At 61.0% G+C, this 55,735-nt stretch carries 56 protein-coding genes and 1 tRNA gene (2 of these 57 cut by a window edge); 23 read left to right on the forward strand and 34 right to left on the reverse strand.

Annotation, left to right across the window (positions count from 1 at the left end; genetic code table 11):
• The 5 genes from ileS to CRO46_RS16205 form a co-directional block, all read right to left on the reverse strand.
• Positions 1-386, reverse strand: the beginning of a protein-coding gene (gene ileS, locus CRO46_RS16185) for an isoleucine--tRNA ligase (RefSeq protein WP_097108842.1). The gene continues 2,545 nt to the left of window position 1, outside the view; 386 of the gene's 2,931 nt are visible here — the first part of the coding sequence; it begins with the start codon at positions 384-386; the stop codon falls past the left edge of the window.
• A 259-nt stretch (positions 387-645) separates the two neighbouring features.
• Positions 646-1,392: an SDR family NAD(P)-dependent oxidoreductase gene (locus CRO46_RS16190; protein ID WP_097108843.1), complete on the reverse strand. Its 747-nt coding sequence runs from the start codon at positions 1,390-1,392 to the stop codon at positions 646-648.
• Positions 1,389-2,108, reverse strand: coding sequence for an SDR family NAD(P)-dependent oxidoreductase (locus CRO46_RS16195; RefSeq protein WP_097108844.1), 720 nt, complete (start codon positions 2,106-2,108; stop codon positions 1,389-1,391). Before CRO46_RS16195 ends, CRO46_RS16190 begins: the two co-directional genes overlap by 4 nt.
• A complete protein-coding gene (locus tag CRO46_RS16200) occupies positions 2,105-3,094 on the reverse strand; it encodes a bifunctional riboflavin kinase/FAD synthetase (protein ID WP_097108845.1) in 990 nt (329 codons plus the stop codon). Before CRO46_RS16200 ends, CRO46_RS16195 begins: the two co-directional genes overlap by 4 nt.
• 22 nt (positions 3,095-3,116) lie before the next feature.
• Positions 3,117-3,965: a TIGR01459 family HAD-type hydrolase gene (locus CRO46_RS16205; RefSeq protein WP_097108846.1), complete on the reverse strand. Its 849-nt coding sequence runs from the start codon at positions 3,963-3,965 to the stop codon at positions 3,117-3,119.
• A 248-nt stretch (positions 3,966-4,213) separates the two neighbouring features.
• Here CRO46_RS16205 and groES point away from each other — a divergent pair, with 248 nt between their 5' ends.
• The 4 genes from groES to CRO46_RS16225 all read left to right on the forward strand — a co-directional run bounded on the left by groES (position 4,214) and on the right by CRO46_RS16225 (position 7,595).
• Positions 4,214-4,510, forward strand: coding sequence for a co-chaperone GroES (gene groES / locus CRO46_RS16210; RefSeq protein WP_097108847.1), 297 nt, complete (start codon positions 4,214-4,216; stop codon positions 4,508-4,510).
• A gap of 70 nt (positions 4,511-4,580) precedes the next feature.
• Entirely contained in the window at positions 4,581-6,227 is a 1,647-nt protein-coding gene (groL, locus tag CRO46_RS16215; RefSeq protein ID WP_097108848.1) for a chaperonin GroEL, read from the forward strand.
• A gap of 461 nt (positions 6,228-6,688) precedes the next feature.
• The gene (locus tag CRO46_RS16220; RefSeq protein ID WP_097108849.1) at positions 6,689-7,087 is read left to right on the forward strand and encodes a hypothetical protein; all 399 of its coding nucleotides are present in this window, start codon (positions 6,689-6,691) and stop codon (positions 7,085-7,087) included.
• A 124-nt stretch (positions 7,088-7,211) separates the two neighbouring features.
• Entirely contained in the window at positions 7,212-7,595 is a 384-nt protein-coding gene (locus CRO46_RS16225; protein ID WP_097108850.1) for a DoxX family protein, read from the forward strand.
• Between the two features lie 110 nt (positions 7,596-7,705).
• On the opposite strand, the gene CRO46_RS16230 is transcribed toward CRO46_RS16225, so the two are convergent.
• The 5 genes from CRO46_RS16230 to CRO46_RS16250 form a co-directional block, all read right to left on the reverse strand.
• Positions 7,706-8,005 carry a hypothetical protein gene (locus tag CRO46_RS16230; protein ID WP_097108851.1) on the reverse strand — a complete coding sequence of 100 codons (300 nt, stop codon included), beginning with the start codon at positions 8,003-8,005 and terminating at the stop codon, positions 7,706-7,708.
• A gap of 398 nt (positions 8,006-8,403) precedes the next feature.
• Entirely contained in the window at positions 8,404-9,099 is a 696-nt protein-coding gene (gene hisG, locus CRO46_RS16235) for an ATP phosphoribosyltransferase (RefSeq protein ID WP_097108852.1), read from the reverse strand.
• Positions 9,096-10,214 (reverse strand): ATP phosphoribosyltransferase regulatory subunit, encoded by a 1,119-nt coding sequence (locus CRO46_RS16240; RefSeq protein ID WP_097108853.1) that lies wholly within the window; start codon positions 10,212-10,214, stop codon positions 9,096-9,098. Before CRO46_RS16240 ends, hisG begins: the two co-directional genes overlap by 4 nt.
• Before the next feature lie 250 nt (positions 10,215-10,464).
• Positions 10,465-12,039: a histidine--tRNA ligase gene (hisS, locus tag CRO46_RS16245; protein WP_097108854.1), complete on the reverse strand. Its 1,575-nt coding sequence runs from the start codon at positions 12,037-12,039 to the stop codon at positions 10,465-10,467.
• Positions 12,040-12,163: 124 nt separating this feature from the next.
• Positions 12,164-12,595, reverse strand: coding sequence for a BA14K family protein (locus tag CRO46_RS16250; RefSeq protein WP_097109041.1), 432 nt, complete (start codon positions 12,593-12,595; stop codon positions 12,164-12,166).
• Positions 12,596-12,804: 209 nt separating this feature from the next.
• Between CRO46_RS16250 and CRO46_RS16255 the strand changes: the two genes are divergently transcribed.
• Complete coding sequence (locus tag CRO46_RS16255; RefSeq protein WP_097108855.1) at positions 12,805-13,689, forward strand: DMT family transporter; 885 nt, start codon at positions 12,805-12,807, stop codon at positions 13,687-13,689.
• Here the strand turns inward: CRO46_RS16255 and CRO46_RS20080 are convergent.
• From CRO46_RS20080 to CRO46_RS16265, 3 genes are read right to left on the reverse strand one after another with little or no spacing between them, the layout of a single operon-like run.
• Positions 13,686-13,862, reverse strand: a complete 177-nt coding sequence (locus CRO46_RS20080) for a hypothetical protein (protein WP_210421536.1) — start codon at positions 13,860-13,862, stop codon at positions 13,686-13,688. The genes CRO46_RS16255 and CRO46_RS20080 overlap by 4 nt on opposite strands.
• Positions 13,863-13,875: 13 nt before the next feature.
• Positions 13,876-14,031, reverse strand: coding sequence for a hypothetical protein (locus CRO46_RS20085; RefSeq protein ID WP_210421537.1), 156 nt, complete (start codon positions 14,029-14,031; stop codon positions 13,876-13,878).
• Positions 14,028-14,663, reverse strand: a complete 636-nt coding sequence (locus tag CRO46_RS16265) for a DNA-3-methyladenine glycosylase I (RefSeq protein ID WP_097108856.1) — start codon at positions 14,661-14,663, stop codon at positions 14,028-14,030. The genes CRO46_RS20085 and CRO46_RS16265 overlap by 4 nt, the downstream gene beginning before the upstream one ends.
• Positions 14,664-14,903: 240 nt before the next feature.
• On the opposite strand from CRO46_RS16265, the gene CRO46_RS16270 reads away from it, so the two are divergent.
• Positions 14,904-15,671, forward strand: a complete 768-nt coding sequence (locus tag CRO46_RS16270) for a L,D-transpeptidase (protein ID WP_097108857.1) — start codon at positions 14,904-14,906, stop codon at positions 15,669-15,671.
• Between the two features lie 282 nt (positions 15,672-15,953).
• A complete protein-coding gene (locus tag CRO46_RS16275) occupies positions 15,954-16,667 on the forward strand; it encodes a L,D-transpeptidase (protein ID WP_097108858.1) in 714 nt (237 codons plus the stop codon).
• Between the two features lie 129 nt (positions 16,668-16,796).
• Here CRO46_RS16275 and glcF read toward each other — a convergent pair whose 3' ends face one another.
• From glcF to CRO46_RS16295, 4 genes are all read right to left on the reverse strand, one after another.
• Positions 16,797-18,113: a glycolate oxidase subunit GlcF gene (gene glcF, locus CRO46_RS16280; protein ID WP_097108859.1), complete on the reverse strand. Its 1,317-nt coding sequence runs from the start codon at positions 18,111-18,113 to the stop codon at positions 16,797-16,799.
• Between the two features lie 83 nt (positions 18,114-18,196).
• Positions 18,197-18,574: a DUF4870 family protein gene (locus CRO46_RS16285; RefSeq protein WP_097108860.1), complete on the reverse strand. Its 378-nt coding sequence runs from the start codon at positions 18,572-18,574 to the stop codon at positions 18,197-18,199.
• 54 nt (positions 18,575-18,628) lie between these two features.
• Positions 18,629-19,846: a glycolate oxidase subunit GlcE gene (gene glcE, locus CRO46_RS16290; RefSeq protein ID WP_097108861.1), complete on the reverse strand. Its 1,218-nt coding sequence runs from the start codon at positions 19,844-19,846 to the stop codon at positions 18,629-18,631.
• On the reverse strand, positions 19,843-21,327 hold the full coding sequence (locus tag CRO46_RS16295; protein ID WP_097108862.1) for an FAD-binding oxidoreductase: 1,485 nt from the start codon (positions 21,325-21,327) through the stop codon (positions 19,843-19,845). The genes glcE and CRO46_RS16295 overlap by 4 nt, the downstream gene beginning before the upstream one ends.
• A 232-nt stretch (positions 21,328-21,559) precedes the next feature.
• Between CRO46_RS16295 and CRO46_RS16300 the strand changes: the two genes are divergently transcribed.
• The 10 genes from CRO46_RS16300 (at position 21,560) to CRO46_RS16345 (ending at position 31,163) form a co-directional block, all read left to right on the forward strand.
• Positions 21,560-22,471 (forward strand): LysR family transcriptional regulator, encoded by a 912-nt coding sequence (locus CRO46_RS16300; RefSeq protein WP_097108863.1) that lies wholly within the window; start codon positions 21,560-21,562, stop codon positions 22,469-22,471.
• A 255-nt stretch (positions 22,472-22,726) separates the two neighbouring features.
• Positions 22,727-23,554: an FCD domain-containing protein gene (locus CRO46_RS16305; protein ID WP_097108864.1), complete on the forward strand. Its 828-nt coding sequence runs from the start codon at positions 22,727-22,729 to the stop codon at positions 23,552-23,554.
• Positions 23,551-24,336, forward strand: coding sequence for a (Fe-S)-binding protein (locus CRO46_RS16310; protein ID WP_097108865.1), 786 nt, complete (start codon positions 23,551-23,553; stop codon positions 24,334-24,336). Before CRO46_RS16305 ends, CRO46_RS16310 begins: the two co-directional genes overlap by 4 nt.
• Positions 24,337-24,355: 19 nt before the next feature.
• Entirely contained in the window at positions 24,356-25,792 is a 1,437-nt protein-coding gene (locus tag CRO46_RS16315) for a LutB/LldF family L-lactate oxidation iron-sulfur protein (RefSeq protein WP_097108866.1), read from the forward strand.
• The gene (locus CRO46_RS16320) at positions 25,789-26,460 is read left to right on the forward strand and encodes a LutC/YkgG family protein (RefSeq protein WP_097108867.1); all 672 of its coding nucleotides are present in this window, start codon (positions 25,789-25,791) and stop codon (positions 26,458-26,460) included. Before CRO46_RS16315 ends, CRO46_RS16320 begins: the two co-directional genes overlap by 4 nt.
• A gap of 134 nt (positions 26,461-26,594) precedes the next feature.
• On the forward strand, positions 26,595-27,236 hold the full coding sequence (locus CRO46_RS16325; RefSeq protein ID WP_097108868.1) for a LysE family translocator: 642 nt from the start codon (positions 26,595-26,597) through the stop codon (positions 27,234-27,236).
• A gap of 67 nt (positions 27,237-27,303) precedes the next feature.
• Positions 27,304-27,876, forward strand: coding sequence for a hypothetical protein (locus CRO46_RS16330; protein WP_244577932.1), 573 nt, complete (start codon positions 27,304-27,306; stop codon positions 27,874-27,876).
• Between the two features lie 31 nt (positions 27,877-27,907).
• Entirely contained in the window at positions 27,908-28,642 is a 735-nt protein-coding gene (locus tag CRO46_RS16335) for a 16S rRNA (uracil(1498)-N(3))-methyltransferase (protein ID WP_097108870.1), read from the forward strand.
• A 139-nt stretch (positions 28,643-28,781) separates the two neighbouring features.
• Complete coding sequence (locus CRO46_RS16340) at positions 28,782-30,155, forward strand: glutamate--cysteine ligase (protein WP_097108871.1); 1,374 nt, start codon at positions 28,782-28,784, stop codon at positions 30,153-30,155.
• A gap of 123 nt (positions 30,156-30,278) precedes the next feature.
• Positions 30,279-31,163 carry a DUF937 domain-containing protein gene (locus CRO46_RS16345; RefSeq protein WP_097108872.1) on the forward strand — a complete coding sequence of 295 codons (885 nt, stop codon included), beginning with the start codon at positions 30,279-30,281 and terminating at the stop codon, positions 31,161-31,163.
• A gap of 140 nt (positions 31,164-31,303) precedes the next feature.
• Here CRO46_RS16345 and CRO46_RS16350 read toward each other — a convergent pair whose 3' ends face one another.
• Positions 31,304-31,585: a DUF1127 domain-containing protein gene (locus CRO46_RS16350; RefSeq protein WP_097108873.1), complete on the reverse strand. Its 282-nt coding sequence runs from the start codon at positions 31,583-31,585 to the stop codon at positions 31,304-31,306.
• Positions 31,586-31,730: 145 nt separating this feature from the next.
• Between CRO46_RS16350 and CRO46_RS16355 the strand changes: the two genes are divergently transcribed.
• Together CRO46_RS16355 and CRO46_RS16360 are read left to right on the forward strand one after the other, a co-directional pair.
• Positions 31,731-32,684 (forward strand): LysR substrate-binding domain-containing protein, encoded by a 954-nt coding sequence (locus CRO46_RS16355; RefSeq protein ID WP_097108874.1) that lies wholly within the window; start codon positions 31,731-31,733, stop codon positions 32,682-32,684.
• Between the two features lie 131 nt (positions 32,685-32,815).
• Positions 32,816-33,922 (forward strand): endonuclease/exonuclease/phosphatase family protein, encoded by a 1,107-nt coding sequence (locus CRO46_RS16360; RefSeq protein ID WP_179759094.1) that lies wholly within the window; start codon positions 32,816-32,818, stop codon positions 33,920-33,922.
• 12 nt (positions 33,923-33,934) lie between these two features.
• Here the strand turns inward: CRO46_RS16360 and CRO46_RS16365 are convergent, their stop codons facing one another.
• From CRO46_RS16365 to guaB, 3 genes are read right to left on the reverse strand one after another with little or no spacing between them, the layout of a single operon-like run.
• Entirely contained in the window at positions 33,935-34,348 is a 414-nt protein-coding gene (locus CRO46_RS16365) for an MAPEG family protein (protein ID WP_097108876.1), read from the reverse strand.
• Positions 34,349-34,396: 48 nt separating this feature from the next.
• The gene (locus CRO46_RS16370) at positions 34,397-34,978 is read right to left on the reverse strand and encodes a hypothetical protein (protein ID WP_143439060.1); all 582 of its coding nucleotides are present in this window, start codon (positions 34,976-34,978) and stop codon (positions 34,397-34,399) included.
• A 47-nt stretch (positions 34,979-35,025) separates the two neighbouring features.
• Entirely contained in the window at positions 35,026-36,525 is a 1,500-nt protein-coding gene (guaB, locus tag CRO46_RS16375; protein WP_097108878.1) for an IMP dehydrogenase, read from the reverse strand.
• 805 nt (positions 36,526-37,330) lie between these two features.
• Between guaB and CRO46_RS16380 the strand changes: the two genes are divergently transcribed.
• The gene (locus tag CRO46_RS16380; protein ID WP_179759095.1) at positions 37,331-38,152 is read left to right on the forward strand and encodes an alpha/beta hydrolase family protein; all 822 of its coding nucleotides are present in this window, start codon (positions 37,331-37,333) and stop codon (positions 38,150-38,152) included.
• Positions 38,153-38,441: 289 nt separating this feature from the next.
• Positions 38,442-39,857: a DHA2 family efflux MFS transporter permease subunit gene (locus CRO46_RS16385; protein ID WP_097108880.1), complete on the forward strand. Its 1,416-nt coding sequence runs from the start codon at positions 38,442-38,444 to the stop codon at positions 39,855-39,857.
• On the opposite strand, the gene CRO46_RS16390 is transcribed toward CRO46_RS16385, so the two are convergent.
• Both CRO46_RS16390 and CRO46_RS16395 read right to left on the reverse strand, forming a co-directional pair.
• The gene (locus CRO46_RS16390; RefSeq protein ID WP_097108881.1) at positions 39,840-40,556 is read right to left on the reverse strand and encodes an RlmE family RNA methyltransferase; all 717 of its coding nucleotides are present in this window, start codon (positions 40,554-40,556) and stop codon (positions 39,840-39,842) included. The genes CRO46_RS16385 and CRO46_RS16390 overlap by 18 nt on opposite strands.
• Positions 40,553-42,100 carry a Ppx/GppA phosphatase family protein gene (locus tag CRO46_RS16395; protein WP_097109042.1) on the reverse strand — a complete coding sequence of 516 codons (1,548 nt, stop codon included), beginning with the start codon at positions 42,098-42,100 and terminating at the stop codon, positions 40,553-40,555. Before CRO46_RS16395 ends, CRO46_RS16390 begins: the two co-directional genes overlap by 4 nt.
• Before the next feature lie 261 nt (positions 42,101-42,361).
• Between CRO46_RS16395 and CRO46_RS16400 the strand changes: the two genes are divergently transcribed.
• Positions 42,362-42,435 (forward strand) — tRNA-Gln (locus CRO46_RS16400).
• A gap of 502 nt (positions 42,436-42,937) precedes the next feature.
• Here the strand turns inward: CRO46_RS16400 and CRO46_RS16405 are convergent.
• From CRO46_RS16405 to iolG, 9 genes are all read right to left on the reverse strand, one after another.
• A complete protein-coding gene (locus CRO46_RS16405; protein WP_097109043.1) occupies positions 42,938-43,681 on the reverse strand; it encodes a TIM barrel protein in 744 nt (247 codons plus the stop codon).
• A gap of 37 nt (positions 43,682-43,718) precedes the next feature.
• Positions 43,719-44,525 carry a 5-deoxy-glucuronate isomerase gene (gene iolB, locus CRO46_RS16410; protein WP_097108882.1) on the reverse strand — a complete coding sequence of 269 codons (807 nt, stop codon included), beginning with the start codon at positions 44,523-44,525 and terminating at the stop codon, positions 43,719-43,721.
• 4 nt (positions 44,526-44,529) lie between these two features.
• Complete coding sequence (gene iolE / locus CRO46_RS16415; RefSeq protein ID WP_097108883.1) at positions 44,530-45,435, reverse strand: myo-inosose-2 dehydratase; 906 nt, start codon at positions 45,433-45,435, stop codon at positions 44,530-44,532.
• Entirely contained in the window at positions 45,435-47,264 is a 1,830-nt protein-coding gene (iolD, locus tag CRO46_RS16420; RefSeq protein WP_097108884.1) for a 3D-(3,5/4)-trihydroxycyclohexane-1,2-dione acylhydrolase (decyclizing), read from the reverse strand. Before iolD ends, iolE begins: the two co-directional genes overlap by 1 nt.
• A complete protein-coding gene (locus CRO46_RS16425) occupies positions 47,261-49,171 on the reverse strand; it encodes a bifunctional 5-dehydro-2-deoxygluconokinase/5-dehydro-2-deoxyphosphogluconate aldolase (RefSeq protein ID WP_097108885.1) in 1,911 nt (636 codons plus the stop codon). Before CRO46_RS16425 ends, iolD begins: the two co-directional genes overlap by 4 nt.
• A gap of 114 nt (positions 49,172-49,285) precedes the next feature.
• Positions 49,286-50,044 carry an ATP-binding cassette domain-containing protein gene (locus CRO46_RS16430; protein ID WP_244577947.1) on the reverse strand — a complete coding sequence of 253 codons (759 nt, stop codon included), beginning with the start codon at positions 50,042-50,044 and terminating at the stop codon, positions 49,286-49,288.
• Between the two features lie 64 nt (positions 50,045-50,108).
• Positions 50,109-51,218, reverse strand: a complete 1,110-nt coding sequence (locus CRO46_RS16435) for an ABC transporter permease (RefSeq protein WP_097108887.1) — start codon at positions 51,216-51,218, stop codon at positions 50,109-50,111.
• 68 nt (positions 51,219-51,286) lie between these two features.
• The gene (locus CRO46_RS16440; RefSeq protein ID WP_097108888.1) at positions 51,287-52,207 is read right to left on the reverse strand and encodes a sugar ABC transporter substrate-binding protein; all 921 of its coding nucleotides are present in this window, start codon (positions 52,205-52,207) and stop codon (positions 51,287-51,289) included.
• 104 nt (positions 52,208-52,311) lie between these two features.
• Positions 52,312-53,334, reverse strand: a complete 1,023-nt coding sequence (gene iolG, locus CRO46_RS16445; RefSeq protein WP_097108889.1) for an inositol 2-dehydrogenase — start codon at positions 53,332-53,334, stop codon at positions 52,312-52,314.
• Between the two features lie 160 nt (positions 53,335-53,494).
• Between iolG and CRO46_RS16450 the strand changes: the two genes are divergently transcribed.
• A complete protein-coding gene (locus tag CRO46_RS16450) occupies positions 53,495-54,502 on the forward strand; it encodes a LacI family DNA-binding transcriptional regulator (RefSeq protein ID WP_097108890.1) in 1,008 nt (335 codons plus the stop codon).
• Positions 54,503-54,620: 118 nt separating this feature from the next.
• Here the strand turns inward: CRO46_RS16450 and CRO46_RS16455 are convergent, their stop codons facing one another.
• Both CRO46_RS16455 and CRO46_RS16460 read right to left on the reverse strand, forming a co-directional pair.
• On the reverse strand, positions 54,621-55,604 hold the full coding sequence (locus CRO46_RS16455; RefSeq protein WP_097108891.1) for a fumarylacetoacetate hydrolase family protein: 984 nt from the start codon (positions 55,602-55,604) through the stop codon (positions 54,621-54,623).
• An 85-nt stretch (positions 55,605-55,689) separates the two neighbouring features.
• Positions 55,690-55,735, reverse strand: the end of a protein-coding gene (locus CRO46_RS16460; protein WP_097108892.1) for an OsmC family protein. Its footprint extends 527 nt past the window's final position; only the last 46 of its 573 coding nucleotides appear in the window; its start codon lies beyond the right edge, outside the window; its stop codon occupies positions 55,690-55,692.

The raw sequence follows: 55,735 nt of genomic DNA on the forward strand, positions 1-55,735 counted from the left end.
TCTTTCAAATCGGGCTTTTCCTTGCCCTTGGAACGGTAGTTCTCTTCCTCGATCTTCCATTCGATCGGCAGGCCGTGGCAATCCCATCCCGGAACATAATTGGAATCAAAGCCGCGCATCTGGAAGGAGCGGGTGATTACATCTTTCAGGATCTTGTTGAGCGCGTGGCCGATATGGATGTTGCCGTTGGCGTAGGGCGGGCCGTCATGCAGCACGTATTTGGGCCGCCCGGCGGCGCTGGCACGCAGCTTGTCGTAAAGCCGCATCTCCTGCCAGCGCTTGACCAGCTCCGGCTCCATTTTCGGCAGGCCGCCGCGCATTGGAAAGTCGGTTTCGGGCAGGTTGAGGGTCTGGGAGTAATCGAAGGTGTCGTTGGTGTCGGTCATGGTGTCGCAATCTTGTGGGCCGATGGCCCGTGGTGGACAGTGTATCGGAATCGATGAAAGCGGGGCGCGTGATAACGCCGAAATGCCCGGTCTCCAGCGAGCGCAGCTCAGCGGGAAACCGGGACCATAATTCGTATCGGCGGAGAGCCTATGATCGGGACGACCTTGGTCATGGAGGGGGTTCTTACTGGTTTTTGTTGCGCGTGAAAAGAACATTGCGCATCGCCGCCGTGCCACAGGCCAATTCGTGCGCCCGGAACTAGAGCCTTGAATAGATCAGCCTTCGCATCAGTGCCGTCACGGGCTTGGGTGCTATCCGGCCCAAAACCGCAAAGGTGCGGTTTGCGCTGCCTGGAATCGATGACTTCCTGCCGGCAAGCGCGTCGGCGAGAATCAGCCTTGCCGCTTCGGCCGGATCCATGGGCTTGCTGGCATCAGCGCCCTTGGGGGCGTGGCGCTCGGCATGCCCGGTCCTGAGCGGCCCTGGAAAGGCAACGGTCAGGCTCACACCTCTGCTCTTTGCGTGACGTCGCATGCTCTTCGCATAAATCGCCAAAGCATCCTTCGAGGCCGCATAGCTTGCCGCGCCGGGATAGCCGGTGAAATGGGACAGCGAAGAGACAAACACGGCAGCAGCGCCGCGACGCATTGCACCGGCTTCCAGCAAGCGTGCGAAAATCACCATTGGCGCTTCGGCATTGATGCGGATGACATCGATATGTGCTTGAGCCTCGATGCTTTCGAAGTGTCCGGTGGCATTGATACCGGCGTTGAGAAAGATCAGCCCATAGGGGCCCGAGGCGATCAGCTCGGGCAGCGCGGCATCCAACTCCGGGCGGCTCGCAAGATCGCAGCTGATGTGTTTGACGGGATTTTCTGAGGCCGCGGGGGAATCCTTGTCCAGCACGACAACCTCGTAGCCGCCGGCCTGCAACAAGCTGACCGCCGCGGCCCCGAGCCCGGCACTGCCACCGGTGACCAGAGCACGTTTCGGAGAGCGGGTCACAGCCGCCTCCCCGTATAGGCACCACCATTGAGATATTTCACCCATGACAGGGTGACAGGCGATCGGCGCGCGGCAATCGCCGATGCCATCATGGCGGCGACATCGTCGGGCGCCAAAAACAGCGAGCGCATGAAACCGGGATCATAGCCGGCCTTTTCATGCATGTCTGTCTTTGCCGGACCGGGATGGAGCACCTGAACACTCACGTCTGCCTTCCATTCCGACCGCAGCGCCCGCGCCAGGCCGTGCAGGCCCGCCTTCGAGGCAGCATAGGCGGGAACGGCGGCAGACCCCTTGTGCGCCACGGACCCGATCAGGGTCAGCGTGCCACCGGATTTCTTCAAAAGCGGATAGAGCGCCCGGGCCTGCAACAGGGCTGAGAGAAGGTTTACATCCAAGCTTGCGCGAATGGCCTGCGTGCTGTCAATACCATTCACCGCCGCGAATCCCGTCCCGGCGTTGAGCACGGCATTGTCGAGCGTGTCCCAGCCAAAGTCGCGGATGCCGCGCAAGACCGTCGCGGCTGAGGCTTCGGGATCACTCTGGTCGGCAACTAGATAGCCTGCGCCCGGCGGCAATGTCCCGGCCACCTCTCCCTCGGATTTCCGGCCCGTCAGCAGAAGCTTGTGACGGCGGGCGAGCTTGGCGGCAAGCGCCAGTCCCAAACCGGTGTTGCCGCCGGTAATCAGAATGCGTCGCGACTTGGCGCCGATCATCCGAGCGGCCCGAAAGTCAGCGCGGCATCGAGAGGCGAAAGGGGCTGCAGCGAGCCAAGAACCGCCCTTGCCTCGGCTTCATCGATCTTCATCTGCACCACAAGCGCATCAAGATCTTCAAATTTTTCCTCCCCGCGAAGCCGCGACACGAAGGATACCGTGCAGGTTTCGCCGTAGAGATCGCCGGAAAAATCAAACAGATATGTCTCCAGCAGCAGCGCTGCGCCCTGTTCGGCGACCGTGGGACGGCGACCGAAGCTCGCCACGCCATCATGGATGGTCCCGCCGGCGCGGCGAAAGCGCACCGCGTAAATCCCGGGCTCGAGCCCGGTCTCGGGCGGCAACGCCATGTTGGCCGTCGGGTAACCCAAGGTGCGACCAAGCTTCTTGCCGTGCAGCACTTCGCCGGAAACAGCAAAACGATAGCCCAGCAGGGCATTCGCCTGGGCGACGTCACCGATCGCCAGTGCATCACGAATGCGGCTGGAGGAGACAACCTCGGAATCCTCGGCCTGAAACTGGTCAACAAGCGTGACACCGAAACCATGCCTGACGCCAGAGCGCATCAGGTATTCAGGATTGCCTTCGCGGCCCTTGCCAAAATGAAAATCATAACCCGTGACGACATGGTGGACACCAAGCTGTTCACACAGAATGCCGGTGACAAAATCTTCCGCGCTTTGAGAGGAAAAAGCCTTGTCGAAGGTCTGTTCGACGATGGCATCGAATCCCAGTTGCCCCAGGATCATCGCCTTCATCGGCGCCGGCGTCAGCCGGAAGACGGGCTGGTCGGGACGAAACACCGAGCGCGGATGCGGCTCGAAACTCAGGACCACGGACGACACGCCAGCGGCCTGGGAAATTTCGGTGGCGCGCGCCAGCACGGCCTGGTGGCCGCGATGAACGCCGTCGAAATTGCCGATCGCAACGACGCCGCCCTTCAGTTCGCTTGCGAAGGTCCCGGCATTGTCGAAACGCCGCGCCATGTCTCTCCTTTCTTCGCTGATGTCAGGCAAGCCATTCCATCCAGTAGGCTGGGGCCACGCCTTCGGCATCGAGAAATGCCTGGAGGCGGGTTTCGTCGGTCACCCGTCCCTTGAGGTATTGATTGGCGTGAATTCCACGCGCAATGAAAATCGCCTCAAGACCGTTGTCCAGCGCTCCGCGGATGTCGGTTTGGACGCCGTCGCCGATTGCCAGCGTGCGTGCCGGATCAGCGTCGCCGCGGATGGCCCGGGCCCGCGCCATCGCCTCGCGATAGATCGGCGCGTGCGGCTTGCCGGCGATCCGGGTTTCCCCGCCGAGCTCGACATAAAGATCGGCAAGGGCGCCGGCGCAGGGCACAAGCCTGTCACCACGCTCGACCATGCGGTCGGGATTGGCACAGATGAATTCGAGGCCGCGTTGACTCAGGCCATCGAGCAATTCGCGATAATCTTCCGCAGTTTCAGTTTCATCATCAAAAAGCCCGGTGCACAGCACGGCCTGCGCCGCGTCGGGCTCGACCAGGTCAACATCCAGTCCCTCGACCAGCGACAGATCCCGTTCGGGTCCGAGAAAATACAGTGCGCGCGGCGCCTCCTTGACCAGTTGCCGGGTCACATCGCCCGAGGTCACGATGTCATCCCAGCAGTCAGGATCCACCCCGATCGTGTCGAACTGGCGGATGACCCCCTCGGCAGGACGCGGCGAATTGGTGATCAGGACAACTGTCTGTCCACGCTGTCGCGCAGCCTTCAGTGCCTCCACAGACAAAGGAAAGGGGTTGACGCCATTGTGGATGACACCCCATACGTCGCATAGCAGAACGTCGGCACTGCCGGTCAGCTGGTCGAGATCGGTAATCTTGCGGGACATGGGCACACGGTTCCTTCCGGACCAACGATGTCGCGCAGCTTGTCCCTGATTACAAGACCCCGCCGGAAAAATGCCGTTCGGACGAAATATTCTGCCATCCCGAACAATTCGGATATCTTGACTCTCGTTCCCCGCATCCTTATCTCGGCGTCGTTAGCACTCTACAGAGGTGAGTGCTAACGTCCTATCGATGGGGCCCAATTCGGGGCACTCAGCCGCTTCTGTCATTCGATCAAGGAATATAGACAATGGCAAAAACCAATTTCCGTCCGCTCCACGACCGCGTCGTCGTTCGTCGTGTCGAGTCCGAAGAAAAAACCAAAGGCGGGATCATCATTCCGGATACCGCCAAGGAAAAGCCACAGGAAGGCGAAGTCATCGCCGTCGGTTCGGGTGTCCGTGACGATGCGGGCAAGCTGGTCGAGCTCGACGTCAAGGCCGGCGACCGCGTGCTGTTCGGCAAATGGTCGGGCACCGAAGTCAAGCTCGACGGCGAAGACCTTCTGATCATGAAGGAAAGCGACATCATGGGCATTCTCGGTTAATCCGGGCATCTGCCGATACAATTCCAATCTGCCTCAAGACTATGGGCCCCAGGCCCGGGAGTTAAGTTAAATGGCTGCTAAAGAAGTAAAATTCGGGCGCACCGCCCGCGAAAAGATGATCAAGGGCGTCGACATTCTCGCTGATGCGGTGAAAGTCACCCTTGGCCCGAAAGGCCGCAACGTGATCATCGACAAGTCCTTCGGCGCTCCGCGCATCACCAAGGACGGCGTCACCGTTGCCAAGGAAATCGAACTGGAAGACAAGTTCGAGAACATGGGCGCACAGATGGTCCGCGAAGTTGCTTCGAAGACCAACGACATCGCCGGTGACGGCACCACCACTGCAACCGTTCTGGCCCAGTCGATCGTTCGCGAAGGCGCCAAGGCTGTTGCTGCCGGCATGAACCCGATGGACCTGAAGCGCGGTATCGACCTCGCTGTCTCCGAAGTCATCGCCGACCTTCAGAAGAAGGCCAAGAAGATCAAGACCTCGGCGGAAGTCGAACAGGTCGGCACGATCTCGGCCAACGGCGAAGCACAGATCGGCAAGGACATCGCCGAAGCCATGCAGCGCGTCGGCAACGAAGGCGTGATCACCGTCGAGGAAGCCAAGACCGCTGAAAGCGAGCTGGAAGTCGTCGAAGGCATGCAGTTCGACCGCGGTTACCTGTCGCCGTACTTCGTCACCAACTCCGAGAAGATGGTTGCCGAACTCGAAGACGCCTACATCCTTCTGCATGAGAAGAAGCTCTCCAACCTCCAGGCGATGCTGCCGGTTCTGGAATCGGTCGTTCAGACCTCCAAGCCGCTGATCATCATCTCGGAAGATGTTGAAGGCGAAGCACTTGCAACGCTCGTGGTCAACAAGCTGCGCGGCGGCCTCAAGATCGCTGCCGTCAAGGCTCCCGGTTTCGGCGACCGCCGCAAGGCCATGCTCGAAGACATCGCTATCCTGACCGGTGGCCAGGTGATCTCCGAAGACATCGGCATCAAGCTCGAGAACGTTACGCTGGAAATGCTTGGCCGCGCCAAGAAGGTCACGATCACCAAGGAAACCACCACCATCGTCGATGGCGCTGGCAAGAAGTCCGAGATCGAAGGCCGTATTTCGCAGATCAAGGCACAGATCGAAGAAACCTCTTCGGACTATGACCGCGAGAAGCTGCAGGAACGTCTCGCCAAGCTCGCCGGCGGCGTTGCCGTCATCCGCGTTGGCGGTGCCACCGAGGTGGAAGTGAAGGAACGCAAGGACCGCGTCGACGACGCGCTCAACGCGACCCGCGCTGCGGTTCAGGAAGGCATCGTCCCTGGTGGCGGTACCGCACTTCTGCGCGCTTCGGCCTCGATCAAGGCAACCGGCGTCAACGCCGACCAGGAAGCCGGCATCAACATCGTTCGCCGCGCCCTGCAGGCTCCTTGCCGCCAGATCGCAACCAACGCTGGTGACGAAGCTTCGATCGTCGTGGGCAAGATCCTCGACCACAAGAACGACACCTTCGGCTACAACGCCCAGACCGGCGAATATGGCGACATGATCTCCATGGGTATCGTCGACCCGGTCAAGGTTGTGCGTACAGCGCTTCAGGACGCAGCTTCGGTTGCTTCCCTGCTGATCACCACCGAAGCCATGATCGCCGAACTTCCGAAAAAGGAAGCAGCCGGCGGTGGCGGCATGCCTGACATGGGCGGCATGGGCGGCATGGGCGGCATGATGTAATAAGGCCATTGGCTTCTTACTGCTGACTGTGCACGCATGTTGCGTGACTTGTGAAGGGGTGGCCACGGGCCGCCCCTTTGCTGTTTTGGCAAAGCTGAATTCCGCGCGTCAATTTTGATTGTGGCGCTTGTTGCAAAATGTAGCTTTGGTGGCCTAATATCAGTCAGCAAACCAACCGAGAGAAACGGTTATTTTAGCCATTAGGGTCAAAGTGTTTCAGAGAGAATGCTTTTTCCTGTGTTTTCATCAAGCTGTGCCGGTGACAAAGACTGACTAGCGGATGTTTGCGGACCTGAAATACGGGTCTGGCAGATATTGTGCCATATCACCAACAGGGGGTCGTGCATGTTGCGCAATCCTGGTAAAGGGGCTTATCGCATGCTGGATATCATTGGGCACTGCCGAGGTGTACATTGTTTAAGATAGCTAGAGCGGACAGCATTTCCGGAATTGGCGCGCAGGTGCAGGGTCTCGAAGTACCCGATCTCGATGTCATTTCCCACTATTGCCGGATCGAAGCCTTCGAAGCCAATCTCGCCACGGGTGTGTTCCAGCTGGGACCCGCGGCACGGTACCATCACCAACTCCCCGACCAGGGTGAGTTCGGGCTCTACAATCTGGTCAAGTGTTACGACGATGAATACCGGAACCACGTACTCGAGCTCTACGAGCTGGCGGCGATGCGACCTTCGTCATTCTGCTTTTCCACCACAATTATGCACACGGATGGAAGCCAGATTCCAATCATGTGCATCGGCGAATCATCGAACTTCACCGAAGATGGCAATGGCGCCATAAACGGGGTCTTCGTGTTTCCGAAGTTCAAACTGCTCGACAAGGCTCCCCCGATTACGCAGTGACGACATTCGGCGAAGTGTAATTCCCGGTCAACGAATAATGAACGATATGTTCATAATCGTTCATCTTTGCGGAACACTGTTTGCCGTGTAGGGGTCTCTCCAGTTTACGAACCAGGAGTTACCCATGTCTACCAATCTTCAGCTTCTCATTGGCCGCGTGCTGCTGAGCATTATCTTCATCATGGCTGGCGTCAGCAAGCTCGGCGCGGTCGCGGGCACTGCCGGCTATATGGCCAGCATGGGCGTTCCGCTGCCCAGCATCAGCGTCTGGCTGGTCATCGCGCTCGAAATTCTCGGCGGCGTTGCCATTCTGCTTGGCGTCTTCACCCGCTATGCCGCCTGGGCGCTGGCCGCCTTCTGCGTTGCGTCTGGCTATCTCGGCCATTTCCAGCCTGAAGACCAGATGCAGATGACGAGCTTCATGAAGAACCTTGCCATGGCAGGCGGCTTCATGGCGCTAGCAATTGCCGGCGCAGGCGCGTTGTCGATCGACGCACGCCGCGCGTAAAGCTAAGTCCTCTACACAAATAATCGAACCCGGTGCCTGTCAGCGCCGGGTTTTTCTTTGCCCTGCCGTCCGCACAGCAAATACCGTGGCAGATCCGTCAGACGGTCGGATCAGGCCGGCAAACCGGGTTTCACGCTGCGTGCGAACCTGGCGATGATCCAGACCGACCCGATGACGACTGCAGCAGTCACCGCCAGCTCGACCGTGCGTGACGCAAAGTAGCCCTCGTCTGCGAACAGCATCAGCAGGGCCCCGACGGTAAGCCCGGTGGAGATCAGCACCGAGAGCATGGCAGGGAGAATTTCCCCGCGCAGGATGGCTGCATCCGGATTGGCTGACGAAATCCGTGACAGGATGGCAAGCAGAAGCATTGACGACAGGATCACGACCGATCCGATGGCGAATTCCATGATAAACCCCACAATCCAAAATCATCCCGATGCCTGGGACGAGGCTGAACCGGTGGAGAAGCGGCTTTGTGGTTGGCGGAGCCATTCGCTGCGGAGCCCACGAATCAAGAGGCGGCAGAGACGAGGGACGCGTGCAGGCCGGGTCTTTCCCGGGTCACTGACTTTTGGCTGAAAAACGGCAAAACGCAAGTGGGGCAAGCAGCCGGGCAGCAAAAATAGTTTGACACAGTGCTGGAAAGTGATCCGGGCTGGAGATGTTGACGTAGATGTTTACGGGTCGCAGGCTAGTCCCCCCGATCTGACATCCTGCGACATACCTGGCCGGCGGGGTTCCCGATCCCTCGCCGCCACGGCCGCCTCCGCGTGAGGCGGCCTTTTCTTAACCGCCACGTCCAGAATCAGCTTGCAGACTGCACCGCGTCAATCAGTGATGCCACCCGCGGGTCTGCATCGTGTTCCGGTTTGCGGGCGCGGACCAGACAGGCCTCGGACCTGAGGATCACGCCGTCCGAGAGCACGCGCAAGTGGTTTGCAGTCAGCGTCGAGCCTGTGGAGGTGATATCGACGATGATATCGGCCGCACCGGAGGCGGGCGCACCTTCGGTGGCACCGAGGCTTTCGACGATGCGGTAGAGCTGGATGCCGTGGCGGGTGGAGAAGAAATTCTGGGTCAGCCGCCAGTACTTGGTGGCGATCGTCAGCCTGCGCCCGTGACGGGTACGGAAGTCGGCGGCCACGTCGCCGAGGTCGGCCATGCTGTCGACGTCCTTCCAGATATCGGGCACGGCGACCACCACATCGGCATTGCCGAAGCCGAGGCGGGCGGATATTTCCACGCGCTCATCGGCGCGCGAGAGGCCTTCGCGGACCAGATCCTCGCCGGTGACCCCGAAATCCACCGCACCGGCGCCAAGCTCCCTTGCGATTTCGGAAGCTGACAGAAAAGCCACTTCGACACCATCGATGCCCTCGATGCGGCCACGATAGCTGCGGTCGTTGCCAATGGCCATGACGGTCAGGCCGGCACGGGCAAAGACGGCAATGGCGTCGTCCTTCATGCGGCCCTTGGATGGCAATGCAACGGTCAGGGTCATCGGCCTGCCCTCACGGTTTCAATGCGGTCGAGCCAGAGCGAAAAGCCGACGGCGGGAATTGGTTCTTGCGCGCCGAGCAGGGTCATCATCCGGTCGTACCGGCCGCCACCGGCCAGAACCAGATTTTCGGCGCTTGCGGAAATTTCGAAGACCATGCCGGTGTAATAGTCGAGCGGACGGCCAAAGGCGGCGCGCCAACGAATGCTGCCGAGATCCTCACCCCGCTGCTTTAGAGCAGCAAGGCGGGCTTCGAATGCCTGTTGTGCGACGCTGATATTAAGCCCTGCATCGCGGGCAAACTCCGAGAGCGCCGTGGCGGCACGATCAAGCGGGATATCAAGCGCCAGAAAGGCCTTGAGTGCCGCGAGCGAGCGGGCGGACAGCCGGGTTGAGTCAAGGGTCTGCTTGCTGATCAGCCGGGCGGCAATTTCGGCTGGCGAGCGGCTGGCGTTGGTCGAATAACCGGTCTCTTGCATGACCTCTTCGATATGCGCCTCGAGCCCAGCCACATCGCCATTGGCGAGAAAACCAGCCACCGATGCATCAGGAACAGCGGCGGCTTCCGGACTGGCGAGCTTGGCGATCATCGCACCGAGCGCCTGCTCGTTGCCGAAAGCGTGGATCAATCGCTTTTGCCAGCCTGCGGGCAAGCCAAGTCCGGCGACCACCGCTTCAAACACCGCCTGATCACCAAGGATGATCGACAGGTCTGCAGCAGGCGCGAAACCGGCAATCAACCCGCGTGCGTCCGAAAGCGCCCGGGCATCGGCGGCGGCTTCATCGGGTTCACCGAGATCCTCGACGCCGGCCTGGAAAAACTCGTTGGCCCCGTCGCGGCGCTGGCGGAACACCTGGCCGAGATAGCCGTAACGGCGCGGGGTACCGACGTTTTCTGCGATATGGGCGGTGCACACCGGAATGGTGAATTCCGGCCTCAGACAGAGGCTTTCGCCGGTCTCGCTTTCGGTGAGAAAGATACGGCGGCGCAGATCTTCGCCGGCCATGTCGAGAAACGGCTCGGCTGGCTGGATTACCGGAATGTCGACACGCACGCCGCCCAGCGCATCGAGCGCTCGAGCGAGATCGGCGGCAAAATCGGGAGCTCCGAACTGCATCACAAGCCCTTCCCGGGTACGGCTGGAGAAGTCACCTCCGCGAGCCTGTCCGATGACAAAGGCCCCTCCCCACCCCCCTCCCCACAAGGGGGAGGGGCTAGTCCGTCCCAACTCGAGCCTAGGAAACAGAGCAGTCACCAACCGAACCCAGAGGAGCAAGGGTGAAGGGCGAAGCAGCTTAAGCCCCTCCCCCTCGCGGGGAGGGGGTGGCGAGGGGAAAGATGGGCAAAGAATGGACAGAGCCTCCACGTCAGATTTCCTGAGCATCGGAGGCCTGTTCGGCCAGGATCCGCTTGACGGTGATGACGAGATCCGTCTCATCTACCAGGTGCTCGCCGGCCTTGGCCTCACGCCATTCGGCATTGTCGGTGATGGTCTCGGCGATGCGCTTGCCCTCGATCAGGTCCTTGACGATGACCTTGCCTGCCTCTTTCTCGTTGCCGCCCTGGATGACGGCAATGGGCGAGCCGCGCCGGTCGGCATAGCGCAGCTGCTTGGGGAAATCCTTGGGGTTACCCTGAAACAGCTCGACCGGAATGGTGGGGCCTGTCGGCTGCCCGTCACCGCCCAGCGGGTTGAGTTCCGAGCGCAGTTCCTGCGCCATCTTCGCGTAATCGCCGATCCGGTCGCGGTCCATGATGGTGACGAGAATGGGCCCGGTTGCCGCGTCGCCCGAAAGCTTGCCGAGGTTCTTCAGCGCCGTCATCAGCCGCGAGACGCCGATCGAGAAGCCGGTGGCCGGCACCGGCTGGCCCATGAAGCGCGACACCAGTCCATCGTAACGGCCGCCGCCGCCAACGGAGCCGAACTGCACTTTCTGGCCCTTCTCGTTGGTGACGTCGAACAGGAGCTCGGCTTCGAAAACCGGGCCGGTGTAATATTCGAGACCGCGGACCACAGATGGGTCTATCTTGATGCGATCCGGGCCATAGCCAGATGCAAGGACCACCTGAGAAATCGAACGAAGTTCGTCAACACCCGACAACACCGTGGCGCTTTCTTCAAAACGATTTTCAGCTGAAGCTAAGGTCTCTTCGACATCGTCACCTTCAGCGATCGTAAGAAACCCGACTAGCAGTTCGATGTGTGCGGCATCCAACCCGGCCCCCGGCGTGAAATCGCCCTCGCCTTCCTTGCCGCCGTCCCAACGGCCGGCGCCGAGCAAGAGTTTCACGCCTTCAATACCGAACTTGTCGAGCTTGTCGATGGCGCGGAGCACGGTGAGGCGGCGGGCTGCGTTCTCTTCGCCGCCAAGGCCAATGGCTTCCATCACGCCATCGAGCACCTTGCGGTTGTTGACGCGGATGACGTACTGGCCGCGCGGAATGCCGAGGGCTTCCATGGTGTCGGCCATCATCATGCACATCTCGGCGTCGGCCTGGACGCCGGGGGCTCCGACGATGTCGGCGTCGAATTGCATGAACTGGCGGAAACGGCCGGGACCGGGCTTCTCGTTGCGGAACACCCAGCCGGCGCGATAGGTGCGGTAGGGCAGCTGAATGTCGTTGAAATTTTCGGCAACATGGCGCGCCAGCGGAGCCGTCAGGTCGTAACGCAGCGACAGCCATTGCTCGTCATCATCCTGGAATGAGAACACGCCCTCGTTGGGCCGGTCCTGATCCGGAAGGAACTTGCCTAGCGCATCGGTGTATTCGACGAAGGGGGTTTCCACCGGCTCGAAGCCGAAGCGCTCGTAGACGGTTTTGATCTTGGCCATCATCTCGTCGGTTGCGCGAATATCGGACGCCGAGCGGTCGGGAAAACCACGCGCCAGGCGTGCCTTGAGCTTCTGAGGCTTCTTTTGCTTTTGCTTCTTGTCGGACATGAAAAAGGGCCTGCGGCAGGAGAAAGGATGTGTTGCGCTTCTCCTAACCGACAGGCCCTTTTGCTGCAAGGCTTGGCCGGGTGACTAACGCCACCGTGACCCAAGGCGTGGCTTTACCTCAGCCTCAGTAGTAGGGCGAACGGCATTCGCGGCGCGGCCCGTGATGGGGCTGGAACGTGTTGCTCCGCTGGTCATAGGAGCGATACTTCCTGTGGCACCAGCTCACATGCCGCGGATTGGTGTAGCCCGGACGCACATATCCGCCGCGGCGCGGCTGGTCGATGATGATGCCGAACGAGAAGGCTGCGGGCGGAAACCAGAAGCCGTTGTAATGGCGGTAGCCGTGGCGCTGGTGACGATGGCCGCGATGACCATTGTAATAGCCGTGGTTGCGGTGGCGGTGAAAGCCGCGCTTCTGATGGATCTGAACCAGATCCGATGCACCGGAAATCTGAACCGCCGGTTTCTGCACCATCACCGGCGCTGCCGAAGCAGGTGCTGTCACTGACAGGCAAAAGCAGGCCGAAATCAGCGTCTTGATCAATATCCTGATCATGGGAAAATCCTCGCGTTGAACCATATCGTCCCTTCAAGCCAACAACGTCTGCCAATCGCCTTGGTTCCCGCGCGGTCCGGCCAAGGGCGGGCTCCGCACAGGCTTATGTGGGTGTGATGGCGGTGACGAGGCCGGAAGATCGACATGGACCGCAAAACGGGCGATAGAGGCCGTTACCAGTTTCAGACACCTCTCCGAAAGCAGCTCCCTTGCGCCTTTTCCTGATCACAAGCCTGACCATGATCGCCTTTGCCGCCAATTCGGTACTCGCCAGAATAGCGAACGGTTCGGGGGATGCGCCGCTGATCGATCCGGCAAGCTATTCGGCGATACGGCTCATCAGCGGAGCAATCATGCTGGCTTTGCTGGTGGAGTTGACCGGTTCCGGCAGCGCCCGTTCTCCGCGATTTCAGTCGGGGTCCTGGGCTTCGGCATTTGCCCTGTTTGCCTATGCGGTGGCGTTTTCCTACGCTTATGTGGCGCTCGAGACCGGGATCGGCGCGCTGATCCTGTTTGCCTGCGTACAGGCAACGATGATCGGCTGGGCGCTGAAGGAAGGCGACCGGCCATCATGGCTCGAATGGCTCGGGCTTGCGACGGCCTTCGGCGCGTTCATCTGGCTGGTCTCCCCCGGGCTGTCGGCACCCGAACCCTGGGCGGCGGCGCTGATGGCGGTATCCGGTGTCGCCTGGGGCGCCTATTCGCTGCGTGGCCGCGGCCTGCCCGACCCACTCAAGGCGACAGCCGACAATTTCGTGCGATCGAGCGTCTTCCTGATTCCGCTCGGAGCAATTGTGCTGCTCACCGGAGAGGCCGCTCACTCCAGCGGACGCGGTGCGGTTCTCGCCGCAATCTCGGGCGCAGTGACATCCGGCCTCGGCTATGCCCTTTGGTACCGCGTGCTCAGGCAGATCGGCGCCACGCAAGGGGCGATCGTGCAACTGACGGTGCCGGTCATTGCTGCAGTTGGCGGCACGCTGTTTGCGGCCGAAGGCTGGAGCTTGCGGCTGGTGGTGTCATCGCTGCTGATCCTTGGCGGCGTGGCAGTGGCGATCCTGGCCAAGCAGCACCGCACCCGCAGGCGGGCCGGCTAGCGTTTCCTGCGCAACTTGTAGGTCAGTGCCAGCGCGATGCAGTGGGCCAGCGCCAGGCGATCGGGCTCCTCCTTTGCGCTAACCACGATGGCACGGTTGCCTTCGTATGTCAGCGCATCGGGATACAGCCCGCGGAATTCCTCGACCAGATTGGTGTGGCAGATGAACATCATCGCCGCATTGCCATCAGGGCGCGGCTGAATCCGGACCGTGCTGCCCGATGTTGCGCTTGGCCGGGGTAAAACTCTGTTCGCCCCATTTGAGGCTCTCCTCCAGCGGCCCGATTTCCGGCCTCTCCGCTGCGACCTCGTGGATCAGGGCCTTGAGCTCATCCGGCGTCATGTCGGACGCACGAACTCGTTGCGCAATGCCTCGACCTCGGCACGGCAGCAGCAGCCTTCGAGATGGTCGTTGACCAGCCCCATGGCCTGCATGAAGGCGTAGACCGTCGTCGGGCCGACAAAGCTCCAGCCGCGTTTCTTGAGGTCCTTGGAAATGCGGGTCGAAACGGCCGTGGTCGGATTGGCCATCAGGGTTGCATAGTCCACCACCGCCGGCCGCTCATCCGGACCAGGCTCATGGGGCCAGAAATAGGCCGCGAGCGAGCCGAATTCGTCGACCATTTCAATGGCGCGTTTGGCGTTGTTGATGGTGGAGGCAATCTTGCCGCGATGACGGATGATACCCTTGTCCGCCACCAGCCTCTCGATGTCCGCCTCATCGAAGAGCGCCACCTTGCGAAAATCAAATGCGGCAAAGCCGGCACGAAAGTTCTCGCGCTTGCGCAGGATGGTGAGCCAGGACAGCCCGGCCTGAAACCCCTCAAGACAGATCTTTTCGAACAGCCTTATGTCATCGGTCACCGGGCGGCCCCACTCGGCATCGTGGTAAGCCAGATAATCGGGCAGATCGCCCGGCCAGAAGCAGCGAGTGCGGCCATCCTCGCCCGTGATAAGGCCGTTCTCATGCGCCATTTTGCAGCTCGCTCTCGTGGTTAATCGGGAATCGGAGGCAATTAAGCGGTCGTTCACCGCGTTTGGCAAGGCGGCGATAACCCTAAGAGGAGGTTTCGGGCGAAACCGGCTTTTGAGAGACCCGGATTCACCAATTGATTCCACCCCTGCCCCAGCATGGATCGTGGAAGGCAGATCGGTCCGCGCAGATCGCGCGGTGGCAGACTGTCGTGATCAGACGAAAGGTTTTTGGTGCGTCCGATGAAACAACTTGCTCTCCTTTTGATGACCGGCGCGGCGCTGAGTCTGGCCGCATTCTCCGGCACCGCGAGCGCCGGCGAGCGTTACGGGCAACGGCCTCCGGTAGTGCTCAGCCCCGACCTGACCGCCCCCTGGGTGATGCAGCTTCGCGGCCAGGCAGCGCCACGCGGCGGCGTGGTCTACAGGACCAAGCCCAAGGCTGTGCGGTCGGTTATCCGGCAACCGCGCACGCCACAGGTTCATCGGCGCCAGGTAACCAATGTGTCGCTTGCCGCACCGCGCGTAAAGCCGAAGCCGGCGGCCCAGATCGATCAACGGTTCCTGCCGCAGACCGTGGCTTATTCCGGCAGCGAGAAGCCTGGCACGATCATCATCAACACCAGTGAGCGCTATCTCTACCACGTCATGGCCAACGGACAGGCGCGACGCTACGGCGTGGGTGTGGGCAAGGAAGGCCATGCCTGGAGCGGCACCGAAAGGATCACCCGCAAGGCGGAATGGCCGGATTGGCGTCCACCAGCAGAGATGATCAAGCGGGTGCGCGAGAAGGAAGGCCGGATCCTGCCGGCGCATATGAAGGGCGGGCCGGAAAACCCGCTCGGCGCCCGCGCACTCTATCTTGGCTCGACACTGTACCGGATCCACGGCACCAATCAGCCCTGGACCATCGGCAAGGCGGTTTCGTCCGGCTGCATCCGGATGCGCAACGAGGACGTGACCGAACTCTACGAGAACGCCAGAGTCGGCGCCAAGGTTATCGTGTTGTAACCAACGGTTGAACACTTCGATACGGAAGCAAACCCGGCCAGGTCCCTCGCCTGCGCCGGGTCTTTCGTCTCAGGCAAGCAGATCATGCGAACAATCAGTCCGACGGTGCGAGATAAGATATTGATATGATTCAGACCAGTTGCGGCGAAAGTCATCCCTTCGCCAAGCGGCAGGCCGTATCAGCAAAACCGGAGGTCCGTTTACACGCCGTGAAAGGTTGATCACTGCGTTTTCAATGGTACCTTTGTAGCCAAGGGCCAAAACCATCAACGAGGGGACATCATGACACGACGAGGATTTTCCACCCGATTTGCGGTCATCGCGGCCGGCGCATTGGCGCTGCTGATCGCGCCTGCACTGAAGGACGCATCGGCAATGCCGCGATCGACACTGGCAGCGGCGTCGCAGGGCGTACTGCCGATCGTCCAGGTGGCGCAATCGAAGAAGCCGAAACCGGAGTTCATGCGCAAGAAGGTGCGGTTTCTCACCGACGAGAAACCCGGCACCATCATTGTCGATACGTCCACCAAGTATCTCTATTACGTTGAAGGCAACAACCGAGCGACACGCTATGGCGTCGGGGTCGGGCGCGAAGGCTTCGGCTGGTCTGGTACCGTGAAAGTCGGCCGCAAGGCTGAATGGCCGGACTGGCGTCCGCCAGCAAGCATGATTGCGCGGGAGCGCCGCAAGGGCCGCAAAATTCCACACTACATGAAAGGGGGGATCAACAATCCGCTCGGCGCGCGGGCGCTCTATCTCTACCGGGGTGGACGTGACACGATCTTCCGGATCCACGGTACCAACCAGCCCTGGACCATTGGCCAGAACATGTCGTCAGGCTGCATCCGGATGATGAACAAGGATGTGAAACATCTCTACAAGCGCGCCGGTATCGGCTCCAAGGTGATTGTCATCGGACCGAACGGCCGGGGAGCGGACAAGCTCTATACCGACCGGGGAATGGATTTCTTCGGCACGCTGTTCGGGGGCAGCTGAGCAGCGACCTCTACATTTGAACGCGACATGCACTAGCTCCGGCACCAGCAAGAAACAAACGAAAAGGCAGCGGTCTCGGGCGCTGCCTTTCTGCTGCCGACGGATCAGCCGCTATTCAGCAGCTTCCAATCACACGGACTTGGCTGCGGGCAGCCCAGCAGGCTTGTTGCCGCCGTAGACCCAGTCCAGAAGTTCCACCGTGTGGATGATCGGTATGTCGGTGCCGCCCGCGATCTGGGTCATGCAGCCGATATTGCCGGTGGCGATGAGATCCGGCCTTGTCCGCTCGATGTTCTTCACCTTGCGATCACGCAGCGTACGGGCGATCTCGGGCTGCATGATGTTGTAGGTTCCAGCCGAGCCGCAGCACAGGTGTCCTTCCGGCGGATCCTTGACGGTGAAGCCTGCCGCCTTCAAAAGCGTTTTCGGCTGGGTGGTGATCTTCTGGCCATGCTGCATCGAGCAGGCCGAATGATAGGCCACGACCAGATCGGCGCCATTCACCGGCGCAGGCATTTCGATGCCGGCGAGATATTCGGTGATGTCCTTGGCCAGCTCCGAAACACGTGTTGCCTTTTGCGCATAGGCCGGGTCCTCGCGCAGCATGTAGCCGTAATCCTTGATCGTGGTGCCGCAGCCCGAGGCGGTGATGATGATGGCGTCGAGCCCGCCATCGTCGATGGCCCGCGTCCAGGCATCGACATTCTTGCGCGCGGCCTCGAGCGCGTCATGCTCGCGGCCCATGTGATGCACCAGCGCACCGCAGCACCCCTCGCCCTCGGGCACCACCACCTCGACACCGATCCGATTGAGCAGCCTCACCGTTGCCTCATTGATGCCGGGCTTGAGCACCGGCTGGGCGCAGCCGGTCAGAATGGCGACACGCCCGCGCTTGTCCCCAGAGCCGGGATGGGAGCCGGGTTTTGAGACTTTCGAAGGCTCGGGCACGGATGCCGGCGCAAGCTCCAGCATCGCCGCCATCGGCTTCATCCCCGGCAGCGCCCTGAACAACGGTGCGAAGGGCCGTCCAAGGCGCGCTGCATAGAGAGAGGCGCGGAAGCGTCCGGGATAAGGCAGCACCATGGCCAGCAGGCCGCGGGTGATGCGGTTCATCAAGGGACGCTTGTAGGTCTTTTCGATATGGGCGCGGGCGTGGTCGACCAGATGCATGTAATTGACGCCCGACGGACAAGTGGTCATGCAGGACAGGCAGGACAGGCAGCGGTCGATGTGGGTTACCACCTTCTCATCGGCGGGACGGTTGTTTTCGAGCATGTCCTTGATCAGGTAGATCCGGCCGCGCGGGCTGTCGAGTTCGTTGCCGAGCGTCACATAGGTCGGACAGGTCGCGGTGCAGAAACCGCAATGCACACATTTCCTGAGGATCTTCTCGGATTCGGCGACACCGGGATCGGCCAGCTGCTCGGCGGTAAAATTGGTCTGCATGTCGCGATGTCCCTGGAAGTCTCAATTGTTCGGCAGGCCAGGCCGCCCCGGCCCGCAATTAGCGCGGCTTGTGCCGGCGGCTCTCAAAGCAGCCAGCTTTGAGGATTGGTGATGGCTTCGTTGCGGCCCAGTTTCTGCAGCCCGACGATGGTTCGAATGATGACCCAGAGCGCCACGAGGGGCATCAAAAGCATGCCGATCATGACAATCATCAGCACGCCGCTGGTCAGCGCGCCAAGCAGGCCGAGCCAGAAGGTGCGGATCGCCCAGGTGTAGTGGCTTTCGATCCAGGCTGCGGATTTGCCGCGGTTGAGATGCGCAAGCACGATCCCGACGATGCCGGTGATGCCGATGACGAAACTCGCCAGATAAAGCACGTAGATGACCTGCATATTGGTCTTGCCGGGTTCGAGCCAGCGGTCGGTCTGGCGCCTCTCGGGGGTTTGATCGGGGTTGGTCATTGCCTGCTCCTGTGTGTCGGTACGATCAGCGTGTTGCCAAGGTCCGTGATGCTATCACATGCCTGCCGTCATGCGACCGGGATTGAGCACGCCTGCGGGATCGAACTGGTCTTTGATGCGCCGTGCCAGGGCTTCCAGCGGCTTGGGCTGCGGTTCGAATACGGGAACCGACGCGCGGGTTGCGGCATCGGCCCTGATGAGGGTGGCATGACCGCCGCCAAGCACCTTGATGTATTGCCGGACCAGATCGGCTTCCGGATCGGCTTCCATGCGCAGCCAGACGAGACCGCCCTGCCAGTCGTAGAAGGCATCAACGCCGGTCTTGAGCCTTAGGGCAGCAACCAGTTGATGTCCCGCGGACGGCGCCACCGAGACCCTCCAGACCGGCTTCATGGTGCCGTCAGCAAACGGGATGACGTCACGGATCTCGCGCCACAGGTCCTGGGATGCCTGTGCTTCCAGCACCGAGACCGTACCGCGACGGGCCATTTCGGCGACCAATCGTTCACTGCGGACATCAACCGACGGCGTCAGCCCTTCGAGACGGAGGACTGTGGCGGGACCGCCCTTGAGGCTGCCGCCTGCGAATTTGTGTATGACGCTTTCAGGCAGATGCGCAGCACCGGAGACCTCGACCGACATGGCGAGTGCTGCCGCCATGGCTTCGGCGGCTTCGGCATCGTTGAGCCCGGAGACCACAATGGTCACCGCCGTCTCCGGTCTCGGCAGCACCTTGAAGGTGACTTCGGACATGACACCGAGCGTGCCCCATGAGCCGGCCATCAGCTTAACCAGGTCGAGGCCGGTCACATTCTTCATCACCCGGCCGCCACTCTTGACAATTTCACCTGTGCCGTTGACGAAGCGGACACCGAGCAGATTGTCGCGCGCGGCACCGGCCGAAATGCGGCGCGGGCCGGAGACGTTGGCTGCAAAAACGCCACCGATGGTCGGCTCGCCGGTGGCACCCAGAAGCGGCCGGTGGTCCATCGGCTCGAAGGTCAGCATCTGGTTGTTTTCCGCCAGCGCCGACTCGATCTCGGCAAGCGGCGTACCGGCGCGGGCCGCCATCACCAGTTCGGATGGGTCGTAATTGGTGATGCCGGTCAGTTTTGCGAGTGACAAGGCAGATGCCGATTGCGAAGGCCGGCCAAGACCCAGCCTTGTGCCGCCGCCCCTCACCTCGACCGACAGGTTGGAGGCTTTCGCATCGGCAACAATACGCGCAACGTCATCTTCGGTTTCGGGATACTGAATATCGACCGCGCTCATGCTGCTGTCTTCCCGGTCTCAGGCACAGTCTGGTTGCCCGGCTGCGAACCGTTCCTGCCATCGAGCGGGAACACCTTGGAGGGATTGAGGATCCATTTCGGATCGAATGCCGCACGCACCCGCATCTGCTGGGCAAGGTCAACATCGGAATACTGATGGCGCATGAGATCGCGCTTTTCGATACCCACGCCATGTTCTCCGGTCAGGCAACCGCCGGCGTCAACACAAAGCTTGAGAATGTCGTTGCCGGCCATTTCCGCCTTCAGGCTTTCTTCCGGATCGTTGGCATCGAACAGGATCAGCGGATGCATGTTGCCGTCACCGGCGTGAAACACATTGGCGACGCGCAATCCGTAGCGATCGATGATCTCGCTGGTTTTTTCAAGCACATGGGACAATTGCCCAAGCGGCACGGTGCCGTCCATGCAGATATAATCCGCAATCCGGCCGGTGGCGCCAAACGCCGACTTGCGGCCTTTCCAGATCAGCGCCGCTTCGGTGGCGGACTGGCTTTCCTTGATGGTCTTGACGCCGTGCTTGCGCGCAATCTCGATGATGCGCTCCAACATGGCATCCATCTCGGCCTCGGAACCCTCGACCTCGACGATCAGAAGCGCCTCGACATCCATCGGGTAACCCGCCTGGGCGAAAGCTTCGCAAATCTCGATGGCCGGCTTGTCCATGAATTCGATGGCGACCGGGATGATGCCCGCGCCGATAATGTCAGTGACGCAGGCGCCGGCAGCGACTGAACTTTCGAAACCGAACAGTACCGGGCGGGCGCCTTCGGGCTTGGCGATGAGCCTGACAGTCGCTTCGGTGACGATGCCGAGCTGGCCCTCGGATCCGCAGATCAGGCCAAGCAGGTCGTAGCCAGCCGCATCCAGCGCCTTGCCGCCGATCTCGACGATGGAGCCGTCGAACATGACCATCTTGACTCCCATCAGATTGTTGGTGGTGACACCGTATTTGAGGCAATGGGCCCCGCCGGAGTTCATGCCGATATTGCCGCCGATGGTGCAGGCGAGCTGCGAACTGGGATCGGGTGCATAGAAGAAACCGTCGGCATCCACGGCCTGGCTGATCGAGATGTTGGTCACGCCCGCCTGAACGATTGCGGCACGGTTGGGCAGATCGACCTCGAGGATCCGGTTCATCTTGGACACGCCAATAACAACGGCATCCTCCTGCGGGATCGCGCCACCGGACAACGAAGTGCCGGCGCCGCGCGGGATGACAGGGATGGCATTGTCATTGCAATATTTGAGAACGGCAGCGACCTGCGCCGTGGTTTCAGGCAAGACGACGGCCAAGGGCATGCGCCGGTAGGAAACAAATGCGTCCGTGTCAAACGGCACCAGTTCGCGCTCTTCGGTGATCAGGCAGCCTTCGGGAAGCAGTTCCGCAAGGTCGGCAATGATTGCAGGACGGCGCTCAATGACTGCCTGGTCAGGTTGCTGAAACGCGATCAATTCCGACATGACATCCTCCCTTGCCCGTCCCATGCCCAAGATAGAGTGGCAAACGGGCTGAAACTGGTATTATTTATTTACCACTTTCTTCATGGAACGGCAATCTTGAATTGGCTAAACCGTGCCAGCAGCCCCTATCTATTGCGGCCACGCCTGCTCGGCTTTTGTACAATAATGATCTACATGCGCACCATGCGCGTACTGGTATCAGTGAAGCTCCAATAGAGAGAACCCATTCAGCATGAACAATTTGGGAGACTTGGAGATTTTTGCCCGGGTCGTGTCCGCTGGCTCGATGTCGGCGGCCGGGCGCGAGCTCGGACTGTCTCCCGCCGTGGTATCCAAGAGACTTCGCAGACTTGAGGACCGACTCGGCACCCGGCTGATGCAGCGCACCACGCGCCAGATCTCGCTGACCGAAGCCGGACAAGGCTTTTACGAACGCGTGGTTGCTATCCTGGCAGGGATAGAGGAGGCCGAAGCTTTCGTGTCGCGGCGTTCGGCACTTGCCCATGGAGTCTTGAAAGTCTCCGCGCCGACATCGTTTGGACGCATGCACATCGCGCCCCACATCAACACCTTCATGCAGGCAAATCCGGATCTTGGCGTCAATCTGATGCTCAGGGACGAGTTCGTCGACATCGTCGGAGACGGCTATGATCTCGCCATTCGCATCGCGGAATTGAGCGATTCAAGCCTCGTCGCGCGCAAACTCGCACCAGTTCGCCGGATTCTTGTGGCGTCTCCGGCCTATCTCGACAAACACGGAATGCCTGAAACTCTGGGCGATCTTGACAGCCATGTCTGCCTGGCGCCCCACAACAACGACACCTGGAAACTCGAAGGGCCTCAGGGCGAAACAATCCACCGCCCTCTCGGACCATTGCAAACCAATTCCAGCGAAGTGGTGCGAGAAGCCGTAATCGGCGGCGTCGGCATTGCCCTGCGCTCGACTTGGGACATCGGCGCGGAACTGGCCGACCAGCGGCTGGTTCAGGTGCTTCCGGCCTACGAGGGCTCGCGCAACGTGGCGATCCACGCGGTGTATGCAAGCCGCAGGTTCCTGCCCGCCAAGGTACGGCTGTTTATCGACTACCTCGCAGAACTCTACGGACCGACGCCCTACTGGGACCGGGAACAGGGAGCCCGTTAGGCCCGCGCTGCCCGTCAGCAAACGGGCTGTGAGCTTGGGGCCCGGAACCGCTCGAGCCTCGATCCCGCAAAAGACGCGACGTTAAACGGCCTCGCCTGAGCTGGTTTGAAGCTGCTCGCAAGGTGCACAACGCGTTTCTCGCCACCCCGTGCCGGCGACCCATCAATGGGAAACACTCCCTGAACTGGATAAAAATATTGACCACCTTTCCGGTGCCTTGGTACGCTCGAACGGAGCAGCAAACGGATAATGGCAATGGTTGCGGACATTTTTGCACGTATTGAGCACAGCCGGACAGCTGATGAGGTGGTCTATCAGATCGAGGTTCTGGTGCTCGAAGGGATCCTGCGCGTTGGCGACCGGCTTCCCGGGGAACGGGAGTTGGCCAAGCAGTTCGACGTCTCGCGACCGATTCTGCGCGAGGCACTCAAGGTTCTCGAAGGAAGGGGACTGCTCAAGACGCAGCATGGCGGTGGAACCTTTGTTGCCGACGTGATCGGACAGGTGTTTACCCGGCCGGTCATGGAGCTGATCGCCCGGCACCAGAAGGCAACGCTGGATTATCTCGAGTACCGCCGCGAAATCGAAGGCATCGCTGCAGAATTTGCTGCGCGACGGGCAACCGAGGCAGACCGCGCGCTGTTGACCCGGATAATCACCTCGATGAAGGCTGCGCACGAGAAAGACGATTTCGAGGAAGAGGCCGGCATCGATGTCGAATTCCACAATGCCATTGGCGAATGTGCACACAACATCATACTGCTTCATACGCTGAGGTCCTGCTACCGACTGCTCGCCGAGGGCGTGTTTTACAACCGGGCCATGGTCTACAACCTGCCGGGCGCACGCGATCAGCTGCTGGCGCACCACGTTGCGATATATGAAGCGGTCATGGCGGCCAATCCAGAGGCGGCCAGACGTTCGGCCCAGGCCCATATCGATTTCGTCTCCCGGGCCATGACCGACGCGGAACGCTCGGGCGACTGGGAACGGGTTTCGAAACTCAGGCTGCAGCAGCGCGCGCCGGATCTTTCGGGTGACACCAAGACCCCCAATCACAATCAAACGGAGGCGGCAGAGTGACGTCGAGTGAAACGAAGTCCGTCAGGCAACCACGTGTCGGGCTTTTCGCGACCTGTCTGGTCGATCTTTTCAGGCCATCGGTCGGATTTGCAAGCGTCAAGCTGTTGCAGGATGCCGGGTGCGAGGTGCATGTGCCTGTGGCGCAGACCTGTTGCGGCCAGCCGGCCTACAACACCGGCGACCGGGCCGACACGCGCGAAATTGCCGAACAGGTGATCGAAGCCTTCGAGGAATTCGATTTTATCGTCGCGCCTTCGGGATCCTGTGCTTCGATGCTGCGGAAACATTATCCCTGCCTGTTCGAAGGCGATACGGCCTGGGAGGAGCGGGCCAAAGCCTTTTCCGCCAAATGCCACGAGCTGATTTCGTTTCTCACCGACGTGATGATGGTGCGCGACACCGGGGCGGCGCTCAACGCCCGGATCACCTATCATGATTCCTGTTCCGGTTTGCGGGAACTCAATATCAGCGAGCAGCCGCGCAAGCTGCTGGGCAATGTCAGCGGGCTTGAAATCAAGGAAATGACCGATTCACATGTCTGCTGCGGTTTCGGCGGCACCTTCTGTGTCAAGTACTCCGAAATCTCCAATGCTATCGTCACCAAGAAGGTCGGCAATATCGATGCCTCCGGTGCCGACATGCTGCTGGCCGGTGATCTCGGCTGCCTTATGAACATGGCCGGAAAGCTCAAGCGCCAGGGATCGGATGTCGAGGTCCGCCACGTCGCCGAGGTGCTCGCAGGCATGACCAGCCAGGCGCCGATCGCCGGCTCGGGCAAATAGGCGGAACAGGAGACACCCGATGGAACTCACCGCCAACAAGTTCAAAGCCAATGCTTCCAAGGCACTTGTCGACGCGCAATTGCAAAAGGCGCTCGGCAATGTCGAGAAGGGCTTCATCGGCAAGCGCCAGAAGGCTGCCGACGCGCTGCCGGAATTTGATGCGCTGCGCGACAATGCGCGTGACATCAAGAACCACACGCTGGCCCACCTAGATCTGTACCTGGAAGAGTACGAGCGCAAGGTGACCGCCGCTGGGGGTCACGTCCACTGGGCGCAAACAGCCGAAGACGCGCGCCGGATCGTGCTCGATATCTGCAGAAAGGCCAATGCCCGCACCGTGACCAAGGGCAAATCGATGATCACCGAGGAGATCGCACTCAACGATCATCTCGAGGCCAACGGCATCGAGCCGGTGGAAACCGATCTGGGCGAATACATCATCCAGCTGCGCGGCGAACACCCGAGCCACATCATCGCGCCGGCGGTGCATCTGAACAAGGAGCAGGTCGAGGGCGACTTCCGCCGGGTGCACACGCATCTGGCCAGCGAGCGCGATCTGTCAGAGCCGGTGTCGCTGCTCAGCGAAGCCCGCGAAGTGTTGCGCCAGCGGTATTTTGCGGCCGATGTCGGGATCACCGGCGCCAATTTCCTGATTGCCGAGACCGGCAGTTCGGTGATCGTCACCAACGAGGGCAATGGAGACCTGACCCAAACGCTTGGCAAGGTGCATGTGGTTGTTGCCTCGATCGAGAAGATCGTGCCGACGCTGGAAGACACTTCGCAGATCCTGCGCGTACTGGCACGCTCCGCCACCGGGCAGGACATGAGCGTCTATACGACGTTTTCCACCGGCCCCAAGCGCGAGGAAGACCCTGACGGGCCGGATGAGTATCACGTGGTGCTCCTGGACAATGGCCGATCCGCCATGCTCGGTACCGAGTACCAGGACATGCTGCGCTGCATCCGCTGCGGTGCCTGCATGAACCATTGCCCGGTCTATCATGCCGTCGGCGGTCACGCCTATGGCTCGGTCTATCCCGGCCCGATGGGCGCGGTGCTGACACCCTCGCTCAACGGCATTGACGAGACGGGGCAATTGCCCAATGCGTCCACCTTCTGCGGCCGCTGCGAGGCGGTGTGCCCGATGCGGATTCCGCTGCCCAAGATGATGCGGCACTGGCGCGAACGCGAATTCGAACGAAATCTGACGCCAGCAGTTGCACGTTACGGCTTGAAGGCCTGGGCCTTTTTCGCCAAACGGCCAAAACTTTACCGATTTGCTGCCTCGCTGGGCATGCCGCTGCTGTCGCTGTTCGGCGGAACCTCCCGGCGTTTCCATGCGCTGCCCCTTGCCGGGGGCTGGACCCGCTACCGCGACCTGCCGGCACCCGAGGGGCGGACGTTCCAGCAAGCCTGGGCGCAGCGCGAGGCCCTCAAGCAGGAGGCGGGACATTGAGCGCGCGCGACAGTATTCTGGGCAAGATCAGGGCCTCCATGGGAAGCCCGGCGTCCAATGACGACCGCCGCCGGACAGTTGCAGACCGGTTGGGAAGCGCGCCCGCCGGAATCATTCCAGAAAGGGCCAAGCTGGCAGAGGCGGAACGGATCGAGTTGTTCTGTGCGATGGCGGAACAGTTTGGCGCCACACTGGCGCGGGTCGGCAGCTACGGCGAGGTGGCCGGGGAAGTCTCAGGCTATCTCAGGGACCGCAATCTGCCAGCAACGATCCGGATCGGCGCCGACAAGCGTTTGAAAGCGGCCGGTTGGGAGACCGAAAAGAACCTCGAACTGCGCCACGGTCCGTCGGACGGCAGCGACATGACCGGGGTCAGCCATGCCACTGCGGGGATTGCCGAGACCGGTACCGTGGCGATGATGTCGGGCCAGGACAATCCGACCACCATCAATTTTCTGCCGGAACACCACATCGTGGTGATCAAGGCCGGCGACATCAAGGGCGACATGGAAAGCGTCTGGGCGATGGTTCGCGAAAAGCAGGGCAAGGGCGAAATGCCACGTGCGCTCAACCTGATCACCGGGCCATCGCGCTCGGGCGACATCGAGCAGACTATCCTGCTCGGCGCACACGGCCCGCGGGCGCTGCATGTCATCGTGGTCGATTGAACCTGCCGATCAAGGTTGAGACCAGGACGCTCACCAAAGGCGGGCCGCGATTGGGCCAGTCTGGACGACCATCGGATTGACCCGCGGCCGATTATCCGGCTTGTTTACTGTGACACCAACCAAGGACGCCGGACATGCCAGTTTCACCCGAACTCTTTGCCGCTTTCGTCCTGGCCAGCGTGCTTCTGCTGGTCATCCCCGGACCTACCATCATCATGGTGATCACCCAGGCACTGGCGCATGGGCGCAAGGTCGCGCTGGCAAGCGTGATCGGGGTTGGTCTGGGCGACCTGCTCGCGACATCGCTCTCAATCGCAGGCGCAGGCGCGCTGCTGGCGACATCGGCCTCGCTGTTCCAGATCCTCAAGTTCGTCGGCGCCGCCTACTTGATCTGGATCGGCTACAAGATGTGGAAGACGCCGGTCACGCTGCCGGACATCTCCGAAGCCGAAGCGGCAGAGGCTCCGGCGAACATGGTGGGGATTTTCCGCGATTCCTTTCTCATCACGGCGCTCAACCCGAAGGGCATCCTGTTTTTTGTGGCCTTCGTGCCGCAATTCATCGATCCCGCCCTGCCCTACGTGCCGCAAGCTGTAACCTATGTGCTGACGTTTACGGCTCTCGGGATCATCAATGCGGCCGTATTCGCCTTTGCCGCGGCCGGCGCCCGGCAGACCATCCGGCGGCCAGGAGCGATGAAGATTGCGATGCGCAGCGGCGGATCGCTGTTGATGATGGCCGGTATTGCCGCCGCCGTCACCCGCCGTGCATCCTGAGACGCCCTATCAGAACAGGATCGACCCGGCAGGCAATATCTGCGTTCATCCGGCACGCGGGGAGTTCATGGGAAACCGTGGTGGCGTCCTGCATGATGCGGAGCAGCACATCGTGCGGCATCAGAAAAGCCGGGCGTGGCTTATCTGTGTTACAGCGTTCAAGGGACGACGCCGGAAGCTCATGCAGCCCAACAGCTACACCGAGCTGTTTTTCCTCGATGAAGTCACCGCGCTTGCAGCCGGGCACCGGCCCTGCTTCGAATGCCGGCGGCAAGATGCGCTCGCATTCGCCGACGCGCTGGGCCAGAGTCGGAACGAAAAACGGCTTTCGGCACCCATGATCGACGCGCTGCTGGCGCAGGACCGCAAACGCAAACCGGACGCCCCCGAGCGCCGGATTGCGCGGAATGCACTTTCGTCGCTTCCTGATGGGGCGATGATCCGTCAAGCAGACACACATTACGGCTTGCGGGGCGGCAGGCTGCTGCCCTGGTCGTTTGACGGGTATGGCACGCCCTTGAATACTGATGCGCTTTCGGACGGCTCCATTTATCTCGTGACCCCGCCCCCGACTGTTGAAGCACTCATGCATGGATACCGGTCGGCGTTTCATTCACACGCTTGGAATCCCGCTACTTGATCTTCGTAACGGCTTGAGCAAGAAGGCCTGAATGCGCGCAAATTACAAACTTCAACGGCTTTATCTCGATGTCCCGCTCGCCGAAGGCATGACCGTGCCGCTTGACCGGGAAAAGGCGCATTACCTGATGACGGTGCTGCGGCTCGGTGATGGGGCCGAGGTGCTGGTGTTCAATGGCCGCGACGGCGAGCATGGCGCAGTATTGAGGCCCGAGGGCCGCAAGGCGGCAAACCTGGAGATCGGTCCTCAGACACGCGCGCAGACACCGCATCCGCGGCTGGACTTCCTGTTCGCGCCGCTCAAGGTCGGACGGCTCGAGTATCTGGTGCAGAAGGCCACAGAGATGGGGGTCGCCAGGATCACCCCGGTTTTCACCGACCATACCCAGTTGCACAAGGTCAACGCCGCACGGCTGGAGGCCAATATTCTCGAGGCGGCGGAGCAATGCGGCAATCTCGCCATCCCGGAACTCGGCGAAGCCATGAAACTGGAGGCACTGCTGTCGGATTGGGATCCGGCGCGAAGGATCATATTCTGCAATGAAAGCCAGGCCGGCAACAATCCAACCGGGATCCTCACGGGCATCACCGAGCGCGACCTGGCGCTGCTCGTCGGGCCCGAAGGCGGCTTTTCAGAGCGGGAGCGTGAGATGCTTGGCTCCATGTCCTTCGTTACACCGATCCCGCTCGGGCCGCGCATCCTGCGCGCCGATACGGCAGCAGTGGCGGCGTTGGCCGCGGTGCAGATGACAATTGGTGACTGGTAGGGCTTTATACCCATCGCGGATCAATCTTGTTTGATCAGAGGATCAAGGATTTTTGCTTGCATGGGGGACCGGTTCCGGTCCAATCAGCATCATGATGCGTGGTTTGATATCGCGCCTATGAGATCAAAAAGGGCCAGACATGGCGCGCGACACCACCGACGATACCCCGATCAGTTCGACTGAAGAGCTCGCGGGCTGGATGGCTGCAGGCTGCAAACCGCGGGACAAGTGGCGGATTGGCACGGAACACGAGAAATTCGTGTTCTTTACCGATTCGCACGAGCCGGTTCCCTATGAGGGCGAACGCTCAATCAGGGCGCTGCTTGAAGGCATGGCCTCGACGCTTGGCTGGGAGCCGATCATTGATGCGGGCAAGATCATCGGGCTCGTCGAGCCGACCGGCGCCGGCGCCATCAGTCTCGAGCCGGGCGGGCAGTTCGAGCTGTCGGGCGCGCCGCTTGAGACCATTCACCAGACCTGCCGCGAATCCAACGCCCATCTGGCGCAGCTGCAGGAAATCGCCGAACCCCTGGGCATCCGGTTCCTCGGCATGGGCGGCAGCCCTGCCTGGTCGCGGGCCGAGACCCCGAAAATGCCGAAATCGCGCTACGACATCATGACCCGCTACATGCCGAAGGTGGGCAGCCAAGGTCTCGACATGATGTACCGGACCTGCACGATCCAGGTAAATCTCGATTTCTCCTCTGAAGCCGACATGCGGCGCAAGATGCAGCTCGGGATGAAGCTGCAGCCGCTGGCAACCGCGCTGTTTGCGGCCTCTCCATTCACGGAAGGCAAACCCAACGGGCTGGTGTCCTGGCGCGGCGACATCTGGCGCGACACCGACAACCAGCGCTCGGGTCAATTGCCGTTCGTCTATTCCGATGATTTCGGTTTTATGGATTATGTTGAATGGGCGCTCGATGTGCCGATGTATTTCATCCTGCGCGACGGCAAGTACCACGAAGCCACCCATGTCACGTTCCGGCAATTCATGAACGGCGCCCTGAAGGGCGAATTGGCGCAGCCGATGCCGACCATGGGTGACTGGACCAACCACCTGGGAACCTTGTTCCCCGATGCGCGTCTGAAGCGCTTTATCGAGATGCGTGGCGCTGACGGCGGGCCCTGGCGGCGAATCTGTGCGCTGCCTGCGTTCTGGGTCGGCCTGCTTTACGATGAAAGCGCCATTCAGGACGCATTGACACTGACCCGGGACTGGAGCCTGGAAGAGGTCAACTCGCTTCGCGACACCACCCCGCGCGAAGGGCTGAACGCCAGGATCAATGGCCAGTCACTGCGCGATATCGGCCGCGAGGTGTTGGGCATTTCCCGCAAGGGACTTGTCAATCGGGCGGCCTGCAATTCCGAGGATTCTGACGAAAGCCATTTCCTGGCGCCACTCGAGGAGAGCATCGCGCGCGGAACCACCCTGGCTGAGGAAATGCTGGCGCTCTACAATGGCCGCTGGAACGGCTCCGTCGATCCGGTCTTTGTCGACTACGCCTACTGATTTAGCGGACAGACCATCGCGTATTTCGTCCTCGATCACCCCTGGACTGCCCTAGGCACGCAGCTCAGGGCGGTATAGTCTTTTCTCAAGCCCCTTGGGGGGATGGAGGAGAGACACGATCCGATGATGCCGCTATACGACATGATGATGAGGGCGCAGAACGGCGAAGCCATGCGCGCGATGGCAAAGCAGTTCGGCTTGAACGAGGCACAGATGGATCAGGCGATGGCAGCCTTGATGCCGGCCTTTTCCACCGCATTGAAGCGGAACGTGTCGAACCCCATGGACATGTCCAACTTTCTCTCGGCACTGGCCGGCGGCAACCACGCACAGTATTTCGAGAACATACACAATGCCTTCACTCCGCAAGGCATGCAGGAAGGAAACGGAATTCTGGGCCACCTGTTCGGTTCCAGGGAAGTCAGCCGGGCCGTTGCTGCCCAGGCCGAAGCTGCGACCGGAATCGGTCGGGAAATCTACAAGCAGATGCTGCCGATGCTCGCGACCGCCATCATGGGCGGGCTGTTCAAGCAGTCGACGGCACAGGAGACCAGCCATGCTCAGTCCAGCGCCATGGGCGGCGTCAACCCGATTGGCGACCTGATCTCCGAGATGATGCGGCAGGGGATGGGCGGCGCAAGGGCAAAACCAACGCCCAAGGCTTCACCGATGGACAATCCGCTGGGGCAGGTCCTCGAGGGCATGTTTGGCGGCGCAGTGCAACAACAGGCCCCGAAGGGCGAAGACAATCCCTTCGCCAACAATCCGCTGGGGCAGATCTTTCAGGACATGCTCAGTGGTGGGATGGGCGGCGGTCAGGCACGGCAAGCCCCTGAACCGGATGAGCCGTCCGAACCCGACCGTATGCCATCGGGGCGCGAACGCAATCCCTATGATGATCTGTTCGGACAGATGTTCGAATCCGGCAAGGAAGTCCCAAAAGGCTACCAGAAGAACCTGGAATCGATATTCGACCTCTATCTTAAGGGCATTAAGCAGCAGCGCTAGATTTCAGGTGGCTTCACCAGCTCACCAGCCATGGACAGGTGCCAAGAAAAACCCGGCCGCGCCTGCTCTTCAAGAACATGCAACGACCGGGTAAAGGCGGGACACAGGGCAGTATCCCGCAGGGGACCTCGGAGTACGGATCAGACGTGACTGTTGAGGCGGGCGCGGCGAGCCAGCTCAACGGTCGGATCGGTCGTCAGCGGCATGGAAAACCCATAGCGCAGATCATCGCGCGTGAGACCGATGTCGGACAACTCGCGATCCGAAAGCTGGTCAAGCCGATGGGCCACGCGCCGGTTGAACAGTGCTTTGGTTACCCCGCGTGACTTGCCAACAAGGGCGAAGAGGATGTTCTGAAGGGCTGAGCCGAAACTCAACGTGCGGACAGCCGGCCTGGCGGCCGTGAGACTGCGGGAGTTCATTGCGATGTTCCTTGACTGAATCAGCGCCGTTCGCGTGGGCGGCGGCGCAAAACCCTACGTGCAGGATCGGTTTCGCAAATAATGATTGATCATACCAGCGAATGTTTCTAATCCTTATCATCAGAACTATTGATAGGACTCTCAAATGCCCGCGCCACTCGATATCGACCAGCTGCAGACTTTCGTCGCCATCGTCGACACCGGCAGCTTTACCCGCGCCGCAGACAAGGTGTTCAAGACCCAGAGCGCGGTGTCGATGCAGATGCGCAGGCTCGAGGAACGGGTCGGAAAGACACTGTTCATTCGTGATGGGAGACTTAACCGGCTGAGCGAAGACGGCGAACGCATGCTCGGCTACGCGCGACGCATCATCCGGCTCAATAACGAAACCATCGCCGCGTTTGATGATCAGCAACTCGAGGGGTCAATCCGGATCGGCACGCCGGATGACTATGCCGACCGCTACATGCCGGCGATCATTGCTCGCTTTGCCAAGACCAATCCGAATGTCGAGCTCTACATCGAATGCGAACCATCGGGTGAACTGGCCGCCCGCTTGGCCCGTGGCGAGCTCGATGTTGCCCTGGTCACCCACAATCCTCGCGCCCGGTCCTCTGAAGTGGTCCGGACCGAACCGCTGTACTGGGTGACGTCGACGAACCACACGGTTCATGAAAACCCGGTGGTTCCGCTTGCCGTTGGCCGCCGTTCCTGTCTGTGGCGAAACCTCGCCTGCTCGGCGCTGGATTCGGCGGGTCGCGATTATCAGGTGCTGTTTACCAGTTGGTCTGCAACCGTGGTCGCCTCGGCAGTGCTCTCGGGACTTGCAGTCTCCCCGCTGCCGGAATGCGCGGTTCGCCCGGGGATGCGCATCCTCTCCCCGGCTGACGGTTTTCCGGCGCTTCAGCCAGCACAGATTGGACTGATGAAGAGACCGGGCGCGCCATCTGCCCTGGTCAATGCGATTTGCGGCCACATCGCTGCCAGCCTCGACAATATCACACCCGTCGGAGCAGAAGAGAGATTATCTGCGTCAGGGTCCTCCTCGCGCCGGGACATGCGCGTGCGACCTGAACTTGCGGTGACGCCAGCCTGGTAACCTGCTGTTCACCCGCATCAGCAGCGGCCTTGCGTCGGGCATCGGCCGGCAGGGCGCGGTTGCAGCAAACTTACATAACAAGCGAACTTGGCTATACTCTGCCGGCTAAAGCGCCGGAAGAGGAAATGGCCATGACGTTCATTTCATCCATTCGCTACATCAAGCCAGATGAACACAGGGCCTTCGTGGCCGAGCGACTGAAGGCGCTCAAGGCACAGCTCAATGCGGACATCCACGCTCGCACAGACGGCGGATCGCTGCGGCTGGCAACCTGGAACATCATGCATTTTTCCGACGGTGGAGCTTATGACCGGTCCACGGAATCGCTGCTTTACATCGCCGAGATCATCGATCATTTCGATCTGGTTGCGATCCAGGAAGTCAATCACGACCTGCGCAAGTTCGAGCTGCTGATGCAACGCTATCTCGGTGGCGACTGGGATTACATCCTCACTGACGCCAGCGGCAACCGCGAGCGCCTGGCCTTCGTCTATCGCAGGGCAAAGGTCCGCTTTCTGCGCGAAGCAGGCGAAATCGTGCTGCCCGAAGGCCAGGAGATCGTTGCGCCGGATCAGCAGAATGCAACCCGCAAGCTGCAGTTCGCCCGCACACCCTTTGCTGTCACGTTCCAGTCCGGATGGTTCCGGTTCAAGCTCTGTACGGTTCACATCTATTATGGCAAATCGGCGGACAGCTCGCCGGAGATGGAGCTGCGCCGGGCTGAAATCGAGAAAATCGCCAAATTTCTCGCCGATATGCAGAAGGCGGAAAAGCGCAGCGCCGGATCAGATGCCAACATGATCCTTCTGGGTGATTTCAATATTATCAGTCCCGAGCACCGGACCATGAAGGCGCTGCTCGATGCGGGCTTTGTCACCACCGAAGGCATCCGTGACGCCGCCACCAGTCTGTCCGGCAAGCACCACTACGACCAGATTGTCTTCAAGCTTGCCGAGAGGCGCGTGAAACTGGGGGCTTCCGGCGTTCTCGACATCTTCGACAGTGTCTATCGCAGCGAGGATGCGCAGCATTATGCGACGAGTTCGGCGATCAAGAAAATAAGCCATGGCAGGGATGGAACGCCCCGCGGCGAAGACAAGGCGATAAACTATTTCCGCCGCTATTACCGCAAGCATCAGCTGTCAGACCACAATCTGCTGTGGTGCGAGATCAGGACCGATTTCTCGGATCACTATCTGGATGCCGTCGCCGCGGGCGAAGATCCGCGCGCGATGTAGAGGGGCCGCGGCTCAGGCGATGTGGATGGCCAGAAGCAGCCATTGCACCAGATTGACGGCCAGGCTGACAATGAACAGCCGGCGGCGGAGCAGCACCCTGTTGCTCGTCAGGTGAACATAGGCGTGAACGACCCTGACCAGCACGAAGGCCCAGGCCGCGACGACGGCTGATGTTCCTGCAGCACCAGTGACATAAAGCGACAGGCAGGCCGCAAAAAACAGCACCGGCAACTCGAATTGGTTGGACAGGTTGCGAACGGCGGTCGCACTGGCTTCAGGCTCGATTGCAGGAACCTTGAAATCCGAAGGCTTGGCCGTTCCGGCCTTGATTGCACCAATGCGGCGCGCGGAGACCGTGACATAAATCGTGTAGATCAAGAGTACCTGGGCCAGTACCGGCCAGAAGATCGCGGTGGATGAAGTCATGGTATCAAAAGCCCCGGCTTGCTGATTTGCACCTTCCCTAGACTGCATTCAGGTCAACGGCAAGGCAGGCTTAGCTTTCTGAGCCCTGTCCGATTTCTCGTGGGCTGTCTCTCCACCGCCAAACCAGAGAGCGGCGATCAGCGCAATAGCGAGGGCAAGGCTGGCGAACTTGATGCCGGTCAGGACCTGCAGCCCCAAGGCCAGGTCCTTGTTGAAAGCCTGCTTTAGTGCGTCAGGTCCAAAGATCGTATCCGCGATGTGATTTTCGATGAGGTCGCTGATGAGATATGTCAGCGCCAGAGCCATCGCCAGACCAAATCCCACGCTTGCGATATGCTGAACCCGGCCGGCTCGCACAGGCTTTTTCCATGCAACAAAGGCCCAGAAGACGAGGCTGGCAGCCAGAAGCGGCGGAAGCGTGGGGTCGCAACCTGCATGCAATTTCAGGTAAGCCTGTGAGGCGCTTGCCCTGCCCTGCAAGTCGGCAGCCGTCTGATCAGCCATAAAGGCTGCGAACAATGCTCGGGCACCTTCCTGATCATACCCAAACAGCATCTGATCAGGCAGCTTCATACCGCCAATCAAAGCTGTGACAGGCGGTATCTCGACAAAGCAGACCAAGGCAAACAACCCGGCTGTCAGCGTAAAAAGCTGCCAGCCGGGCCGTCGCCATTTCATTACATCGAGCCGGGATAGTTGGGGCTTTCCCGGGTAATGGCGACGTCGTGAGTGTGGCTTTCACGCAAGCCGGCTCCCGAGATGCGGACAAAGGTTGCCCGTTCATGGAAGTTCTGCAGATTCGGCGCGCCGACATAGCCCATCGCCGCCTTGAGGCCGCCGGCAAGCTGATGCAGCACGCCGGAGACCGGTCCCTTGTAGGGAACCTGACCCTCGATGCCTTCCGGCACGAGTTTCAGCGTGTCACGAACCTCGGCCTGGAAGTAGCGATCGGCGGAGCCCCGCGCCATGGCGCCGACAGAGCCCATGCCCCGATAGGCCTTGAACGAGCGGCCCTGATGCAGATAGACCTCGCCGGGGCTCTCGTCGGTCCCCGCCAGCAGCGAACCGACCATGGCCGCTGACGCACCGGCGGCGATTGCCTTGGCCAGATCACCAGAATACTTGATGCCGCCATCGGCGATCACCGGAATATCGTGCTTGTGTGCTTCTTCAACAGCACTCATGATGGCCGAAAGCTGGGGCACGCCGACACCGGCGACAATGCGCGTGGTGCAGATGGATCCAGGGCCGATACCGACCTTGACGGCGTCCGCACCGGCATCGATCAGCGCCCTGGTGCCTTCGGCTGTCGCAACGTTACCGGCCATGATGCGGACCGAATTTGACAGCTTCTTGGCACGGGTGACCGCATCGAGCACACGCTGCGAGTGTCCATGGGCGGTGTCGATTACCAGCAGATCCACTCCGGCCGCGATCAGCCGCTCCGCACGCTCGAACCCGTCTGCGCCTACCGAAGTGGCGGCGGCCGCGCGCAGTCGCCCCTGTTCGTCCTTGGAGGCATGAGGGTTTAGTTGCGATTTCTCGATATCCTTGACGGTGATCAGGCCGACACAGCGGCCTTCGCCATCGACGACCACCAGTTTTTCGATGCGGTGGCTGTGCAGCAGCCGCTTGGCTTCGGTCTGCTCGACGCTCTCCTTGACCGTGACCAGGTTCTCGTGAGTCATCAGTTCACGGATCTTCTGGTTCGGATCTGTCGCAAAGCGCACGTCGCGGTTGGTCAGAATGCCGACGAGATGTCCCGGGTCGCCACCGCCGCCGCGGTGTTCGACAACCGGAATGCCCGAAATTCCGTGCGCCTGCATCAGCGCCAGCGCTTCGGCCAGTGACGCGTCGGGGCCGATGGTCACCGGATTGACGACCATGCCGCTTTCGAACTTCTTGACCTGGCGTACCTGTTCGGCCTGTTCTTCCGGGGACAGGTTGCGGTGGATCACACCGATGCCGCCGGCCTGGGCCATGGCAATAGCGAGCCGGGCCTCGGTGACCGTATCCATGGCCGAGGAAAGAATCGGAAGATTGAGATCGAAGTCGCGCGCAATGCGGGTGGCGATATTGACCTCGCCGGGCATCACTTCCGAATGACCAGGCTGCAGCAGCACATCATCAAAAGTCAGCGCTTCAGCGCCGGTAATGGTTTGGATTATGGTTGCCATCGCCTGTCGGCTCCGTCTGTTCGGGGCCACCCAAACCGGGCTGCCCGGTATGGTTTCGGGTATCTCGCGTTGGCAGCGGCAAGTACCACGCTTCCCGGGCTTGTGAAAGAGCCATGGCGCTTTTGATCACCATATTTCGCTGCTCTGCACCCCTTCCTGCACCACGCATGGTTTTGCACTGGGTAAAGACAAAATGATGGACAAACAAAAACCCGGGCATCGCTGCCCGGGCCCTGGCTCTCACACCGGGATTTCGTGCCGGTTCGAAGCTCGAACCGGTCTGCATCGCGTATCAAACGGGGGCCCTCCGCAGAGGAGGTTTATCCGCCCGAGGGCAGCTCATGATTGGAGTTACCGGTCTCCACTCCCCGTTCGAATTGTGATTCTTCGACAATGAACCTGCGTCAGACAGATGGTGCAACAGGATTACCGGACAAGCGTGCTGTTCTCGCGACAATGTTGACGCATCGTCTGCAAAAAGTGAACAACAGTTCTGGAAACTATAAATTCTCACCCGAATGAAACGATATTTAAACGACTCAACACACATTTACGGTTGCAAAAATTCGATCATTCGCGGCATGAGGCCGCCATAAGGGAACCTGACGTGAAGAAGCTGTTTGCCGTGATACTAGCACCCGTGGCGTCTTCGCTGGTCCTGTATGCTTTGGTAAGCTTGGACCAACCGGCAAAGCATTCCGGGTTGAGATCTGCGCAGTTGTCACCGCTTGTTCCGCTGCACGATCTGTTTCCTCTCGCAGACACGGGCCCAGACCTTGCGGCACCATCTGGGGTGAGCACCGGGGTGACCAAACGGACTCCCGAAAGCCGCTTCAGCGGGGTCCAATCGCGGTTGACGCTTCCCCAGGCAAATCCGGCCCCGGTGCCGTTGCCGACGGTGGTTCTGCTTACCAGTGATGATGCTGGCATCGCCGGCCCGAACACTGCCGAGACGGTTCTGTTTCTCGCCAATCGCGGATATGCAGTGCTGGAAATCAATTGCCGCGCGAGAACCGATGGCGGCAGAACTGCAGTGAAGCTCGTCCCTGGCGTTGTCGGGGTCTGCAGCGTGGCAACCATTGCAGATGAAACAGAGAAACTCATCAAGCAAGGAATAGCTGATCCATCGGCCCTGGCGCTGTTCGGATCGGGCTATGGCGGCACCCTCGCCCTGCTTGCGGTATCCATCGTGCCTGATCTGTTCAAGGCGGCGGTGGTCCATTCCCCGGCCCAGTACCAGACCGGTAACCTCGCTAAAGGACCCGTGCGAGAGCGAATGATCCGCACCACGTTCGAAGCAGATTTCCATCCCAAGGCCCTTCAAAAGCCTTCCGGCAGAAGCCGGAGCGGTTCGCTTGCCGAGCTGATAGGCGCATCGCGAGCTGCGCTTCTGATAACCCATGGAAATGATGAAGTGGCCACTCCTTTCGACCGGGCCCATGCCCGTGAATTGATGGCATCGAGAGGAAACATTGCGATCCACGATCTCGGTGCCAAAGGCCAGAACTATTCGCGCTGGCAAACCCGTGTTGAGGTTGCCCGGCTGACGGAAACCTTTCTGGCCCGCCATCTCGGCGGCCGCAATGGCGGTTATGACTATATCGAGCTGCTTGCAAAATTGTTCTGAGCTCCATTACTGCGGCACTTCAGAGGATGCCCGTCGGCTCTGGTTGAGGCGGTGTTTGGACACTTGCCGCTCGATGTCCAGAGCACTGGAGACTGCCTCAGCACCTGACGGTTCTGCGCGATGCATCTGTCAACGCGACGAACCACGCGTCAATGGCCGGCGGACACCCAACGCGCGGCATTTGGCGTGACAGCGGCCTTTCAGCGACTATGTTTTGCTGTAGAAACGGGTTTCCGATTCGGGAGCGGACGTCGCTCCATGGCCTTAGCCGTCCCAACGGGTACCCTTTGTGAACCGCTCCATTCCGCTCGTCCTGGCTGTTGCCCTGTTCATGGAACAGATGGACTCGACCGTCATTGCCACCGCGCTGCCCGCCATTGCCGCCGATATCGGCACGAGCCCGATTTCGCTCAAGCTGGCGCTGACAGCCTATCTGGTCTCGCTTGCAGTTTTCATTCCGATTTCCGGCTGGATGGCGGACCGGTTCGGCGCGCGGCGGATCTTTGCCATTGCAATCGGGGTGTTCATGGCTGGGTCGCTTGCCTGCGCGGTGTCGGGCAGTCTGGCTGAATTCGTGATCTCGCGGTTTCTACAAGGCATGGGCGGGGCGATGATGACACCGGTTGGCCGCCTGGTCCTGTTGCGATCAGTCGAAAAATCACAACTGGTGAGCGCCATGGCGTGGCTGACGATCCCGGCGCTTGTCGGCCCGATGGTCGGGCCGCCAGTCGGCGGTTTCCTGACCACATTCCTGAGCTGGCACTGGATATTCCTGATCAATATTCCGATCGGGCTGGCCGGCATTTTCTTTGCGGTCAAGATCCTGCCCGATGACGGCATCCGTGTCCGCGAAAAAGCCGACTGGCTCGGCTTCGTGTTCTCGGGCGGTGCGGCTTCGGGAATCGTGTTCGGCCTGTCGGTGATCAGCCTGCCGGTGCTGCCGCCTCTCTGGGGCATTGCCGCCACCTTCGGCGGGGTTCTGTGCCTGATCGCCTATCTGCGGCACGCCCGTTCCCACCCCAGGCCGTTGCTTGATCCAAAACTGTTCCGGAACCGGACCTTCGCCTTGTCACTGCTGGGTGCGAACCTGTTTCGCGTCGGCGCCGGGGCCGTGCCTTTTCTGCTGCCGCTGATGCTGCAACTCGGTTTCGGCATGAGCCCGTTCCAGTCCGGGATGATCACCTTCATTTCCGCAGCTGGCGCCATCATGATGAAATTCATCATCAAGCGCATTCTCGGCCTGATCGGCTTTCGAACCACGCTGCTGATATCGGCCGGATGTGCTGCCCTGTCGATTGCGGTCAACGGGCTGTTTACTCCGGCAACGCCGATCGCGCTGATCCTGTTGATCCTGTTTCTCGGTGGGCTGGTCCGATCGATGTTTTTCACCTCTGTAAATGCACTGACCTTCTCCGAGATCGCACCGGACACCGCAGCTCAGGCGAGCTCCTTCACCTCCGCCTTCCAGCAGGTCTCGATCGCCGTCGGTGTGGCGGTTGCAGGCGGCATTGTCGAAGTGGTCAGCCTGATCAACGGCGGGGTGCTGGATCTCAGCGCATTTCACACCGCATTCTTTGTGGTGGCTGCCATCACGGCGTTTGCGATCATCCCGTTTCTGGCGCTGCCGCCGAGTGCCGGCCACGCGGTGTCCGGACACTCGCTCACGCGGGCAGGTTCACGCGCGGCTTCACCCGTGCGCAGCTGAATCCGGAGTGCTGCGCCCCTTGAAGCCCTTGGCGAGAACGAACATCTCGACCGATTCCGCACGCGACGAGGGCGGTTTGATGTGGATGACGGATTTGAAATTCTGCTTGAGCAGGGTCAGCAGATCGTTCTCGGTCCCACCCTGAAAGGTCTTGGCGAGAAAATGCCCACCCGGGGTAAGAACCTCGATGGCAAAATGCGCCGCCACCTCGCACAGATGCATGGTTCTGAGATGATCGGTGCGCTGATGCCCGGTGGTGGGGGCCGCCATGTCCGACAGGACCACGTCCGGCGCACCGCCAAGCGCATCCTTGAGGGCCTGCGGCGCGGCGTCGTCGAGAAAGTCCATCTGCAGAAACTTGACGCCGGCCAGACCATCCATCTCGAGAAAATCGATCGCCACCACCTTCGGATCCTCGTCTGTGGAATCGGTGACCTGCGCTGAAATCTGCGACCAGCCGCCAGGGGCCGCGCCAAGGTCGATGATGCGCCTGGCCTTGTCGAGGATCTTGTGCTTCTCGTCGATCTCCAAAAGCTTGTAGACGGCGCGCGAGCGGTATCCTTCCTGCTTGGCCTGCTGGACATAGGGATCGTTGAGATGCCGCTCGATCCAGCGCCGGGAAGACGCCTTGAGCTTGCTCTTGCGTTTCACCTTCTGTCCAAGCTTGCGCCCGGTGGGTCCTGACGGAGGACGGGTCATGTCTTTTCCCCTTGAGCCGAGCGCTGGTGACGGGAGCGGTAATTCCTGCCACTTCGTCGCCAGGCGCCATCGGACGCCATCATCTCGTTGAGCAGCCCCTCGCGCAGTCCGCGGTCGGCGACCCGCATGCGCGGCGATGGCCAGCGCTTGCGGATCGACTGCAGGATGGCGCAACCGGCGAGAACCAGGTCCGCACGGTCCGCACCGATGCAGGGATTGGCCGCCCGGGCCTCGAAGTCCCAGGACAGAAGCCTGTCGAGCATCAGATCGACATCCTCGTTCGACAGCCAGAGCCCGTCCACCTTGCGGCGGTCGTAGCGCGGCAGATCCAGGTGCAGTCCGGCCAGCGTGGTCACCGTTCCCGAGGTGCCGAGCAGATGAACGCGGGGCTCGCCGAGCCCCGAAAAGGCGGGCAGCACCGGCGGCACGAAATCCGCCAGCATGACGTCGACTTCCGCGACCATCGCCTCGAACACTGCCGGTGTGACCAGACAGCCGCCATGGCGTTCGGACAGGGTGACGACACCAACCGGCAGCGAGGTCCAGGCCTTGATGTGATTGGCCAGCCGGTTCGAGCGGTTCTCGGTCAGATCGATCATGGCGATTTCGGAGGAACCGCCTCCGATATCGAACAACACCAAGCCGTCCGTCTCCCGACCGACAAGCGACGAGCAGCCGGCAACGGCCAGCCGTGCCTCGGTCTCGCGGCTGACGATCTCGAGCTCCAGCCCGGTTTCCTCACGCACACGGGCAAGAAACGCCTCGCCGTTGCGCGCCGAGCGGCAGGCTTCGGTGGCAATCAGGCGATGGCGCCGCACAGGACGGTTCTTCAGCTTGCCGGCGCAGACCTTCAGGGCCTCAACGGCCCGATCCATGGCATCGGCCGACAATTCGCCAGTGGCATCGAGTCCTTCCCCCAGCCTGACAATGCGCGAAAACGCATCGACCACCCGGAACTGGCCAGGCCGTGTTGGCTGCGCGATCAGCAGGCGGCAATTGTTGGTGCCAAGGTCAAGCGCGGCATAGAGGTCGTCCGCATGTCTGCGCGCCACCGGCCCCGAAGCCCCCGCGGCATGCGCGGCGTGGGTGGAAGGCTGGCCGGGACCAGAGGAAGCTGGGTGGAGTTTTGGCTGTGCCTGGCCCGGCGCCTTCTGCGGCGTCAGCGGGCGCCCCTGGATCTCGCGCCCGGATTTGCGGCGCCGGCGGCGGCCTTTCTTCTGGCCGGGCACCGGTGCGGCAGTCGCCGGTTGCGAGGGCACATTGGCGGACATATCGGATACGCCCTTGGCCGCGGCCTTGCGCGCGGATTTTCTCCGCCGCCGCCTACGCCGTCCGATCGGCTCGGAGCTGCCCTTTTCTCTGGTGGAATCACTGGCTGAAGCGCGCACCTGTGGCGTTTCATCAGAAGACGAGCCGGGGGCCACGGATTTTCCGTTCCCCTGCTTCAGGCCATCCGTCGCTGCCTCGGAGGCGCGTTCGGACGGCTTGTCACCTGCCAGTGATGCACCCGCGCTTGGCCTGTTGCCATCCCGAAGGTCTTTCACGGTCTGTCCTGTCGTGCGCGGCGAGCCGGTGAGCCGGCGCCGCGCGTCACGGTTTGTCGTTGAAAAAAGAGTAGCAAAGCGGTGGACCAAACGCAAAACTCTTTTTCAGCTGTTATCCGGCACCTGGCGCTACCGGCTGCGACAATGCTGCATTCGGGCATATGCAGACATAGGAAAAAACTGTATCATCAGGGTTTGCATACGCCTCGGTTTTTGGTTATAAGCCGCCTCGCTGGCCCGATTTTTCGGCCCGGCCCCTGCTGGGGAATAGGTTAACGGTAGACCCACGGACTCTGACTCCGTTAGTCCTGGTTCGAATCCAGGTTCCCCAGCCAATCACCCTCTTCAAGCTCTGAACAAGATTGATTTTCCAGCGTTTTGTCGATAGCTGGGGATAGATTTTGCCGTCTGGTGGACAGAAATGTCTGACACGGGTGTCCCCCACACATGTCTTTGCCGCGGAGCAGCTCGAAATGTCGGAAGACATGATCAGTTCCACGCCGAGGCAAAACAGACGGAGGCAAGACTCAACGGCGCTTATGCGGGCTCAAAGTCTTGTATCCGTCGGTCCGGCCTGGTTCTCTGCCTTCTGACAGGCCAAGTTCTCGATGCGGTTCCAAAAATCTCGCCGCACCGAACCGAGTTCAGCACATCTGAATTCAAGCGACAGTGGGCTGGCTTGGCCAGTATTCTCCCGAACTACCGGCGAAGCTCGGTTGCAGGATCGGTTGGCATGAGAATTTCCGCACTCCGCGGCTCCTGCAGGACGGTGGAATGGCCGGACGCGACACCGCGCGGGTGCGCTGGCTATTTCCGCAGCCTTTCCCACTCGAGATCCTACAGCGTAAACGCCGCCCGGAAAGCTTCCAGCGCTGCGACCTCGTCGCCTTGCGCAAAGGCTTCCATGCCAACGGGGCCGGAATAGCCGAGTTTCGACAGGGCGCGGGCGACGCCCTGGTAGTTGATCTCGCCGGTTCCGGGCTCGCACCGGCCCGGATTGTCGGCGACCTGCACTTCACCGACAAAGGGCAGGCATTTCTCGCACCAGCGGATCAGGTCGCCCTCGCCGATCTGCGTGTGATACAGATCGAGATTGATCCTCAGTTGCGGCCGGTCAATCGAGGATACGAGCGCCAGCACGTCGCCAGTGGAACCGAACGGGCAGCCCGGGTGGTCGATGAAGTTGAGGTTCTCGAGCGTGAAGACGACGCATTCTTGTTCCGCAAGGTCACAGATCCGGTTGAGCGTGTCGCGGGCCTTCAGCCACATCGCACCAGTCGTCACGTCGTGCTGCCAGATCGGAATGCCGCCATCGCCCAGGCCGGTGCCGTGAAGGTTCAGCCGGTCGACACCGAGCCGCTTGCCGATCTGCACAGTTTCGCGGGCGGATTTGAGCAGTGTTTCGGCGCCCTCGTCGTCGGCCAGACGCCCCTCAAGGTAGCCGTTCATGATGGTGAAATTGGCGCCGGTTTTCTCGAGCGCGCCAAGATCCCATCCGGGCCAGTTCCAGAGCCCGACGCCGAAGCCCATCTCGTGCAGCTTCGCAGCGCGCCAGGCAATCGGCTTGTCCTGCCAGAGCATTTCAGCACAGGCCGCAAGTTGAAAAGTTCCGGTCACATCAGGCGTCCCGCTCCATGATCCACGCGACCTCCGCTGCCGCGACGAACCGCCATTTGCGCAAGGGGCCGGCCATCACGTTGAGGTAATACATCTCGAACCCGTAGGGCGCGCCGCAGGGATGGTGGCCACGTGGCACCAGAACAACCTCGCCGTCGCTGACCGCCATTGTTTCGTCGAGCTGCCCGTCATCGGTATAGACCCGCTGAATGCCAAAACCACCGGCGGGGTTGAGGCGGTGGTAGTAGGTTTCCTCGAGATAGGTGATGCGCGGATAGTCATCTTCGTCGTGGCGATGGCTGGGGTAGGACGACCAATGGCCTGCCGGGGTGAAGACCTCCGTGACCAGTAGCGAATCGCAGTAGTCCTCGTTTTCCATGGCGATGTTGTTGATATAGCGGGTGTTGGTGCCCTTGCCGCGTTCGGTGAGCGTGATGCCATCGGGGCCGATCCGCCGCGCCTCGTGCCCGCCCTTGCCGGGCGCGGAACAGATGGCCAGAACGCAATCGGTTTCGGCCCTGGCATCCCATGTGCTGCCATTGGGCAGATACAGGCAATGGGGCGGGGTCTTCTCGAACACATTCATGCGCTCGCCGAGCACACCCCAATTCTGCCCGGCACCGGTGATCCGGGCCTTGCCCTCGACCATGACCAGGATCACCTCGCGATCGCCCGTCACCTCAGATGCGGTGTCGCCGGCCTTCAGCCGGTACAGCGAGAAACCGACATAACGCCAGCCGGCGCTTTCCGGCGTGATCTGGTGGACCTTGCCGCGGGTGCCAAAGGGTTTTCTCAGTAGATCAGGCATGGTGTCAGCTTTCGATTGCAAGACCGGAGCGGTCGCAGATTTGGGTGATATGGTCGAAACCGAGTTTCGAATATTCGAACGGCTGTGCCTTGGCCGGGTCCTGTTCCGCCTCCACCACGATCCAGCCATCATAGTTCATGGCCTTGAGCTTGTCGGTGATGGCCTGGAAGTCGATGCATCCCTCCGGATCTCCGGGGACCGAGAAAACCCCGGCGGCGACACCGTCCAGAAAGCTCCTGTCCTCGCTCCTGATCCAGTCGAGCACAGGCTGCCGCACGTCCTTGAAGTGAACATGGTGGATCCGGTGGCCCCACTTGTCGAGGACAGCCATCGGGTCAGCCCCGGCAAAATGCAGATGTCCGGTGTCATAGAGAAGCGTCAGTTCGCCGGTCGACCCCTCCATGAGCCAGTTGATGTCCTCGGCATCCTGGATCATCGCACCCATATGGTGGTGATAGGCCAGGTCCACACCCTCGTCGCGGGCCCATTTGGCGAGTTCTGAGAGCTTGGCCGCGTAGGCCATTACCTCGTCGCGGGTCAGTTTCGGGCGCCGCGAGACCGGTGTGTCGCGTGCCCCCTGAATGGTGTTGGAGCATTCGGCATAGACAATGCACGGGGCGCCCAGGGCGGCAAACTGTTTGACCTGCGGCCGGATGGCGTTGCGTTCTTCTTCGACGGACGCCGCCATCAGGTTGCCCGAACACCAGCCGCCGCACAGAGACACGCCGTAGCGGTCGAGATAGGCGCGCAGGCCATCGGTATCGGCAGGCATCCGGCGGCCGCGCTCGACACCCGAATAGCCGATCTTCGCCGCATCCTCCATCGCGCCTTCGGTAGTGAAGTCCCTGGTCAGATCCGGCAGATCGTCGTTCTGCCAGGCGATCAGGGAAATACCGATCTTCACAGCCATCAGTCAGCCCTTTGCCGTTTCTTGTTGGCATCATAACCGGCACGTGCAGCGTTTACCTCGGCGCGCTCACTGACTTCCGGCACGCTCACATCCCACCAGGTGCCCCCGGGCTCCGTGCTGGGATAGGGATCGGTGTCGATGACAATCACGTAGGGGCCTCTCGCCTCTGTCCGCTTGGCGAGCGCCTGTTCCAGCTCGGCGATCGAGTCCACCTTGATGCTTGTCGCCCCCATGGCCTCGGCATGCTTGGCAAAGTCGATGCTCGAATTCTCACCACCGATCGCATGATCCAGAAGGTTGTTGAACTCGGCGCCGCCACAGCCCATCTGCAGCCGGTTGATGCAGCCGAAACCGCGGTTGTCGGTGACCACGACCGTAAAGGCAACGCCCATCATCGCGGCTGTCGCCATCTCCGAATTGGCCATCATGTAGGTGCCGTCGCCTGTGAAACAGATAACGTCACGGTCCGGCTGGGCCATCTTGATGCCCATGGCACCAGCGATCTCGTAGCCCATGCAGGAAAAGCCGTATTCCATGTGGTAGGATCCGGGCCTGCCGGCCTTCCACAGCTTGTGCAGTTCGCCCGGCATGGTGCCTGCGGCACACATGACTACCGTATTCTCGCGCGCTGCGCGCTGCACCGCCCCGATCACCTGCATGTCTGTGGGCAGGCTGTTGCCTGACGGAGCGTCCGTCAGCGGATCGACCTTCGCAAACCAGTTGGGCTTCAAGCCATCGATTGTGCCGGAAGCCTTGAAGCTGCCAAGGCGTTCGCCAAGCTCCTGCAATCCGACCAGAGCATCCGATTGCAAAGGAACAGCGCCATGCTTCATGGCGTCGTAGGCCGCAACATTGAGTGAGATCAGCCTGCGCTCCGGATTGGCAAACAGCCCCCAGGAGCCGGTGGTGAAGTCCTGGAACCGGGTCCCGATGCCAATCACCACATCTGCTTCGGCACAGACCGAGTTGGCCGCCTCGCCGCCGGTCACACCGATGGGACCGAGGTTGAGTGGATGGTCCCAAGGCAAGGCCGACTTGCCCGCCTGGGTTTCGGTGACGGGGATATTGTGCGCCTCGGCGAAAGCCACCAGCGCTTGGGACGCACCGGCGTAATGGACACCGCCGCCGGCCACGATGACCGGCCGTTTCGCAGCGCAAATAAGACCGGCAACTTCGGCCAGCTCGCCTTCGTCCGGGCGGATGCGCCTCTGCCGCCAGACCTTCGGCTCGAAAAAGCTCAGGGGATAGTCGTAGGCTTCCGTCTGAACATCCTGACAGAAGGAGAGGCAAACCGGGCCGCAGTCAGCCGGGTCGGTCATGGTGCGGAACGCGCGTGGCAGGGCCGTCAGCACTTGTTCGGGCCGCATGATGCGGTCGAAGTACCGCGTTACCGGCTTAAAGGTGTCGTTGACGGTCACAGTACCGTCGCCCCAGTCTTCCACCTGTTGCAGAACCGGGTCCGGACCGCGGCTCGCAAAAACATCGCCCGGTATCAGCAAGACCGGCAGGCGGTTGACATGAGCCAAGGCCGCAGCCGTCACCATGTTTGCGGCACCGGGACCTATGGAAGAGGTGACGGCCATCGCCTTGCGCCGCCCCGACTGTTTTGCGTAGGCGATCGCGGCATGCGCCATCGTCTGCTCGTTGTGACCCCGGTAGGTCGGGATAGCCTCGCGATTGGCATACAGCGCCTCGCCAAGTCCGGCGACATTGCCGTGACCAAAAATCGCCCAGCAGGCTTCGATGAAGCGCTCGCCATCCTCGTTCCTCTGCGCAGCGATGTAACGCACCATGGCCTGCGCGGCCGTCAGTCGGATTGTCTTGCTCATGCGACCTTCTCCAAAGCACCCTCGCGGGCGCGGTTCCAGATTGTGCACAGCTGGCTGTAGCGCTCGGCCATCTGCGTGACGGCCTCTGCGTCATTGATCTCGCCCTTCAGCCACGCCCGCGCAGCATCCCCGAAAATCGTCCGCCCCACGGCAAAGCCCTTGACCAGCGGCTGCTTCGCGGCCAGGGCAAAGCTTTCTGCAAGTTCCTCTTGGGGGGCGTCGAGACCCAGCACCACGATCCCGCGCGTGCGCGGATCATTCCGCTCGATGGCTTGGACGGCATTCTTCCACGCCGCCTCGGTCCTGAACGGCTCCAACTTCCACCAGTCGGGGAAAATCTGGGCGTCATAGAACCACTGGATAAGGGTTGCCGAGGTGTGGTCATCCACCGGCCCGACCTTGTTGGGGATGATCTCGAGCAGGAACTCCAGCCCGTTGCGCCTGGCGGCGGTGAAAAGCCGCTTGACGCGGGCGAGCTGCATCTTTGCGGTCTTCTCGTCGTCATCCGGGTGACAGAAGACCAGGAGCTTGACCACGTTCTCGCGGGCCCATTCACGCAGCCCGCCTAGGTCTTCGCCCAGTTCAGGCTCGAATTCGACGGGACGGGAGCCCGGAAGCTCGGTCGGCCGGCCGATCCAAAGGCCGCTGCCGGTTGCCTTGTGCAGCGCCGACCGTCCGATCCGGCTGTCGCACAGGATCCCGTAACCCGGCTTTCCGTTCTGCACCTCGAGCGCCGCGTCGAGGCAAAGCTCCTTGAAGCGCGCGCCCTTCTCCGGGGTGTAGCCGTCCATCTCTTCCAGTTGCAGCCGGTGGTCAAACGCGAATGCCTTCAACGACGACCAGTCACCGTGCCGGTTCGTGGCCCAGTGCACCTGCTCGAGTTCGATGTCGTTCCTGAGGTCGGGCCGCTTGATGCCGCGATCGAAGAAGAACTGCAGCTCTTCCCAGCTTGGATAGGCCGGCGTGCAGCCATGGCGGCTGACCGCGAAGGCGCCGCAGGCATTGGCGTATTTCAGCGCTGTCGGCCAATCCTCGCCATCAAGCCATCCCTTCAAGAGACCGGACATGAAGCCGTCGCCGGCCCCAAGCACGTTGAATACCTCGACCGGAAAGCCCGGCCCCGCTTCGCCGTCGTCAAGGCTGTCCGGCACATCGCCGGTGAAGGCCACCGCGCCCGAGGCTCCGCGCTTGCACACCAGCGTGGCCTTGGAGACCGCGCGGACCGCCCGCAGCGCCTTGATGGTATCGGTCGAACCGCCGGCGATGTGGAACTCTTCCTCGGTTCCGACGATGAGATCGAAAAGATGCAGTGTCGACTGCAGCTTGGCCGTAATCGCCTGGCTTTCGACAAAGCGGCGTTCGCCGTCGCCGTGACCTGCGACACCCCAGAGGTTCGGACGATAGTCGATGTCGAGCGCGGTCTGCATCCCTGCCGCGCGCGCGATCTTGAGCGCCTTGAGCGTTGCCGCCTCGACCCGCGGGTGAGACAGATGTGTACCGGTCGCCACCACGGCCCGTGCGCGGCGGATAAAGTTTTCGTCGATGTCATCGACGGTCAAGCCCATATCCGCGCAGTTCTCGCGGTAGAAAATGAGCGGAAACTGCTCCTGATCGCGAATGCCCAATAGAACCAGTGCGGTAAGCCGGTCGGGATCGGTCTTAACCCCGTCGGTGTTGACGCCCTCGCGCTCCAGCTGTTCGCGAATGAACCGGCCCATGTGCTCGTCGCCGACGCCGGTGATCACAGCTGATTTCAGCCCCAACCGCGCCGTGCCGCAGGCGATATTGGTGGGGGAGCCGCCAATGTACTTGTCGAAGGAACCCATATCCTCCAGCCGCCCGCCGATCTGGGAGCCATAGAGATCCACAGAAGACCGGCCAATCGTGATGAGATCGAGTTTCGCCATAGCTGCGCCTAGCAGTTGAGTTGTTCAATTTGAGGAGACTGGCTGAAGCGCTTCAGTCAGCCCTGATACCAGTTATTTTTCACCGTAGGCCGTCGGGAACTTTCTGGTTCCGTGTCAGACAGTGCCTCCGAGCGAGCCTTCCAGCTGGGCCAGTTCCTGTCCGCCGGCCATCAGGTCCTGCAGCTCTTCCGGAGTGATTTCGCCCCGCTTCGCCGTCCCCAGCGTCTTGCCGCGATTGAGCACGGTGAACCGGTCGCCGACGGCCAATGCATGGCGGACATTGTGGCTGATGAAAACCACGCCCACCCCTTGCGAGCGAACCTTGTCGATGGTCGCAAGGACGTTCGAGGTTTGCCGCACGCCGAGCGCCGATGTCGGCTCGTCGAGAATGAGGACCTTGGCCCCGAAATAGACCGCGCGGGCAATCGCAACGGTCTGACGCTCGCCACCGGACAAGGTGCCAACCGCCTGATCCGGTGCACGCAGGTTGATGCCCATTTTCCGCATTTCGGCCATGGTGATTTCATTGGCCCGGTCGACATCAAAGCGCTTGGCCAGGCCGCGGCCCTTTGTCGGCTCGCGTCCCATGAAGAAATTGCGCGCCACGGACATCAGCGGGATCATCGCCAGGTCCTGAAACACGGTTGCGATCCCCGCCTCCATCGAATCGCGGGGGGTGGCAAAGCTCATCGGCTTGCCTTCGAAGAGGATTTCCCCGTGCGTAGGCTGGTGCACTCCTGACATCGTCTTGATAAAAGTCGACTTGCCAGCACCGTTGTCACCGAGAAGGCAGTGGCATTCACCAGGGCGAATGTCGAAGCTGACGCCGGCAAGAGCAATGATGTTGCCAAAGTGCTTTTCGATATCCTTCATCTGAACGATCGGTGCGACGCTGTCATCTACGTCGCCGTGATGGAACTTGCTGTTGTCGGTCATGTCAACGCTCCCCCGTAACGCGCTTGCGAATGGCGTTGTTGAAGAGAACGGCGATCAGAAGCATGCCACCCAGGAACACCTGGAACCAATCCTGATCGAAATTGGTGTAGGTGAGGCCGATGACCACCATGCCGAAAATGATCGAGCCGAAAAAGGCTCCGATCGCCGAACCGTAGCCGCCGGTCAACAGGCACCCGCCGATTACCGCGGCGATGATCGCCTCGAATTCCTTCTGGAAGCCGCGGCGGGCATCGGTCGAGCCCGCATCAATCACCGTGATGATGGCAACAAGAGCGGCGCAGCACGCCGTGACCATGAACAGGGAAACCTTGACCCGCTTGACCGGCACGCCGGAGTTCGAGGCGGCATCGGCGTCGCCGCCGGCTGCGAAGATCCAGTTGCCGGCGGGCGTCCGCAACAGGATGTAGGTCGCAACCAGCGCAAGCAGAACAAACCAGATGATCTCGACAGGGATGCCTGTCACCTTGGGAGTCCCGTTCTTGAAGGTCTCGACCAGGTCGTGCTCTGCCAGCCATGCGAAAAGGGCCGGGAAGGCGTCACCGGAGAAGATCGGCGCAAGCCAGTCGTTTTCGGTCGCGTCGCGCACGCCGCGAAGCTGGGTCGACCCGCCCGAGGCCCATTTCAGGCCGACCAAGGACAAGCCGCGAAGGATAAACAGAAACGCCAGCGTGACGATGAACGATGGCAATCCGGAGCGGATCACGATGGTGCCGTTAATCGCGCCGACAAAGGCGGAAAACAGGAATGTCATCGGGATGGCGATGATCAGCGGCAAGCCCCACACCATGACACAGATCCCGAAGAACAGGCCGGCAAAGGCGACCATCGATCCGATGGAGAGGTCGAATTCGCCGCCGATCATCAGCATTGAGGCGCCGATTGCGAGGATGCCAAGCTGGGCTGCCGGGGTCAGGAAGTTGATGATGCCGGAGGTCGTGAACATCGCCGAATCTGCGGTGATCAGAAAAAAGATCGCAACCAGCACGACGCCAGCGATCGCACCCAGTTCGGGCCTTTTCATCAATCTCGAAAAAAGCGGCTCGGCCTTGATCCGCTCATCCGCGGTCGTATGCGGTGTTGTGTCGCTCATTGCCCTCTCCCCATGGCTCCTGAGTGGCGCCGTTCTGGCGCCACCCGTTCTCCTAGCCCGGTGTGGGCTTAGCGGATGCCCTGTGCGGACAGGTCGATCACCTGAGCCGCCTTTTCGGCCGTGATCAGGTTCGGTCCCGAGGCAACATCACCACCCGGCATCAGGCCATACTTGGCCTGCAGAGCCATGATGGAGACGGCGAGATAGCCTTGCAGGTACTGCTGCTGATCGAGCGCGAAGGCCGCGTCGCCGTCAACAACGGATTGCAGGAAGCCGGCTGAAAGGTCGAATGTCGCAACATTCACGTCGCGGCCAGAGGCCTTGGCAGCCGCCACTGAAGGTTCACCAGCGGTGGATGCACCCAGTGCCATCACCGTGTCGACGCTTTCATCGGACGCCAACGCAGCGGCAACCTTGGACTCGATCTCGGCTGGATCATTGGTGGTCGGCAGGATGGTCACGGTTCCGCCAAAGCCTTCCTCGAAACCGGCGCAACGCTGGTCAAGAGAGATGTTGCCGACTTCCTGGTTGACGCAGAGCGCGTTCTTGCCGCCCATTTCCGCCAGCGCCTTGCCTGCTGCGACCCCTGCATCATACTCGTCCTGACCGACATGCATCGCTGCTCCCAGTTCTTTTCCCTGAGCGCCGCCGGCATTGATGGTTACGACTGGAATACCAGCAGCGATGGCGCGTTCAACCGACGGCCCGAGCGCATCCGGGTCAGGGAAAGAGATGATCAGCCCATCGGGCTCTTCGTTGACGGCAGCGTCAATCATCTGCGACATCAGAACCATGTCAAACGTCTCGGGCGAGTTGTACGAGACGTTCGCGCCGGTATCGGCAGCCGCCTGATCAACGCCAGCCTTGACGACGGACCAGAACGCATCGTTCGCCTGACCGTGAACAACAACTGAAATATCCTGAGCCATGGCGGGCATCGCGATGGCCATAGCGGCAGCGGCGATAGCACCTTTCAAAAATGTCTTCATTCGGGTTTCCTCCCTTGGTTTGTCTCCATGCCGGGTAATCCGGCAGCTCTCCCACGCGACTCCCTCGCGCATCTCACACCGGCCGGTCGGGCCGATGCATGACGTCAGACCGCCTCCCGGCGCTCCGATTCCTCCAGAACATCCACCATTTTCACCGGCTGGCCGGAATGCGCTGACCGTGTCGCGGCCTCTGCCATCGCCAGCGCAGCAACTCCGTCATACAGGTTGACCGGCATCTTCGACTTGCCCTGAACGGCCTCCACGAATGCTGTCCATTCGGCTTTGTAGGCAGGCATGTAACGTTCAAGGAAAAAGTAGGTCGGCTTGGCGCTGCAGACGCCTTCAGCAGTGGACTTGACCACCGTGTTCTCAAGCATGTTCTGCGCTTGAAGCAGCCCGCCGGAGCCAAGCACCTCGACCCGCTGGTCATAGCCGTATACCGCCCGGCGCGAATTCTTGATTACGGCAATACGGCCGTCCGCATAGCTCAGCGTGACAACGGCGGTATCGAAGTCGCCCGCAGCACCAATCGCAGGATCAACCACGGACGAGCCTGTGGCAGACACGGAAACGGGCGCCTGTCCCATAATGAAGTTCGCCATGTCGAAGTCGTGGATCATCATGTCGCGGAAAAGCCCGCCGGACACCTTGATGTACTCAACCGGCGGCGGCGCCGGGTCAAACGACGTGATCGACAGCAATTCGGTCTTGCCGATTTCGCCCGCATCGATGGCCGTCTTGAGCGCGCCGAAGCTCGGGTCGAATCGGCGATTGAACCCGATCATGATGCTTGCAGCTTTCTCGCCAACATTTGCGAGACACGCATGCGCGCGCTCGAGACTGAGATCAACCGGCTTCTCGCACAGCACCGCCTTGCCGGATCGAGCAGCTGCCTCGATCAGGTCTGAATGCGTGTCAGTGGGTGTGGCGATAAGGACAGCGTCTATGGAGCTGTCGGCGATGATTTCGTCCGAAGAACGAACCTGGCAGCCATAGCCTTCCGCCAGCGCCTGCGCATTCTTCTCGAAAGCGTCGGACACGGCGACAAGGGCGCTCTCCGGGTGCGAGGAGATCGCTTGCGCATGAACTTTTCCAATGCGCCCTGCACCAAGCAATCCAACCCGCATTCCGAAGTCTCCCTGTTCCCGTGGCGAAGACAATGACGATTCTTGCCCCCGCGTGCAAGAAGATTTTGCACGCGGGGGCAAGAATGAATTATGTGCGTGACGATACGGTCTCGGATTGCTAGTGACTCCAGGATCATCGTGCAAAACGACAGGTGGAGAAATGAAAGACCAGCACGGAACAATCACGGCAGATGATGTCGCCGCGCTGGCCGGCGTCTCCCGTTGGACGGTGAACCGTGCCTTCAGGAAGGACGCCTCGATCTCCGCCAAGTCGCGCGAAAAGGTCATGAAAGCCGCGGAAGAGCTCTCTTATGTTCCCGATCTCCTGGCGACAAGCCTCGCCACCGATCGCACCAATCTGGTGGCTCTTCTCGTCGACGATTTCGCCAACCCGCACAAGCTGGTCATGATGGAACGCCTGACGCGCATATTGCGCAAAGGCGGCTACGACACCCTGCTGGTGAATACCAGCAATGAAGAGGACACCTCGGCAGCACTCCTCAATGCCAGCCAGAGGCGCGTCGATGCAGCTGTTCTGATCGGCATCAGTTTCAATGACCAGAGTCTTGAAACCGCTCTGGGGGCCAAGAGGGTGAAGAAGCTCATCGTGTTCGCCCGGATGTCGGAGAATGACAACACGATCTCGATCTGCTGCGACGACCGGGCGGCGATGGCCACCCTGACACAGCACGTGTTTTCAGCCGGTTATCGCAATCCATTGTTCATTGCAGGGCCGCAAACCCAATCCGCGCATCTTCAACGCAAGGAAACCTTCCTTTCGCTATGGCGGCACACTGCAGGCAGACGCCCGGAATTCGCGACCGTGGAGCGGTATGACCCGAAGATGGCCTATGACCTCGTGACCGAGCGCTTCCGCGACGTGCCAAAGTCTAAACTGCCGGATGTGCTGGTCTGCGAAAACGATGCACTGGCCATGGGAGCGATCGACGCGATCCGGTATGAGCATGGCTTGCGGGTGCCGGAAGACATTGCGGTCACCGGTTTCGACGACGTACCACAAGCCTCAAGCCCGCATTACAAACTGACCAGCTATCGCCAGCCTCTGACGGACATGGCAAATGCGCTGGTGGATATCCTTGAAGGCAAGATACGCAGCAAGAAACTGAACGCGTTTGTGGGGAACCTGGTCATCCGCGCGAGTGCCTAGCCGCGATATGTTGCACCCAACCTGAAGCCACCAAGTGTCAGTGAAGGCGCGGCGGTTCCACTTGAACACACCGCGGTCTCCGGTTCAGCTCGTAGAAGAGCGGCCGTTCTCCGCTCCGCTATTGCCGGTCCATGACGTTGACCGTCTGGCAGATGTCACCGAACAGGTTGTCACCGGCTTCGGTCTCGGTTCGCATAAGGACGCGGTCTCCGTGCTGCATGAATGCGGTTCTTGCCTCGCCGTGCTTGATGGTCTCGATGGCACGACGTTCGGCGATACAGCTTGATCCGGCGCTTTCGTAGTTGCTGTTCGAGACCGTCCCCGAACCAAGGATGGTTCCGGCGGGAAGGTTGCGCGAATAGGCGGCATGGGCGATCAGCTCATCAAATCCGAACTTCATCTCATCACCGTTGGTCCGGCCGAATTCCTCATCGTTGAGGCGCACTTGCAGCGGCAGACAGACGCGTGTGTTCTTCCATGCAGCGCCGAGTTCGTCAGGCGTCACCGCGAGCGGCGCGATGCCGCAGGCGGGCTTGCACTGCAGCCAGCCAAAGCCAGTCGCCATCTCGATAGGGCCGAGAGCGCGCAGGCTCCAGTCATTGATCAGCACAACGAGACGAATGTATCTGGCGGCATCCTCCGCCTTGGTACCCATCGGGACGGCATCGAGGATGACACCATATTCACCCTCGAAGTCGATGCCGTCGCTGGCCGACGGAAACATTGCTGTAGCACCTGGCGCCAGAAAACGGTCCGACAGGCCCTGATACATCAAGGGGCGATCGTTGAGGCCAACCTCCGGCTGCCCCCAGGCCTTCTGCAACAACAGCGCGTGGGTTTCGAATGCCGAACCATCGAGCCATTGCCATGCACGCGGCAGGGGAGCGAGAACATTGTCGGAAGACAGAGCTTGTGCACCGGCCGCTTCGCCCGCGTTCAGCATTTCATATTGTTCTTGCCAGACCGAAGCGTTGTCCGCCCAGGTTTCGAGCGCCTGTTGCAGGGTCACGGCGTTTTGTGCAGGCACCGCGAGTTCTCCGTCGCGCGAAGCGATATGAAGGCGTCCGTCCGGTGTGCCATTGGCAAGTGTGACGAATTTCATTGCTTTGGTCCTTCTCTGATCCGTGGTCCTGTCTTGCTCAGAACCAGGAGCTCGATGTTGATCTGTCGTGATGTGCCGAGGAATGTCAGACTGCGATCCCGTCGGTTGAGCCGTTGACGAAAACCCTTGTC

This window comes from Parahoeflea halophila (genome assembly GCF_900220985.1).
Taxonomy (GTDB): Bacteria; Pseudomonadota; Alphaproteobacteria; order Rhizobiales; family Rhizobiaceae; genus Hoeflea; species Hoeflea halophila.

What these genes read in the sequence shown, in the direction of transcription:
- CRO46_RS16195 (WP_097108844.1), bottom strand. Translation starts at nt 2,108, where the DNA reads ATGATCGGCGCCAAGTCGCGACGCATTCTGATTACCGGCGGCAACACC.
- CRO46_RS16200 (WP_097108845.1), bottom strand. Translation starts at nt 3,094, where the DNA reads ATGGCGCGGCGTTTCGACAATGCCGGGACCTTCGCAAGCGAACTGAAG.
- CRO46_RS16205 (WP_097108846.1), bottom strand. Translation starts at nt 3,965, where the DNA reads ATGTCCCGCAAGATTACCGATCTCGACCAGCTGACCGGCAGTGCCGAC.
- groES (WP_097108847.1), top strand. Translation starts at nt 4,214, where the DNA reads ATGGCAAAAACCAATTTCCGTCCGCTCCACGACCGCGTCGTCGTTCGT.
- groL (WP_097108848.1), top strand. Translation starts at nt 4,581, where the DNA reads ATGGCTGCTAAAGAAGTAAAATTCGGGCGCACCGCCCGCGAAAAGATG.
- CRO46_RS16225 (WP_097108850.1), top strand. Translation starts at nt 7,212, where the DNA reads ATGTCTACCAATCTTCAGCTTCTCATTGGCCGCGTGCTGCTGAGCATT.
- CRO46_RS16230 (WP_097108851.1), bottom strand. Translation starts at nt 8,005, where the DNA reads ATGGAATTCGCCATCGGATCGGTCGTGATCCTGTCGTCAATGCTTCTG.
- hisG (WP_097108852.1), bottom strand. Translation starts at nt 9,099, where the DNA reads ATGACCCTGACCGTTGCATTGCCATCCAAGGGCCGCATGAAGGACGAC.
- CRO46_RS16240 (WP_097108853.1), bottom strand. Translation starts at nt 10,214, where the DNA reads ATGCAGTTCGGAGCTCCCGATTTTGCCGCCGATCTCGCTCGAGCGCTC.
- hisS (WP_097108854.1), bottom strand. Translation starts at nt 12,039, where the DNA reads ATGTCCGACAAGAAGCAAAAGCAAAAGAAGCCTCAGAAGCTCAAGGCA.
- CRO46_RS16250 (WP_097109041.1), bottom strand. Translation starts at nt 12,595, where the DNA reads ATGATCAGGATATTGATCAAGACGCTGATTTCGGCCTGCTTTTGCCTG.
- CRO46_RS20080 (WP_210421536.1), bottom strand. Translation starts at nt 13,862, where the DNA reads ATGATGTTCATCTGCCACACCAATCTGGTCGAGGAATTCCGCGGGCTG.
- CRO46_RS20085 (WP_210421537.1), bottom strand. Translation starts at nt 14,031, where the DNA reads ATGACGCCGGATGAGCTCAAGGCCCTGATCCACGAGGTCGCAGCGGAG.
- CRO46_RS16265 (WP_097108856.1), bottom strand. Translation starts at nt 14,663, where the DNA reads ATGGCGCATGAGAACGGCCTTATCACGGGCGAGGATGGCCGCACTCGC.
- CRO46_RS16270 (WP_097108857.1), top strand. Translation starts at nt 14,904, where the DNA reads ATGAAACAACTTGCTCTCCTTTTGATGACCGGCGCGGCGCTGAGTCTG.
- CRO46_RS16275 (WP_097108858.1), top strand. Translation starts at nt 15,954, where the DNA reads ATGACACGACGAGGATTTTCCACCCGATTTGCGGTCATCGCGGCCGGC.
- glcF (WP_097108859.1), bottom strand. Translation starts at nt 18,113, where the DNA reads ATGCAGACCAATTTTACCGCCGAGCAGCTGGCCGATCCCGGTGTCGCC.
- CRO46_RS16285 (WP_097108860.1), bottom strand. Translation starts at nt 18,574, where the DNA reads ATGACCAACCCCGATCAAACCCCCGAGAGGCGCCAGACCGACCGCTGG.
- glcE (WP_097108861.1), bottom strand. Translation starts at nt 19,846, where the DNA reads ATGAGCGCGGTCGATATTCAGTATCCCGAAACCGAAGATGACGTTGCG.
- CRO46_RS16295 (WP_097108862.1), bottom strand. Translation starts at nt 21,327, where the DNA reads ATGTCGGAATTGATCGCGTTTCAGCAACCTGACCAGGCAGTCATTGAG.
- CRO46_RS16300 (WP_097108863.1), top strand. Translation starts at nt 21,560, where the DNA reads ATGAACAATTTGGGAGACTTGGAGATTTTTGCCCGGGTCGTGTCCGCT.
- CRO46_RS16305 (WP_097108864.1), top strand. Translation starts at nt 22,727, where the DNA reads ATGGTTGCGGACATTTTTGCACGTATTGAGCACAGCCGGACAGCTGAT.
- CRO46_RS16315 (WP_097108866.1), top strand. Translation starts at nt 24,356, where the DNA reads ATGGAACTCACCGCCAACAAGTTCAAAGCCAATGCTTCCAAGGCACTT.
- CRO46_RS16325 (WP_097108868.1), top strand. Translation starts at nt 26,595, where the DNA reads ATGCCAGTTTCACCCGAACTCTTTGCCGCTTTCGTCCTGGCCAGCGTG.
- CRO46_RS16330 (WP_244577932.1), top strand. Translation starts at nt 27,304, where the DNA reads ATGGGAAACCGTGGTGGCGTCCTGCATGATGCGGAGCAGCACATCGTG.
- CRO46_RS16335 (WP_097108870.1), top strand. Translation starts at nt 27,908, where the DNA reads ATGCGCGCAAATTACAAACTTCAACGGCTTTATCTCGATGTCCCGCTC.
- CRO46_RS16340 (WP_097108871.1), top strand. Translation starts at nt 28,782, where the DNA reads ATGGCGCGCGACACCACCGACGATACCCCGATCAGTTCGACTGAAGAG.
- CRO46_RS16345 (WP_097108872.1), top strand. Translation starts at nt 30,279, where the DNA reads ATGATGCCGCTATACGACATGATGATGAGGGCGCAGAACGGCGAAGCC.
- CRO46_RS16350 (WP_097108873.1), bottom strand. Translation starts at nt 31,585, where the DNA reads ATGAACTCCCGCAGTCTCACGGCCGCCAGGCCGGCTGTCCGCACGTTG.
- CRO46_RS16355 (WP_097108874.1), top strand. Translation starts at nt 31,731, where the DNA reads ATGCCCGCGCCACTCGATATCGACCAGCTGCAGACTTTCGTCGCCATC.
- CRO46_RS16360 (WP_179759094.1), top strand. Translation starts at nt 32,816, where the DNA reads ATGACGTTCATTTCATCCATTCGCTACATCAAGCCAGATGAACACAGG.
- CRO46_RS16365 (WP_097108876.1), bottom strand. Translation starts at nt 34,348, where the DNA reads ATGACTTCATCCACCGCGATCTTCTGGCCGGTACTGGCCCAGGTACTC.
- guaB (WP_097108878.1), bottom strand. Translation starts at nt 36,525, where the DNA reads ATGGCAACCATAATCCAAACCATTACCGGCGCTGAAGCGCTGACTTTT.
- CRO46_RS16390 (WP_097108881.1), bottom strand. Translation starts at nt 40,556, where the DNA reads ATGACCCGTCCTCCGTCAGGACCCACCGGGCGCAAGCTTGGACAGAAG.
- CRO46_RS16405 (WP_097109043.1), bottom strand. Translation starts at nt 43,681, where the DNA reads ATGCTCTGGCAGGACAAGCCGATTGCCTGGCGCGCTGCGAAGCTGCAC.
- iolB (WP_097108882.1), bottom strand. Translation starts at nt 44,525, where the DNA reads ATGCCTGATCTACTGAGAAAACCCTTTGGCACCCGCGGCAAGGTCCAC.
- iolE (WP_097108883.1), bottom strand. Translation starts at nt 45,435, where the DNA reads ATGGCTGTGAAGATCGGTATTTCCCTGATCGCCTGGCAGAACGACGAT.
- iolD (WP_097108884.1), bottom strand. Translation starts at nt 47,264, where the DNA reads ATGAGCAAGACAATCCGACTGACGGCCGCGCAGGCCATGGTGCGTTAC.
- CRO46_RS16425 (WP_097108885.1), bottom strand. Translation starts at nt 49,171, where the DNA reads ATGGCGAAACTCGATCTCATCACGATTGGCCGGTCTTCTGTGGATCTC.
- CRO46_RS16430 (WP_244577947.1), bottom strand. Translation starts at nt 50,044, where the DNA reads ATGAAGGATATCGAAAAGCACTTTGGCAACATCATTGCTCTTGCCGGC.
- CRO46_RS16435 (WP_097108887.1), bottom strand. Translation starts at nt 51,218, where the DNA reads ATGAGCGACACAACACCGCATACGACCGCGGATGAGCGGATCAAGGCC.
- CRO46_RS16440 (WP_097108888.1), bottom strand. Translation starts at nt 52,207, where the DNA reads ATGAAGACATTTTTGAAAGGTGCTATCGCCGCTGCCGCTATGGCCATC.
- iolG (WP_097108889.1), bottom strand. Translation starts at nt 53,334, where the DNA reads ATGCGGGTTGGATTGCTTGGTGCAGGGCGCATTGGAAAAGTTCATGCG.
- CRO46_RS16450 (WP_097108890.1), top strand. Translation starts at nt 53,495, where the DNA reads ATGAAAGACCAGCACGGAACAATCACGGCAGATGATGTCGCCGCGCTG.
- CRO46_RS16455 (WP_097108891.1), bottom strand. Translation starts at nt 55,604, where the DNA reads ATGAAATTCGTCACACTTGCCAATGGCACACCGGACGGACGCCTTCAT.